Below are 57,671 nucleotides of genomic sequence, written 5' to 3' on the forward strand. Positions count from 1 at the left end.
TATGATACTATCTTTTTTGTTTCAGTCCCTGGCTTCATACCACAAATTAAAATTTCTCCACTTGTTGGAGTTAAAAGACCATTTGCCAACTTTATTAATGTACTCTTTCCACTTCCATTCGGTCCAAGTAAACCTACTATACGGCCCCTATTTATAGTTAGGTCTATTCCATTTAAAGCAGTTTTTCTACCATAATTTTTAACTAACCCCTTGCATTCCAATACTGAATTACCCATTATTCCATCTCCTTTATAACCTCTTTTAATGTAGTTAATAATCTATTTTTATCAAATCCTATCTTTTGCATTTTTTCTAAAAATTCTTTGATTTCATCCTTTGCTAAGGTTGTTTGCGTGTCTTTAATAATATTGCAATCCTGCGTTATAAATCTTCCACTTGTTCTTACACTATAAACTAACCCTCTCCTTTCTAATTCTGCTAAAGCCTTTTGCATGGTATTAGGATTCACTGTTGCTTCACTTGCTAAATCCCTTACTGATGGAAGCTTTTCACCTATTTTATACTCACCTGATACTATTTTTAATGTTATCTGCTCCACTAGCTGAGTATAAATAGGCCTGTTATCTTTAAATTCCCATGTCATTATCTCAACTCCTTATTTTGTATTATTGTATTACGTCCTTAATACAATAATATAATTTGAGTTTATATTTGTTAACCATATTTTGGATGTTAAGTTATTTTTTATATATATTTCTTGTGCACCATTTATCAATATTAGATTAATTTTTAATATTTGAGCCACTATTCTATAATCATTTCTAATAATAAAAAAAGCCTTCCCTGGGGTTAATCCAAATATTGGATTAACCCCGGAGGAAGACCCTTTTATTTACAATTCAACTCTTTTATATTTATTTCTCTATCACATATATCAGCTACTACTTTATCATGCGTAACAATAACCACTGTTTTACCTTCATTATTTAATTCCTTCAATAATTTTAATATTATAGCTTTATTATCTTCATCTAAAGACCCTGTAGGCTCATCAGCTAATATAATGTCATTTTTCTTTAACATTAACCTTGCTAAAGCAACTCTTTGTTGTTCTCCACCACTTAATTCAAATACTTTATTATTTAACTTATCTAATAATCCTACCTTATCTAAAGCCTCTTCTTTTAACTTATTCTTATTTTTACCCTTAACATATTCTAAAGCAATATCTAAGTTTTTACTTACTGTATAGTTATCTACTAAAGCATAATTTTGAAATAAATATCCTATATTATTTCTAAATAAATTTAATTTTATCTTTTCTTTATCATAAGGATTTTTATTACCACATATTAAAACTTCACCTGAATCAGGCTTATCTATTAATCCAATAATATTTAGCAGTGTACTTTTTCCGCTGCCACTAGCTCCTGTTATCGCTATCATTTCACCTTTCTTTATTGAAAAATCTAAATTCTTAAATAAATATTTATTACCATACTTTTTATCTATATTTTTTAATTGTATAATCATCTCAATATACCCCTAATTTATTGTTTACTTTATTTTTAAAACACTTAGTATCTCATTATTTTCTATTTTCTTTAATACTAAATACATAATTAATATCTCTAACAAAGCAAGTGGAGTTATTACTTTTAGAATCTCTATAAACGAGAACATCCCTAAAATATATCCTCCAATTAAAATGGCCAGCCAAGCGCCTACTATTAACAAAATTAATTTATTATGTCTTTTTATATATGAATATCCATTTATCTTTCTTATAGCATTAATATATTTATTTCTTTGTATATAATTTATTATCATATATATTGTTAACAATATTTCTAAAAGTAAAGTTATTACCATGGAAATAATATATTCTTTAATTTCATTTTCAAGTTTAACTACATAAGAATCAACATTACTATATAATGTATAGGCACTAAGTATGTCTTTTTCCATATTTAACTCTTTTATAGAATCATATATTTTTGAATAAGCATCACCTTCAACACTACCATTAACCTTAGCAAAAAAATGATTATTGCTTACATACTTAGAATAACTATCTCCACCAATATTTTCTGAATTTATTACAATATGAATAGCATCTTTAATACAGTTTTGATTTTTCTCTTCTAATAATGGATTATATAAAAATGATTCTTGTCCATTCTCAGTATATATAATTTCAACCTTTATTTCTGGATGCTCTACCTTTTCAATATTCATATGCTCATTATAAAGATCTTCATTTATGAATCTCTTAAACTGATATACTTCTTTATATAAATTTAACAAATCAGCTTCATCTTCCTTATACTTTTCTGGAACTAATATAATTAAATAGTCTCCATACTCATCCTCTATAGAAATTATATTACCATTTGTATCACGTATTGGATTTTTCCTTAAGTATTCTGCATTTACCTCTAATGCATTTCCATCAATGGGATCATATTCTTTTCTTTCATTTAATCTTTCTTCTTCATAAAATCTATTATATAAAATATAATCTGATGGACTAACAAGAAGTCCTCTCTTATTATTGTAATACTTAAAAAACTCCTTACACCTTAACCCTTGGTTGTAATCCCAAATAAATTCTTCTGAATCTCTATATTTGTTGGTAATATTAACATACACGTATTCATTAGTACTTTTCCATTTTTCTAAATTCTTATTTTGGGAAATTAAATTGTTATAGTTACTGATTAAATTAATCATTATGGTCACTAACACAATAGAAAAAGTTACTTTTGTAATATAATTTAAACTTTGAATAAGTGTTATTGGCTTTTTATTATTTAGCATATTTTTTATTTTTATATTATCTATATTTAATGACATTATCATTTCTACAACTATTAAAATTATTGAAAACACTAATAAAACAATGCTCAAATTCTTTAAATAATCCACTACATACTTGAATTTATTATAGTAATATAAATAAAACATTACTATTAAACCAGAAGCAACTAATGTATAAAGATGCATTGTTAAAATCTCCTTAAATACATCCTTAAATATTATTTTTCCATCTGAATGTCCCAACATTTTCTTTACAGCAAATTCCTTATATCTAAAAACTATATAATATATAAATGCTAGTACAATTGATATTAATAATATTGCTATTAGTATTAAATATTTTAACTCTATAATATTTAATATGTTATTTTTATCAATATTACTAGTTACTGTTTCATCAGCTAGTTCAAAATTTAATGTCTCTGTAAATTCCTGTTTTATATTCTCCAGTTCTTGTAAATCATCTGTTTGTATTAAATATTGCCCAATAATATTTTCATTTACTGCTTCACTTAAGCTTTTTATTCTAATATTTAAATTCCTATTGAATACACCAATTTCTTTATTTTCTGATGATAAGTATCTATTATTTAAAAACAAATTTTCAATAGAATTTTCGTATTTAATGTTAAATTTATCTCTTAATTTATTTTCATCTGCTAAAGTAGTATATATATCTACTACTATTTCATTTGAATCTGTAAGTTCATCATACACTATTTTATAGATATTAATTCCCTTACTCTTACTTAATCTTTCTATTTGTCTTAATTTCTCTGATGTGCTAACATCATTTCCACCTTCATTTACCTTTATTATTTTTACATCTTCAATATATATTGATTCTAGCTCTCTCACAGAAAATACTTGCAAATATACAAATGATATTAATAAATAACTAATAGTTAATAATGATATAATTACCTTTTTCATAAACTACGCTCTTCCCTTTACCCCTATTCTGATAAATAAATTTCTAAATTATTATTTATTTTTTTCAATGCCTCTTCTATATTTATTTCACCTTCAATATATTCTATAATTTCATCTTTAATTTTATCTAAAATGATATTATTAACAGTAACTGCCTTATTTAATGAAGAAACATCATTTATTATATTTTCAATATCTTGATCTTGTAATTTAATTGCTTCTAATACATCACCTTCACCATTTTCATCCATAGCAACAACTCCAGATTCATAATTCTTAATGCTATTTAAAGTATGTTTAAATACATCTCTATTAACAGATAAATTACTAAATTCCGAGCTATAAAAACTTCCATTTAATAATGAATTAACAAATTCTTTAGCTATATCCTTATTTTTAGAATTTGAATTTATCCCTACAACATCTATAGCTTTAAAGTAGCTACCATTATCTCCATTCCACAATGTGTAATCACATTTATATTGTTCTTTAATTCCATTTATAAATAAAATATCTTTATAGTTTTTTATATTACTAATATTCATATTTGCATTTTTATTAACTAAATATAGTGAAAGAAAACTATTACTATATTGTCTGTTATCTCTAATAATTTCTTCTTCACTCTCTGATAAATTACTAACTGTTAAATCATAAATATTCTTAAATTTGTTTAAAGCATCTTCTATAGCGTCAATATTTAAAGTTTTATCGTCTCTTAAAATATTAGTAGATATACTTTCATAAAAAGTATCAATAAGCTCTTCTGCTGAGGATATATTTAATATTATTTCTTCATTTTCTATATTCTCTTCGCACCTTGAAATTAATGAATTTAAGTCTTTTATGTTAGATACATTTTCTCCAATTATTATTGGCATATTAAATGCTGTAGGAACAGCATATATAACATCGTCCTTTGCATATGCATTTACTATATTGCTAAATAAAATCTCATGATTATTAACTACTATCTCATTTATATTTTCCAAAAGTCCTTTTTCAATATAACTATCTATATTTAGGTAATCTAAAAATAAAATATCTGGCCCCTTACCTGCTAAAAGCTCTGTATTTAAAGTAGTTATTGCATCATTTTCCGTTATCTCTTTATCTTCTGATATACCATATGTATATTTAAAATTTATTTCCGGATAATCATATTTAAAGTTCAAAACATAATTTCTAATGGTATCATTTTCATATAATGAATAAATAACAAATTCTTGCATATCATTATTTTCTAAACTTATTTTTTCTGTAGAATCTCCAAAAGTATATTTATATATTTGTTCATTATCTTCGTTATCTCTTCCATAGGTCAATATAGTATTATCATCTATAACTACAAATTTATTTAATTCCATATCTGTATTGCTTAATTGAGTGTTATCTATATTAAAAAGTAATTCTACTTCATTATTATCGTATTTATATTTGTATACTCCTTCATTACTTTTAAAGTAAATATCATCTGAATCCTTATTGGTGAAAAGAATATAGTTATTATAATCACTTATTTTATCAATAGATTTTATATGTTCTCCTGTTTCTATATCATAAATATCGATTTCCTCTTTATCACTATCATCAATAATTAATTTATTATTAGATAATTCTATATTAGGTATAATAACCTCATTGTATTCTCGAATTAACTTATTACTATGTATATCATAATGTAATACTTTATCTTCAACTTCAGAGTACACTATTAAATCTTTATTATTTATATATGCTTGTCTAACTTCACTCTCCAAATCTAATTGGATTATTTCTTTAGTATTAATATCAGCAAATAATATCCTTTCACTACTATTATCATTATCTAAATAATGAAAAATAATCTTTCCATCTGAATTTAAATCAGTAGATATAATTGTATTGGTACCTTTTATTATTGATCTTATAAATTCTGTATCTATCTCTTTCCATGAGTTAAAATCATTATCAACTTTAAAATATACTAAATCATCATTATTATTACTTCCCAATATTATTAAACTTTCATCATCTTGTTTAACAATTTTAAATATCTTATTTATTTCATCTAAAATTCCGATTTTTTCTTCTGATAAAAAGATATCTTGAATATCTTCTTTTTCTTTATTTGAACATCCTGTAATATTTAATAAAACTAATATACTTATAATAAAAAGATTAACTATATTTTTAAATTTTTTCACATAATTTTCCCCCTAAAATCAATACTTAAATTTATTAAATTCCTACCTAAAATATTTCTAAGTAGGAATTTAAAATTCTTATTATTGTAAATAAAGCACTTTATTTAGTATCATAGTAAGATTCATTTCCAGTAAGTGTTCTAGCCACACTTGCATAAGATGTATATCTTGCACTCGTCCAACTACTCTTTGCAAGCTTTCCTTTACCATTTATAGCACTCGACATATGAGTATTTTTAGCATGATAATAGTTTGAATAACACTCTGTGAATGTTACTCCATGATATAATGTACCTCCTCCAACATAGCTCTTAGCAGCCATTACTATTGATGAGTTTGATAATATAATTCCCCCTAAAACTAATGCTGTTAATGACTTTTTAATACTTTTAACTTTCATTATTTCGTCCCCCCGAACTTATTTTTTTGGATACCGATATCACACTTATATGTTAATCTATTTTATTACATTTTTACCATATTCATAATAAATTATTTGTTTTTTCTAATTTTTGCTCATGATTCCCTAAAAATATGCACTTTTTATTTAAACGCTTTCATTTTTTATTTATTTTCTATAAAAACCTATACTTTTTGATAAATATATTTAATATTTTTTGTGTTTATTTTTGTTTTTTTGTAACTTTTTACAAATTTTATCTGTTGTGTTATTTTTTTGATGTATTTCATTGAAGCACATATTGGAAATATGATAAAATACTCTTCGATAACGTTTACTATTTTATAAATAAGGAGATATATATGCTTAGAATTTATATTTGTGAAGATGAATATTATCAACAACTTTATTTGGAAAAAATAATAAAAGATGCTATTTGTATTGAAAATTATCATATGGAAATTTCATTAATGACTAATGATCCTTATGAGTTATTAAATGATATAAAAGATACAAAACATACTGGAATATACTTTCTAGATATACACTTAAAATCAGATATTAATGGAATTCAACTTGCAAAAAAGATACGAGATTATGACCCTAGATGTTTTATAGTCTTCATAACGGCCGATAAAAATAAGAGTAATGAAATTTTCTTATATAAGGTTGAAGCTATGGATTATATCATTAAAACTGATTTTATTAATTTACCGCTAAGAATAAGAGATTGTCTACATAGCGCATACACTAAATACACATCTAAAAATACCAAATTACAAAAAATATTTTCAGCAAAGGTAGAAGATAGTATAGTAAATGTTAATTATGATGATATATTATTCTTTGAAACTTCACCAACTATTCATAAAGTATTGCTTCATTATGATAATAAAGTAATAGAATTCTATGGAAAAATGAAAGAATTAGAAAGAACTTTAGATAATAGATTTTGTAGATGTCACACTTCTTTTATCATAAATAAAGAAAAAATCAAAGAAATTAATATAAAAAACAGAATAGCTTATCTAGTTAATAATAAAAAGTGCCTTATTTCAACTCGTGGAATTAAATTACTTACTAAATAGAAAAATATTCCTCTGGGGTTAATCCAATATTTGGATTAACCCCAGAGGAAGACCCTTTTATTTACATTTATTTTCTTAAACTTTCATTTCTAACTATTACATCATGACCTGTATAAGCCATTGCTAAAGCAGCTATTAATAATCTATCGTGTGCTTTACTTGTTGTTGTAGCATTTGCCATTTCAATACTATGCCCTACCATTGGACAATCTGTTATTCCTATATATGGGTGTATAGTTGGTGCAACATGACTTACATTTCCTATGTCACTTGAACCACCAGTTGCCTTAGCTTCTTTTATATCTGTAATACCTAATTCTCTTAAGTTGTTATTAAACATTTCTGATAATATTTCATTAGTATTTAAGTCGTCATAAGGTAATTCATATCTTTCCATTTCAAGTGTTGCTCCAGTCATTAAAGCTGCACCTTCTGCAATCTTTTTAACCTTTTCTACAACTTCAGTTACTCTTTCCTTAGTAGAGGCTCTAAAATAGAAATCTGCAATTGCTTCATCTGGAACTATATTAGCTGCAACTCCACCCTTAGTTATTATTCCATGCATTCTTACATCTGATGTTACATGTTGACGAAGTGCATCTATCCCATTAAATAATTGAATAACACTATTTAAAGCATTTATTCCCTTTTCTGGACATGATGCTGCATGAGCAGTTTTTCCTTTATATATGAATCTTATTGGATATAATGCGCTACTTGATCCACTTGCTCTAGTTTCTCCATCTGGATGAACTATCATAGCTGCATCTAACTCATCAAACACACCAGCCTCTGCTAATATAACTTTTCCTCCATTAGTTTCTTCTGCTGGGGTACCATATACTATAACTTTTCCTCCGATTTCATCTAATACCTTACTTAAAGCAACACCTGCACCTGCAGACATAACCCCTATCATATTATGTCCACATCCATGGCCTATTTTAGGTAATGCATCATATTCACATAAATATCCTATAGTCATTCCAGGTTTTCCACTATCAAAAGTTGCTTTAAATGCAGTATCCATACCTGCTATTGGAGCTTCTACTTTAAAATCATGTTCTTTTAAAAATGTAGTTAATGCTTCAACAGCCTTATATTCTTCATTTCCTAATTCCGGGTTATTATATATGTAATCACTTATTTGTGATAATCTTTCTTTAATTAATTGACCTTCGTTATATATTTTAGTTTTCATCTTTTATTCCTCCCATATTATCTAGATTTTTAGTTATATAAAAATATACTCGCTATCTATTATAGAAAACTATTGTCACCAACAATCTTCTATAACAGATATTGAGCATATTTTTAACTACATATTTATTTATCTATACTTAATTTTAAATCTTATGCCCAACCCATCATCATAGCACAAGTTATGAATATAATACCTAATGCAAATAATATAATTTGTAATGGCATTATCCACTTGAACCATTTTGAGTAAGGTATTCCTGCAACTCCTAAACAAGCCATTAATACTCCTGATGTTGGGAAAATAGCATTTGAGAAACCATCTCCTAATTGGAATATTAATACTGTAGTCTGTCTTGATATTTCAAGTAAGTCACCAAGCGGTGCTAAAATAGGCATAGTTAAAGCTGCTTGTCCAGAACCTGAAATTACAAAGAAGTTTATAAACATTTGAACTGGTAACATTACACATGCTGCTAATAATGATGGTAATTTACCTATAAATGATGATAAACCATATAATATTGTATCTATTATTTGAGCATTTTCAGCAATTATAACTATAGCTCTTGCAAATCCAATTACCATAGCAGCTCCAATCATATCTTTAGCCCCTGCTACAAATGCTTCTGCCATTTCATCAGCCTTTAATCCGCCAACTATTCCTGCAAATATTCCTGTTATTAAGAATACTGCTGCTATTTCTGGAATCCAGAAACCTTGTTTTAAAACTCCCCAGATAATAACTGCTAAACAAACACCAATAGATGCAATAATAATTTTATGTGAAAGTGTAAATTTAATTTCTTCACTTTGAGTTTCACTTAACTTTTCACGCTTTTTTTGGTCTAATTTATACATAGGACTAAATTCAGGATTTTTCTTAACTTTTCTTGCATAAATCATTAAGAATATAATTCCTACAACTGTAGTAATAACCCATGCAATAGTACGATATGCTACTCCTGAGAATAATGGAATTTCAGCTATTGATTGTGCTATACCAACTGTAAATGGGTTTAACATAGCTGTTGCAAACCCTACAATACATCCTAAATAACTTATACCAACTGCTAATATACTATCAAATCCAAGTGCTAACATTAATGGAACTAATATAGTTATAAATGGTATAGCCTCTTCTGTCATACCAAATGTTGCTCCACCAAGAGAAAATAATGTGAATATAATAGGAATTATTAATATTTCATTCCCCTTAAATACATTAACAACTTTAGCTATAGCTGAATCTATTGCTTTTGTTCTAGTTATTAAACTAAATGCTCCACCAACTACAAATAAGAAAGCTATAATTTCTGCTGACTGTTCAATACCTTGTATAGGTGCTTGCATTATTTTAAATAAACCTTGAGCTTCATTCTCAACATATGTAAATGAACCATTTAAAACTAGAGTTTTACTTTGTCCATTAACTTCAGTAACAACTCTCTCATATGCACCACCTGGTACTATGTATGTTGCTATTGCCATTATAATTATTATTGAAAAAATAATAACTAACGTATGTGGAACCTTTATTCCACCACTAAACTTCTTAAAGAAACCTTTTCCTTCGTTTCTTGCTACACTTTGCATAAGTTCTTGCTCCCCCCTAGATTAAATCTCTTGACATCATAGTTTGAAGGAGATAATCCTTTAAAGCTATTTTATTAAAGCAATTATACTTTTAGCTCTTTTATATTTTTCAATAAAAAAAGCCTTGAGCTTACCACCCAAGACTATACATTCAATAAAATACTAAGAACTTAATTAAAGTATTTATTATAAATAATATAACCGTTGTGATAGCTCTTCACAAAAATTTTGTGACAGTGTTATGCATATTTTACATAACCCCAACGGTATAGTCTTAAAGCATCAACTATACGTTTCGGCGAAACTTCCTTTCTGTTTACATCATTGTGCTTACCTCAATAAACATACTCTTAAATATCGCAACCTCTATCTACTTCATATCTATTTGTCAAATTAATACTCTTTTAATATACACTATTTATGCATTAAAGTAAAGATATTTTTATATATTTCCGTATAATTATTTAATATCTTACAAAAATATTAATATTTTTATTTTAAATTACCCTCTTACTTCTACATAATATTCTCAATTTCTTTCTTATTATAATTTTAATACTTATCCAATAAATGTAACAACCTCCGGGGAACATCCATTATATGGATGTTCCCCGGAGGTCCTTACATTTATTTGAAGTTTATTATTTTTAATCTATGAAGAGCTCTAGTCGCCATTATATATTTAACTAAATCATCTGTGTTTTCATCAAAATTAACTATTACAACTCCATCAAACTCTAATCCTTTTGCATAATATGAAGGAACTATAACTCTACCGCCTCTATAAATTACATCTTCTCTATCAAAAGCTAAAATCTTAGTAAATTTCTTAAGCTCTGGCGCTATCTTCTTAAGATCTTCTTTATCTTTAGTTATAATTGCAATATTATCATAGTTTTCATCATCATATTCTTCTAAGGTTTCTAAGATAGTGTCTATTAAATCATCTTGATCCTTAACTTCAACTTCTTCAACATCATATTTACCTTTTCTAACAAATGGTACTATTGCATTTTCATCTAATAACTTACTTGCATACTCCATGATTTGGAATGTTGATCTATAACTTTTATTTAAAGCATAGTTCTTAACAAAGCCACCAAATAATGATTTTAATTTAAGCATTGCTGGTTCTTCTTCTACTTTTATTAATCTTTGATTTGCATCTCCAACTATAGTATAGCTTCTACATCCTGTTAATTCTTTTAATACAATAAATTGTAACATACTATAATCTTGAGCCTCATCAATTACTATATGCTTAATATCTTGTTTAGTCTTCTTACCATCTAACTTAATCATTAAATAAAGAATTGCAGGTAAATCTAAGTATGATAGAGTTTCAGTATTAGTAAACTCTTTATAGATATCTACTATACTTTCATTATCTATCCATTTTGCTAAATTTTCTTTTTGAGCCATAAGTTCTCTTACTATTTCTCTAACCCTTATTCTTCTTTGGAACTCTATATTATTTTGTTCAATAACTAATTGTTCCTCTGAAAGACTAGCTAATTTATCCTTAACTTCAGCATTTAAATTTCTTACTAACTCATCTCTTTTATCCTTAAGCTTTGAAGTAATAACTCTCTTTATCTTTTGACTTCTTCTGAATAAAGGCATATATTTATAATGCTTTTCAAATAATTCATTAATTTCTTCTAGTCCTACAACTTCTTCATCAAAGAACTTAACTGGCTTAAAGTTAAAGTAATTTGCTTCTAACTCTTCACATTTTTTATCTAAAACAGATATAAACTCTTCTCCAGCTTTATATTTAATTTCATTTATAATTTCTTCATTACCTTTTAAAACCTCTTCTAAATAAGCTGTAAAATCAACTACTGGCTCATTTAATCCTATTTCATTTATTGCAAAATGCGCAAAAGTTTGTTGATTAACATTACTTTCACCTAATGTAGGAAGCACATCTCCAATATAATCGATAAATATATCATTAGGTCCTAATATTAATACCTTATCTCCTAATTGTTCTCTAAAGTTATATAAAAGATATGCAACTCTATGAAGTGCAATTGTTGTTTTTCCTGAACCTGCAACTCCATTAACTACTACAACCTTCATTCTTTCTTCTCTTATGATTTCATCTTGTTCCTTTTGGATAGTCATAACTATATCCTTAAGCTTTTCTCCTGCATTTGATGATAAAATCATTTGAAGAATATCATCTTTAACATCAACATCTGAATCAAAGAATCCTTCTAATCTTCCTTTTTTAATCATTATCTGTCTTCTTGCTAATATATCTACTGGAACTTCTCCATCCGGTGATTTATAACTAGTTTCTCCTAATGTCCCCTTATAAAATAATGATGCAACTGGCGCTCTCCAATCTACTATTGCAGCATCAAAACTTCCTTCTGGAGTTAATCCATATCTACCAACATATATTTGCTCTGCATATCCATTATCTTCGAAATTAACTTTTCCAAAGTAAGGTGATTCCTTTAACTTTGTAAATTCAGCTAATTTTCTATCTATAGTTCTATACATTTCTTCTTTTACATATCTCTCATGATCAAAGTATTCCATTACTTTATCTTCATCATCTCTATATTCTTCAATGAATTTTTTTCTATATTCTAATATGTAATCTGCAACATCTTTTCTTTTTTGTATGTAATTTAATATTTCTTTGCTTAATAGATCTAAAGTTAACTCTAGATTTTGTTCTTCCTGTAAAAATTCAAATTTATTCAAACTGCCACACCTTTCATTTAAGTTAATATTAGCTTTTAATTTTAAAGTCATTAACTATTATATAAGACATTTAAGGAGTTAAGCTATTAAATATATTAGCTTAACCCCTTACTTTTATAATTCTCTATTTATCTTTTGATTCATTATCATTATTAGATTGTTCTTTATCCACATCTAATATTATTTCTACATCTACAGATGCCTCATTTATAATACTTTCTTCTTCTTTTTCAACAGCTTCGATTACTTCTTGAGCAACTTTTTTATCCATTAAGTCCTCTTCTACCTCTATAGCTATTTCATTAGAATCCTTTTTATTATTCTCAAGATCTCTGCTTTTCTTTTCTTCTTCTCTTTTTATCTTTAATTCTGGATATTTTTCATATACAAACTTAAAAAATTCATCTCCAAAGATAGTTTCTTTTTCTAATAAGTATTCAGATATTTTATCTAATAAATCTCTATTTTCTCTTAATATCTGTCTTGCTCTTTGGTGACATTCTCTGATAATTGCTAAAACTTCCTTATCTACTAAAGTTGAAGTTTCTTCACTACAATTTCTAACAGCTCTACCATCTAAGTATCTGTTTTGAACTGATTCTAAAGCCATCATATCAAAGTTTTCAGTCATACCATAAATAGTAACCATATTTCTTGCTGTTTGTGTTGCTCTTTCTATATCATTAGAAGCACCTGTAGATACTAAGTTGAATACTTCCTCTTCTGCAGCTCTACCACCAAGCATAACCATTATTTGATTCATTAACTCTTCTTTAGAAACAAGATATTTTTCTTCTTCTGGAAGTTGCATTGTATATCCTAAAGCTCCCATTGTTCTTGGAACTATAGTTATTTTATGAACTGGATCAGTACCTTCTAATAATCCAGCCACTAAAGCATGCCCAACTTCATGGAATGCTACAACTTCTCTTTCTCTCTTAGAAAGTATTCTATCTTTCTTTTCCTTACCAGCAATTATTACTTCAACTGCTTCTTCTAAATCTTCTTGAATAACTAACTCTCTTCCACTTCTAACTGCTCTTAATGCCGCTTCATTTACTATATTAGCTAGATCAGCCCCTACTGCACCTGGAGTTCCCTTTGCAATTGATTCTAAATCAACATCTGATGACATCTTAACATCTTTAGAGTGAACATTTAATATTGCAATTCTTCCTTTTAAATCTGGTCTATCAACAATAACTCTTCTATCAAATCTACCTGGTCTTAAAAGTGCTTTATCTAATATTTCAGGTCTATTTGTTGCACCTAAAATAACTATACCTTTTGAAGTGTCAAATCCATCCATTTCAGTAAGTAATTGATTTAAAGTTTGCTCTCTTTCATCATTACTTTGCATCTGATTATCTCTGCTCTTACCTATAGAATCAATTTCATCTATAAATATAATACATGGTGCCATTTTTTCTGCTTCTTTAAATAAATCTCTTACCTTAGCAGCTCCCATACCAACAAACATTTCAACAAATGTTGAACCTGAAACTGAAAGGAATGGTACCTTTGCTTCACCTGCAACAGCCTTTGCTATAAGAGTTTTACCTGTTCCTGGAGGCCCAACTAAAAGTGCTCCCTTAGGTAATTTAGCTCCTATTTCAGTATATCTTTTAGGGTTATGTAGAAAATCTATTATCTCTGTTAATGATTCTTTAGCTTCATCTTGCCCTGCAACATCCTCAAAACTTACCTTAATATCTTTTTCAACATATACTTTGGCATTACTTTTTCCCATGCCCATTCCCATTGGGCCACCGCCCATTTTCTTTGCCATTTTTCCAAATACAAATTTAATTACAAAGAACATTAATACTAATGGTAATACATTAATTATTATAAAATCCATAAATACAGATTGTTGTTTTGTTATTTGAGGATAATATTTAACATCATTATCTAGTAATAACTTTATTAAATCTGGATTATCTGCATTACCAGTATAAAGAACCTTTCCCTTCATATCACTTGTATCTTGTGGTGTAATTACAAGTGCTGTTCCATCAACAGTAACTTCTTTAACTTCCTTATTTTCAACCATTTGAACAAATTCATTATAAGAAATTTCTTTTGTGGTTAACATTTCCTTCGCTGTTGAAAATGAATATAAGAATAAGAAGGCTATAACTGCATAAATAATTAAAAACTTTTTATTATTGTTATTATTCTTTTTTGCTCCATCTTTTCTATTATTTACATTATTATTCATACTTTTAATATCTCCTACTAAACTCTAAAGCGTTTTATAAAATAATTTACTCTATTTTTCCAAAGTCCTTCCAAGGATATACCTTTATCTGAGCCTTACCCTTTATATCTTTTCTATCAATATATGGATTTTCCCAATACCTAGAATCTAAGGACCAATATCTGTTATCACCTAAAAAGAAATATTTACCTTCTGGTACTGTAAACTCTCCACTATAATTATCTGCTGTTCCTATATAATTTTCCGTTAAGGTTTCACCATTTACAGTTACTATTCCATCACTAATAACAATTTTATCACCAGGTAAACCAATTAACCTTTTAATCATATCTTCGTCTTTCTCTTCTGAATAGAAAACTACTATATCTCCTCTTTTTAGTTTTTCTGGATTATAAACTCTAGTAACAAATAACCTATCACCTACATTTAATGTAGGTACCATAGATTCTGATGGAATTTTAACCTTAAATATTAAGAATCTATTTATTAAGACAGCTAATATTATAGCTATTACTATAGGTAAAACCCAGTCACTAAAGAAATTTGATTTCTTTAATTCTTGACTCACTATTCCCACATACCTTTCATTAAACTATTAATTTTATTACGTCTTTTTTTTGTAGCATCTTCGTCTACATAAAATACATTATTGATCATTACCACTACGTCGCCATCCTTAGGTTGCTTATCAAATAAATTTATATCTATTAAGATTATGTCCCTTTTTTCATCTTCTAAAACAACAGATTTATTTTCTATTCTATCTACTATAAATCTTCTATCCTTCATAACAGCTAGCAATGATAGCTAAATCCACCTTTCATTATTTACATTAATTAAAGCTAAAAATTTAATAACTGCTTATAAGTATATCACAATTAATTAATAACTAATAGTATTACTCTTCATTATATATTATTATTATGTCAGTTTTGTTACAAAAACAGCTATATCAAAATAATTTGATATAGCTGTTAATATTAACTTAATATTAAGTTTATCACTGAAATATAAACTGAATCTAAACTAATTTTAAACTTCTAAAGCTAAAAGTTCTTCATAGCTTTGTCTCTTTGATACAACCCTAGCTACTCCATCTTTTACAAATACAACTGCAGCCTTTGGATTCTTATTATAATTGCTAGACATTGAAAATCCATATGCACCTGTTGAAAATACTGCTAATATATCTCCTATATCAGGTCTTTGAATATAAATATCATTAATAAAAATATCTCCTGATTCACAGCATTTACCTGCTATTGCAACTCTTTCATCACATTTATTAGTGATTTTATTTGCTATAGCCATTTCATACTTAGCTCCATATAATGCTGGTCTTATATTATCTGTCATTCCTCCATCTACCGAAACATAAGTCCTAACTCCTTCAATTTCTTTAATTGCTCCGATTGTATAAAGAGTAGTCCCTGCATTTCCAACTATTGATCTACCTGGTTCTATAGTTAAAATAGGTTTTTCTATATTTAGTTTCTCACATACTTCATCTACTTTATTTAATATAGAAGTACAATAATCCCTTGTTTCTTTTGGTTTATCTTCATCGGTATAATGTATACCAAATCCACCACCCAAATCTAATTCAGGTATTATATGTCCTGTTTCGTCCTTAATTTTTTTTATAAAACCAAGCATAACTTCAACAGCATCCTCATAAGGTTGTATTTCAAAAATTTGTGAACCTATATGACAATGTAATCCTCTTAAATTTAGATTTTCACAATCTATTGCTAGCTTTACAGCATCCATTATTGTCTCTCCAACTGGTGCAAATCCAAATTTAGAGTCTATCTGTCCTGTTTTTATATACTCGTGAGTATGAGCTTCTATTCCAGGTGTTAATCTTAAATATATATTTTGCTTTTTATTATATTTCTTAGCCATTTCATTTAGCCTTTTCATTTCATCTAAATTATCAACTACAAATACTCCAACACCTAACTTAACACCTAATTCAACTTCACTTATACTTTTATTATTGCCATGGAAATATACTTTATCTAAAGGAAATTCTGCTTTATAAGCTGTATATAATTCTCCTCCTGATACTACATCTAAATAAAGTCCTTGCTCATATATAAGCTTACACATTGCTTTTGTTAAAAAAGCCTTTCCTGCATAAGCTACTCTATTATTATTTTCTAAGCATTTAAAATCTCTATAATACTTTTTACATGTGTCTATTAAAAGACTTTCATCCATTACATATAATGGTGAACCAAATCTATTAACTAACTCTGTTGAACTAATTCCCCCTATAAATAGTTCATTCTCTTTAATTTCCATTGCCCCAAATAATTTCATTGCTATTGCCTCCAATTAATTATAAATTACTAATACAAAAAACTACCACTATAAAAACCTATAGTGGTAGTTTTATTTATTAAAATGCAATTTTTATCTCAAATAAATTCAATTATTTAAAATTGAATAATTTAATAATCGCACCTTTTTAGCACTCCACTTCCGTGACAGTTATGCATATGTTATATACATACCCAGAAATAACCTTTTACATAAGTTATCCCTTCGGCTGTTATACCTTTCATAAATAATCTTTGCCTGTCGACTCCTATTTATTACTATTTATATACAGCACCTCTAACATAGGTATTCTATTAGCTTATATATTGTATGTTTATGTTTAATAATATGATACCATATAACTATAATTATTCAACCATATTTTTTATATAATTCCATTTTAATTATATACTTCTATATTTATCCATAAGGCTACTCATAGTATCTCCATTTGATGGTGGTGTATAAGTAATAGCATTAGCCCCGGCTTCTATAGTCATTCTTATACTTTCTTCAGTTGGTCCACCTGTTGCTATAACCGGAAATTCTGGAAACTCTTTTCTTATTCTTCTTACTATTTCAGGAGTATTCTTTCCTCCAGATATATTTAATATTGTAGCTCCGGCCTCTATTCTTTCTCTTATATTTTCATCAATAGAAACTACTGTAACTATTAAAGGAATATCTATTGTTTCTCTTATCTTTGAAACTACTTGATTAGATGTAGGAGAATTTACAACTACACCCATGGCCCCTTTAAATTCTGCATCTAAAGCTAAATTAACTACTCTTTTGCCTTGAGTTATACCTCCTCCAACTCCACAAAAAACAGGCACATCTGCTGCCATAACTAATGCTGATGTTATTAACGGTTGAGGAGTAAATGGATATACAGCTATTATTGCATCTGCATTAGTGTTTCTTATAATTGCAACATCAGTTGTAAATAGTAATGACTTTATTCTCTTTCCAAATATCTTTATTCCTGAACAATCTCTAATACAAGATGGTACTTCTACTACATGACTTCTCAATAGTCCCTTAATTTCAGGAACAGTTTTATTTCTTTTTATCTCCATTAAAACACCCCTATTACTAAATTTCTAAATCTTATTATACTATTTTAAATCAAATTTTAAAGAAGTTTATAATAAATTGCTCTAAATTTAACAGTTAGTCTATAAATTTTAATAATTATTTGATAAAATATGTTTATATATAACTAAATTTTAAAGTATAGTATTACTTTCAAATTTAGTTGTCAAACGTTATTATTATAAAATTTTAATAATAATAATGTTTTTTAGAAATTTGGATGGAGGTTTTAAATGAAATTATTAAAAAATTATTATCCACCCTATGTAATCCTTTCCATTTTGTATTTGTTTTTTATTGTATTTGCTTTTTGCTTAGATTCACCCTCTGAAATCTTTCATGGTCTAAAATCTATAATATTATCTTCTGATATATTAATTACTGATTATATGGAACTTGGTGGAATTGGAGCTGCTTTAGTAAATGCTGCTATGACAAGTTTATTATCGCTATTTCTTTTAATTATTATAGGAATTAAGCCTAATGGTTCAACAATAATGTCCTTATGGCTTATGACTGGGTTCTCTTTTCTAGGTAAAAACATATTTAATATTTGGCCTATTATATTTGGTGTTTATTTATTTTCCAGATATCAAAAAGAACAATTTCTTAATTATACATTAGTTGCTTTATTAGGTACTTCACTTTCTCCTATAGTAAGTCAAATTAGCTTTAATAACAATGAGTATACCTTATTTTCAATAACATTAGGTATACTAGTTGGTATTGTAGTAGGTTTTGTCCTACCACCTATAGCTTCCTATAGCATAAAGGCTCATAATGGGTATAATTTATACAATATTGGGTTTGCTAGTGGATTACTTGCTACATTGCTAATGTCAATAATGAGAGGCTTTGGCATTAACTTAGATTCTAGGCTTATTTGGCATAGTGGATCAAATAACATTTTATTTATTTTACTCATTATTTGTTGTATTTATTTAATTGCTATTGGTATTATTTACGGTAAAAATAACAAAGATACTCTTACTAATATAAATAGACAAACTGGTAGATTAATAAGTGATTTTTATATCTTATTTGGAGAAACTTCATATATTAATATGGGTATATTAGGTATATTAGCTACTTGTTTTGTTGTTCTTATTGGTGGAGATTTAAATGGTGCTACTATATGTGGGATTTTTACTATAATAGGATTTGGGTGTTTTGGTAAAAATATCAAAAATACTATACCTATAGTTATGGGTGCAACTATAGCTGCCATATTTAATATAAATGACGTCACTTCTCCTTCCCTACTGCTATCTATATTATTTTCTACTACACTAGCTCCCATTTGTGGTAAATTTGGATGGAAATATGGTGTTTTAGCTGGTATAATTCATGTTAATATAGTTACAAATATAGGATATTTACATGGTGGTCTTAATCTTTATAATAATGGTTTAGCTGGAGGCTTTGTTGCAATGATATTAATTCCATTAATAACCACCTTTAAAAAGGAGATCTAACTTATGAAATTTAAAATCGAAAAAAACATCAAAATTATTAATGAATTAATAACTTATTTTTACAAACTTGGAACTATTGATGTTCACATTGATTTAACTTCTGATGATGAAAATTCATATTTTAACATCTATGGACAAGTTAATAATATTTCAAAAGATGAATTAGAGTATTTAGCCTGTATTCTAAATACTCCAAGGCAATACGAAGTTGAAAATTATTATTGGAATCTTGGAGGTGAATGTGAGTTTGACTCTGAACTGACACTAGTAGGAATGATGATAAACTCAGCCAAAGTTTCTTATAAAGATGGTATTTTAAAAATTAGTATACTTCGTGAAGAAAACTAAATTGTTAGTTAAAGCTTAAGTACCGTGATACCGAAAATTAATGATATAACCTCCATTAAGTCATATAATACTTCCTTCCGGTTATATCATTAATTTTTCTCTATCACTAGCTTTAAAGCTAAAAGATACAATTTATCTACAGAACACCTTAAAGAATAATTTCAACAGGATTATTTATTTCTATACTATCCTCTGTTACTATACAATTATACGCAAAAATATCTACTCCACTTTCTTTTGCAAATCTTAGTGCATCTCCAAATTCCTTATCTCTTATGTCATTTGGCGAGAATTTCTTTACATCTTCTAATTGTATTAAAAACATTGCACCAGCTCCATAACCTTGTTTTTTAGCTTCAACTAATTCTAATAAATGTCTAGCTCCCCTTTCTGTTGGTGCATCTGGAAACCTAGCATATCCATTCTCCTCTAAAGTAACTCCCTTTACTTCTAGAAAATATTCCTTTTCATCATCTGTAGATATCTTAAAGTCAAATCTACTTTTTCCAAATGTCTTTTCTCTCAAAATATTAGTATACTCTTCTAACCCCTTTATTTTTTTATTTCTTAATGCTTCATCAACCACCTTATTGGGTATTTGTGAATCTATACTTATAAGTTTTTCTTCTTTATATACAGCAATTAAATCATAGGGGGTCTTCCTTGTAGGATTAGATTCTTCTCTTAAAAATACAGTACATCCAGGTATTAATATTTCTCTACATCGACCTGTATTAGGTACATGAACCTTTATTTCTTCTTCATTTAGCTTTACAATTGCATTAAACCTATTAGGTCTACTTACAAACTCTGCTTTAAGTATTTTTTTATTATATTTCATGTTTTCTCCTTATAATATTACATTTTCTCTTAATATTATTAATTTATTTATAAAATATTATATCTCCTAATAATAGTTATCCACAACTTTTCATTTTACAATTTAACTTTTTATTTGTATATTTAGTAAAAAACCATGTTATCCACAATTTTTGTCCACAATTATGTTAATACTGTTGATAACTTTTTATTAGAATGCTTGTTCGATATTTTTAATTCAACATTCTATCTGCTTTTTCTACAATACCCCCTATCTTGTTATATATTTTTCTGATACCCTAATATATTGTGTCAATAGCTTTAGAAAAGTTTTCAACAGTTTTTTAAAGTTATCCACATTTTGTGGATAACTTTTAACATTATTAAGATACTTTTTTCATATAAATAAAACTATTCACATTAATTTATTTGTAAAACTTTCTTTAACTATTAATTATAATTCTCTATTTTTTAACTTATTACACTTATTTAAAATTATTTAAAGTAAAAAATAAACTGTAGTCTATTAGATTATTTTCATCTAATTTAAACTACAGTTTAATTAATTTAAAGTAATTTCTTATTCATAAATATTGTTACTAAATATTGAATTATAAATATTCCTGGGCCTAAAAGCGCTGTTAATATAGGCCATACAAACTGATTTTGCACTTTTTCTTTAGCTAATTTATATGAGCAAAATACTGCTGCTATTAATAATCCATATGAAACTATGTATGCCATTTGGTCATCCCCCTAATATTTAATACTTTTTTATTGTATATAATAAATTTTAAAATCTCAATAATAATAAATTAAATTTCATTATTATTTATAAAATTTTAATTTATTAATTTTCTTTTAAAAAATTTTCAAAAAACCTTTACATTTTTTTTTTACTATGCTATCATATCTATTGTAATTTAATAATCAAGCGTGTTACTGGTAATGCAGGCAAGGCTTAAATATGTATAAATTATTAATTAATCTCAAATAATATTTAAGGATAATTATATAATTTATAGATGTTTGAGCCTTTTTTTATTGTTTAATAACAATACTGTATAAAGCTCATGCTATTATATTTATTTAATTCAAAATAAAATTTTAGGAGGAATAATCACGATGATGCAATTTTTACAAAGAATTGGTAAAGCTATAATGCTTCCAATTGCTGCCCTTCCAATTGCAGGTATATTACTTGGTATCGGTGGTGCTTTCTTAGGTATCGCAACTTTACAAGATGCTCCTGCAATATATAGAGGATTAATTACTTTTGTTAACATTCCTGCAGTTACTGCTGTATTAACAGTTATGAAAAATGTAGGAGATATCGTATTTGGTAACTTACCAATATTATTTGCTGTTGGTGTTGCTGTTGGTTTAGCTAAAAAAGATAAAGGTACTGCTGCTTTAGCTGCTGTATTCGGATTCTTAGTAATGAACCAAGTTATATCTACACTTTTAGCTTTAGGTGTTACTCAATTAGGAGTTGTTACTCCTGATTCAGTTGGTAACTACAGTTCATATGTTACTACTAGCGTTGGTATATTCACATTAAATATGTCAGTATTTGGTGGTATAATTACTGGTTTAATAACTGCTTTATTACACAATAGATTCCATACAATTCAATTACCAGCTATTATAGGATTCTTCTCTGGATCAAGATTCGTTCCTATAGTTACTGCTGTTACTATGGCGTTTGTTGGTGCTATATTAGCATTCATATGGCCAGTTGTTCAAGATGGTATTAGCGTATTATCTACATTAGTTAAAAATGCTGGTGCAATCGGAACATTCTTCTACGGATTAATTGAAAGAGCATTAATACCATTTGGTTTACATCACGTATTCTATACTCCATTCTGGTATAGTTCATTAGTTGAAGGTAATGTTTTAGTTAATGGTTCTGTTCAAACTGTTGCCGGTGCAAATACTGCATACTTCGTTCAATTATCAAGCATGTCAAGCTTAGTTGGTGCTTCTGCTTCAACTATGAGTGATATAATTAGTGGAACTACTAGATTTATGGCTGGTAAATTCCCATTCATGATGTTTGGTCTTCCTGGTGCTGCATTTGCTATGTACAAAGCTGCTAAACCAAGCAAGAAAAAAGTTGTTGGTTCATTATTAGCTACAGCTGCATTAACATCATTCTTAACTGGTATAACTGAACCTTTAGAATTTACATTCTTATTTGTTGCTCCAGCTTTATATGTTGTACACTGTGTATTTGCAGGTTTAGCATTCTTCTTAATGGATGTATTAAATGTATTCATAGGTATGACATTCTCTGGTGGTGTAATTGACTATGCATTATTTGGTTTACTTCCAGCTGGTGCTGGTGTTCCAACTAACTGGTATTGGGTTTTAGCTGTTGGTGCTGTATTTGCAGTATTATACTATGTAGTATTCTACTTCTTAATCACTAAGTTAAACTTAAAAACTCCAGGTAGAGAAGATGATAACGAAGAAACTAAGTTATTCACAAAAGCTGATTACCAAAAAGGTAAAGATGCTGCTTCTGAAGCTGCTCCAACAAAAACTTCTGCTAAAGGTGAAATAGCTGAAAAGGCTCCTCTAGTATTAGCTGCTTTAGGTGGAGAAGCAAACATAGTATCTGTTGATGCTTGTATCACAAGATTAAGAGTTGAAGTAAAAGATAAGGCAAATGTTAACAAGGATGAATTAAAGAACCTTGGTGCTGCTGGTGTTGTTGAAGTTGGTAACGGAATTCAAGCAATATTCGGTGCAAAAGCAGATGCTTACAAGAATGCTATAAACGAAATTCTTGGTGAATAATTTTTCATAAAAATTTGATGTATTTAAAATATTAGAGTTAAAAAAGTGGCTTAATGCCACTTTTTTATTTATATTTTAATATATTTAATTATGATAATTAATTTAAACTATTTATACATATACTCTCTTGTCATAGGCAAATTATTGTTAACTCCTTTAACAAATAATATTTGATGTAAGTCTATTACTCCATTATTAAATGAAGCTGCACAAGAATATAAATACATTCTCCACATTCTTATAAATTTTTCATCAAACATTTTTCTAACTTCATCTATATTATCATCAAAGTTTTTTGCCCAATGTAGCAATGTTTCTTTATAGTGTAACCTTAAATTTTCAACATCAATTGTATGATATTTATAATCAGCTGATATCTCTATTATCTCTCTAAAACTTGGTATAACTCCTCCTGGGAATATATATTTCTTTATCCAAGCATCACCCTCTGATTCCTTAAGTCCACTTATGTAATGTAATAAGAATAATCCTCCTGATTTTAATACAGCATCAACGCTTTCAAAGAATAAATCGTAATTTGGTCTTCCTACATGTTCTAACATTCCAACACTTACAACTCTATCAAATGAGAGTCCACTCTTTTTTAGCTCTCTATAATCCATTAATCTTACATCTAATAAATCTTCAAGGTTATTTTCTTTTATTCTTTTTTTAAATTTTTTATATTGTTCTTCACTTAATGTTATTCCTAATCCTTTAACTTTGTATTGTTTAGCTGCTTCTATAAGTAATCCTCCCCATCCGCAACCAATATCAAGCAAAGTTAATCCTTCTCTTAAATTAAGCTTTTTTAATATATGATTAATTTTATTTATTTGTGCATCATGCAATGATTCATTTTCATTTTTAAAATATGCACAAGAATAGCTTAAGGTATCATCTAGCCATATTTTATAAAAGTCATTTCCTATATCATAATGTGATGAAACTTCCTGCTTCTGCTTTTTCATAGAGGTTGATCCACAAAATATCTTATTTAAACTTCTAAAGTTTGTAGAAAACTTATCTATACATTTTAGTAATTCATCAAATACAGTAAACATATCACCTTCTATTTCTAGATCCCCATTCATATAAGCTTCACCAAATGTTAATGAAGTACTAGTTAATAGATCTTTCTTTTTTAATGGTGCATTTAATATTATTCTAAACTTAGGTTCGTCATAACCTACTTTTATTTCTTCGCCATCCCAAAACTTTAATTTAAAGGAAAGCTCATCAAAGTTTTTTAGAAAGGTTTTAAAAAAACTTTTCTCTATATCCATATAGTTAACTCCTCTCTTCAAGTTATAAAATAAATTAACCATTGCTATTAATATATATTTATGGCGCTATATGAGAATTTAATAAATATATTATTAATAACAATGGTTTAAAGCTTTTTAACTTCTATATTAAATTATTCCATTTTTTATGAAATTTATTCAATATTACACCTAATTTATTTAATTTTACCTAATTCCTTACTAATAATTCATCTTCTTTATTTTCTTTTTCTCTATATTTTCTTGCCATAATGGTTCTGCTCTCTTAGCCCAAGTTAATCCATAGTTAATTGTCTTCTTACATAAATCATCGACATCTTCTGGATCTATATATTCTGTAGATTTTGCACCTGAATTCTTAACCATTTCTGCAATCTTAGGAGCATTATCTAATATTGGACATGGTCTAAATTGATTTTCATTAAATGGTTGATTTTTTTGATATTCCATGAATAATGGTTGACCTAGGGCTTCTATTAAAGATACATCTTTTATATTTGCATTTGAATAATGACAGAATACACATGGCTCTACATCACCATTTGCATTTATATGACAATATCTTCTTCCACCAGCTACACAACCTCCAACATATTCAGCATCATGCCAGAAATCCATATTAAATATTGATTTAGTGTTACGCCATGCTCTAATTGTTCTATATAATTTTTCTCTTTGATCTGGGTTTGCCATTAATGATGTATCTGTCTTGCATCCTATTGGCATAAATGTAAAGTACCAAGAGAAATAAGCTCCCTTATCTATCATTAAATCAATAAATTCTTCTGAAAGAACACTGTCACAATTTGCTGTTGTAAAGCAAGTTGAAAATCCAAATGGTATCCTATTGGATTTCATAAGATCCATAGCTCTCATAATATCCTTCCAAGAACCTTCCCCTCTTCGTCCATCTGTTGCATCATCAAATCCCTCAACACTTATAGTTGGTACTAAATTTCCTACTTCAATTAAATCATCACAGAACTTTTGATCTATTAATGTTCCATTTGTAAAGAACATAAATATACAATCATTATGTTTTTTAGCTAATTTTAATATGTCATTTTTTCTAACTAATGGTTCTCCACCAGTCATTATATAAAAGTAAATTCCTAACTCTTTTCCTTCTGTAAATAATTTATCTAATTGTTCATAACTCAAATTTAATGCCTTATTATAATCAGCTGCCCAGCATCCTACACAATGCTTATTACAAGCTGTAGTTGGGTCTACAAGTATTGTAAATGGTATTTCGTGGCCATACTTTTCTTTATTTTTTTGTATTTCGGCCCAACCTCTAATTGATGCATTTAATAAAAAATTTGTAAATACTGTTTGAACTATGTTTGGATGTACATTATTGATTATGTTACACATTAACTTAGTCCAGTTATTGTTAGGATCCTTTAAATATTCATCTATCATATCATATTGTTCTACATATATTTTTTCTGTATCAAATTTTCTTATCCAACTCATAATCTTTGGTAAGTTTTTTTCTGGATCCTTTTTTAAATATCCTAAAACTTGTTTTAAGGCAAATTGTTGAATCTTATACTTTGGACTTAACATTTAATCTCTCCCCTTCATATAATATTAAAATAATTACATATAACCCTTATAGCAATAGTTAAAAGAATAACTCCTCCACATATATTTATTTGTTTTTTATATTTGTTCCCCATACAGTATCCAACCCATAACCCACATGTAACTAATGCACTGGTTACAATAAATAAAACTACCATATTTATTAATATTTTCGTCCTTAACAATCCAAATCCAATTCCTAAAATAAATGCATCTATACTTGTTGCAAATGCTAATCCAGCACTATATTTATATCCAAAAAACTCTTGCCTTTTTTCATCATAACTAGTAATTTTAAATGAATTTTTTAAAGATTTTACACCTAGATAAATTAATATAATTGCTGAAAACCATTGATTTATAGATATAATTTTTTCATTTTGTATATTTAACATAGGAAATATTGCAATAATCATTCCAGCTGCTAACATTAATGTTTGAATTAAGCCAAATATGATTCCAACCAAGGCAGCTGTTAATTTATTCAGTCTTCCTTGTGTAGATCCCCTAAATACCGCTATGGTGAATGCATCTAATGATAATCCTACTGAAACTATAATTACTTCCCATAACCTCATTCATCCACTTCCCTCCTCATGTTTCTTATTTTAATAGTGCAATCCATATATTGGAATCTATAATTTATTTGTTTTGTATTCATAAATGAACAATTTTATTTCTTTGTAATTTTAAATATACAAATCCCTTAAATTGTATGTTTCAAACCAAAAAAAAAGCTCTAATATGCAATTTACATACTAAAGCTTTTTACAATTTAAGTTGTTATTAAGTTAAATCATGTACTATATCATCTAATGAATTAGTTACTAAAACCTTATATTTATTAGCTAACTCCTTTGCTGATATATTTATTCCTTGTTCAATCCATCTCTTAATTATAAATGTTAAACCACGTGCATAATATTCAGAAATATCATTTACTGAAAATTTTTCTTCATTATTATTTATTCCATATTTATTAAACAAACTTTTAAAAATTTTTATTAAATTATTATTTATAATTTCCTCAAATGAATTTTGTCCTGTTATTTTTACTACTTGCAAGTAAAATTTTTTATTGACTTCTATTCTTGAAAACATATAATATATAGCTTCATATGGCATTTTATTGTCTATAAGCATTTTACTTCCCTCAAAGATATCATTATAGCAAATTTCCTCTAAGACTTCATATTTATCTGAATAATGATTATAAAATGTCGGCCTAATAAGCCCAGCATCATCAGTTATCATTTTAATTGTTATCTTATCAAAGTTATGCTCGAGTATTAACTTTTTAAAACTTTCCTGCAATGCTACATGTACATCTTTTTTATTGTTCATATTTCACCTACAATTACTTCACATTAAATATATCAACTAAACCCATAATACCCATTTATTGTATTTATGTAATAAAAATTATACCATATTAAGTAACCATTTAACAAATAAAGTATATAAATAATTATCTAATAATATAAAATAAATCTTAAAGCAATTTAAAATTTATATATACTGCTTACTTATTACACAAAACATGAAACAAATAAATCCACTTTGCTTCTATTGCCTATTATTTATCACTCGTCTAATTAGATGTATTTTTAATTATCTTAAATTTGCCCCCTTAAAAATGCTTATGCATGAGAAAGTTGTGGAAAATACATCTTATCACTTTGTATTTTCTCTAATTCTTTTCCTAAATAAAAAAATCTATAATCATCAGCTCCATTAAACTCTTCTAAATTACACATATCCATATCTTCTATGCAAGGTGTAAATCCAAGTATTAAGTTATTATATTTTATATTAATTCTACTAATAACTTCCCTTAGTGATAATTTCTCCTTACAAATGACACTTTGTAAAATTAATGTATCACCTTCCATTTTCATAACAACAAAACAGTCAATACCTTTTGCATAAAATACATTTGATTTGCTGATACATTTGATATTATTTTGCCACTTTTCATAAAAGAATATGGAATATACTCATCTTCAAAATATCCTTCTTTAAACCAATTTTCAAAATCAAATCCAAATGTTTTTTTAGTTAAATCATTTAATTTATGACGCAAATCATTATTTCTCATATACCCATATATAAGTTCCATGTACCCTTCCCACCCCTTTCACTAAAGTAAAACCTATTTCTACAATATTTAAATATATGTTTTGAAAATCTTTTTTATTCATTACAGTTAACACTTTATATAAATTAAGACGTCCTGCCCTAAGAGGCAGAACGTCTTAATAACTTATTTATATTTTCTTGACATCAATACAACATTCTCAACAGTAAGATATTATAAATGACTCACTTCATTCGCTCTTTGATATCTCTTGCATGGAACGTGCTAAATACTTATCTTCGTCACTATCGCTCCTTGATAAGTAAAGCTACGTTCTCAATATGCGCTGTTTGTGGGAACATATCTACTGGTTGAACTTCTAGTGTTTTATATCCATTTTCCTCTAAAATAGCTAAATCTCTAGCTAATGTACTTGGATCACAACTTACATATACTATTCTTTCAGCATCTATATTAGTTATTGCATTTAATAATTTAACATCACAACCCTTTCTTGGTGGGTCTACAACAACTATATCAGCTTTTACGCCTTTATTTATTAAATCAGGTATAACAACTTCAGATTCTCCAACAAAGAACTCAACATTATCAACATTATTTTCTCTTGCATTTATATTTGCATTTTCAATAGCTTGTGGAATAATTTCTACACCATAAACCTTTTTAGCCCTTTGTGATAAGAAAAGAGTTATTGTTCCTGTACCACAATATGCATCAAATACAGTTTCATTACCTGTTAGTCCAGCATACTCAAGAGCCTTACCATATAAAACTTCTGTTTGAATAGGATTCACTTGGAAAAATGATAATGGAGATATATTAAATTTAAATTCACCTATGTAATCACTTATTGTAGGTTCCCCCCATAATGTTATACACTCTTGCCCTAATATTACATTAGTAGGATTAGAGTTAACATTTTGAACAATACTCTTTATTCCTGGTATATTATCAACTATTAACTTTACAAACTCCTCTTTATTAGGTAACTTTCTTCCATTAGTCACTAATACAACCATTACTTCATTAGTAGTAAATCCACGTCTAATCATTATGTGTCTAAGAATTCCAGTTTCGTCATACTTTCCATCAATATTATATGGTTTTATATTATGTTTTTTTATCCATTGTCTTGTTAATTCAACTACCTTATCAGCTATTTCATCTTGAATTAAACAAGTTTCCATATCTATTATTTCATGACTTCTTGGTGCAAAGAACCCTATTTTTAATTCTCCATTTACCATACCAATAGGTAATTGAACCTTATTTCTATATCTCCAAGGTTCCTCCATTCCTAATGGGAATTTAACTATACTATCATCTAGCTTTCCTATTTTGCTTATACAATCCTTTACTCTTTCAAATTTGAAATTTAATTGTTCCTTATACGTAGAATGTTGTAATTTACATCCACCACATCTTTTATTTATACTACACTTTGCTTCACATCTTTCATTTGATGGCTCTAGAACTTCAATTAACTTAGCATAAGCAAAGTTTTTTTTAGACTTTACTATTCTTGCATTAACTTTTTCACCTTTTAATGCTCCTTCTATGAATATAGGAAAAGTATCATTAATCTTTGCTATTCCTTCTCCCTCATATCCTTGTGAAATTATATCTAGTGTATATTCTTTATTTTTTTCTACCAAAATTATCACCTATCAATCATGTTTTATCTTTTTATCTTTTTATCTTTGTACTAATTATTGTTGTACTTAATTTCTAAATGAATAAACTATTAATATTATATACTATATTATCTCCCTTATAAACATAGTATATATATTTGAATACTATAAATCTGATATTTATTATATATGATTTTATATAGATAAATATATTTTTAAAATATTTATTTATTGATTTTCTAATTATAATTTTGCAAAAAAAAATACACCTTGCGGTGCATTTTTTATAGAATCAGTTGCCACACTGTACCATTTTAATTCTTTCGAACTATTATGATACTATCAATTATAACCTACTTTTTTAAATTTAATTGTTAACTTTTTGTTAACTTTTTATTTTTTTATTCATTTTTGCTAGTCTATCTTGCATTTTAAAGCTATTTTAAATAATTTACGAATAATTTTATTCATTTCACTAATTTAGTTACAATATATGGGTGTGCCTCCGGGGAAGAACCATATATTGGTTCTTCCCCGGAGGCACACCCATAAAATGTAAAAAAAGAAGTGTAATATTTACACTTCTTTTTTTATGTCAAATTATTCTACTACGCTTACTTTTAAAAGGTTAGTTGATCCAACTTTATCTAATCCAGCAGCTATTATAACTGTGTCACCTGAGTTAGCGAATCCATTTTCAACAGCTATTTTAGTAGCGTTAGCCATCATAGCATCTGTTGAGTTTTGATCTTCAGCAACTACTGGGTATACTCCGAAGCAGAATGCTAAGCTCTTAGCAACTTTTTCACATGGAGTTACAGCTACGATTGGACAGTCTGGTCTGCATTGAGAAATTCTTCTTGCAGTTGCTCCACTCTTAGTTGAAGAAACTATTGCAGCAGCCTTTAATTCGTTAGCAGCATTGCAAGCAGCTCTTGAGATAACTCCTGATACAGCTGGAGTGTGAGATTTAGCTTTAGAAACTGCAGTTTCGTAGCTTAATTTCTTTTCAGTTTCAGTAGCTATTTTAGCCATTGTTTGAACTGATTCTACTGGCCAATCTCCGTTAGCTGATTCTCCAGATAACATGATTGCATCTGTTCCATCTAATATAGCATTAGCTACGTCAGAAACTTCTGCTCTTGTTGGTCTTGGATTTCTCATCATTGAGTCTAACATTTGAGTTGCAGTTACAACTGGCTTTCCAGCAGCGTTACATTTTTCTATCATCATCTTTTGAACAGCTGGTAACTTTTCAAATGGAATTTCAACTCCTAGGTCCCCTCTAGCAACCATTAATCCATCAGAAACTGCTAATATTGAATCTATGTTATCAACACCTTCTTGGTTTTCAATTTTAGAGATGATTTGGATGTGTTCTCCACCATTTTCATTTAATATTTCTCTGATTGTTTCAACGTCTGAAGCTTTTCTTATGAATGAAGCAGCAACAGCATTAACTCCGATTTCACAACCGAATTTTAAGTCAGCAATATCTTTTTCAGTTAAAGCTGGTAACTTGATTGAAACTCCTGGAACGTTAACTCCTTTGTGAGTTGCAACAAATCCTGTGTTTTGAACTGTACAATGGATTTTGTTTCCATCGATTGATTCAACAGTTAATCCTACTAAACCGTCATCTATAAGGATAGTATCTCCTGGTTTAACATCATTAGCTAATCCAGCATAAGTTACTGAACACTCTTCAGCATTACCTACAACATCTCCACCAGCATGTACAGTGAATTTAGCTCCTGCTTGTAATTCAACTTTCTTTGGTTCAAATTTACCAGTTCTGATTTCTGGTCCCTTTGTATCTAACATAACAGCGATTTCTTTGTTATGCTTTTTAGCTAATTCTTTAACTAAGTTAATTCTTGCTGCATGTTCTTCATGATCTCCGTGAGAGAAGTTGTGTCTTGAAACATTCATTCCTGCTTCAATTATTTGTGATAATATTTCTGGGTTTTCACTAGCTGGACCGATAGTGCAAATGATTTTAGTCTTTCTCATTTAAAACTCTCCTTTAATCTCTAAATTTAATGTATTTAAAATAAATTATTAGCGTATTTATTAAAATTATTTAGAAATCTCTTCTGAAATTTCATATAATTTTTCATCAAAAGTTCTAGGTAAAGCTAAAGCTTCATCTATATCTTGGTCAAATATTTCATTGTCCTTGATACCAACAACTCTTGAAGTTTTACCTTCCATTAATAGTTCAATTGCTTTTGAACCCATTCTTGAAGCTAACACTCTATCGAAAGCACTTGGAGCTCCACCTCTTTGGATGTGTCCTAAAACTGTTGCTCTTGTTTCAATTCCTGTTTGAGCTTCTACGTATTTAGCTAATTCTGAAGCTCCACCAACACCTTCAGCTAATAAAACTAAGTTATGCATCTTTCCAGATTTTTTACCTTCTAAGATAACTTTGCATAATTCATCTTTATCATAACCCTTTTCTGGTGTTATTATATATTCAGCTCCACAAGCTATACCTGTGTAAATAGCTATATCTCCACAGTCTCTTCCCATAACTTCTACGATAGATACTCTTTCATGAGAAGTTGAAGTATCTCTAATTTTATCTATAGCATCAACTACAGTATTTAATGCTGTATCAAATCCTATTGTGTAATCAGTGTAAGTTAAATCATTATCAATAGTTCCTGGTAAACCTATTGTTTTTACACCTAACTTAGATAATAATTTAGCACCTGTGAAAGATCCATCTCCACCGATAACTACTAAAGCATCTACACCATTATCTGCAAGAATTTGTGCAGCTTCTTTTCTTACTTCTTCTTGTTTAAATTCTAAACATCTAGCAGTTCTTAAAATTGTACCGCCTCTTTGAATTATATCTGAAACTGATGATCTATTCATTGGGAATAATTCACCATTAATTAATCCAGCATATCCTCTTTGTACACCCATAACTTCAATACCATTATGTATTGCAGTTCTTACTACTGCTCTTATTGCAGCATTCATTCCTGGAGCATCTCCACCACTTGTTAAAACAGCTATTTTCTTCATATAAATATTCCTCCTCGATACTACTAAGGACTCTGCATGTCCACTCATTCTGAAATATTTGTCATCCTATTACTATTTTGTTTATTGTTAAACTTTTTACCACCTTATTTATTTTACTTGTAAACTGATAGTAATGCAACTAAAATAAATATACTTCTGTCTAAAATTATCATTTATTTATAAATCTATGTGTCTATTTTACCCTAAATTTATCGAAAATATATGCATATATTAATTACAATTTTCTTCCTTTGTATTATTTTACATATATATTTTATGTAAAAATACTGTAAATTTCAATATTTTTTTGAATTATTGTTATTTAATTAACATTCATTTTGTTGAAATTTTTTTATTTTTTAAATAATTTTATTTTATTAAATATTCTTTCAATTTGATTTTTGTGAAATCTTACAATTTTTTTTAATTTAAAATAAAATATCTTCACAAATAAAATAATTTGTGAAGATATTAAAAAATTTTACTTAAATTTATTCAACTACTTTTACATTGTCATCCCCAAAAACTTTTTTTAATTCAAGAACAACATCCGTATTTAAATCTACCCACATTTCTCTTGGCATTCTATAATTTTTTCTATCATTTGAAGTAAACACGTAAAGTGCAGAATCACCCTTATATTCTCTTACAGTTTCTATTAATTTAGGTTTCATTTCCTTGGCCCTTTTTAAATCATCAACTCTTATATATAGTTTACTGCTATTAACCTTTTCTAGTGGTTCTATACTTTCACAAATAAGTTTTGGTTCTTCATCTTCCTTTATGTTAACCCTTCCATTAATAATAACCATTGAATCTAAATTGATTAAATTTCTTACCTTCTCTAATGTTTTAGGGAATACTACAACTTCAATAACACCTGTTAAATCTTCTAGTTTTAAAAAGGCCATTATTGAATTATTTCTAGTTACCTTTTGATTTACTTCTGCTAATATTCCTCCAAGTATTACTCTCTGATTATCTTGAATTAAATGCTCATCATCACCTAATCCATCCATAATAGCTTCATATGATTGGAATATTGTTTCTATTGTAGTTGATGTCATCATCTTTAAGCTTTTTTCATATTCATCTAAAGGATGCCCTGATATATAAAGACCAGTCATTTCTTTTTCCATTGATAATAAATTATTTTTTGCAAATTCTTTTATATCTGGATATTTTACTTCTGGTGCCTTTATACTTTCATCTGCCATACCAAAAAGACTAATTTGACCATCTATATTTCTTTTTTTATCACTAGCAACACTATCCATTAATTTTTCATAAACAGCTAATAACCTTGATCTAAATATTTTAAATTCATCAAAGGCCCCTGCTTTTATTAAGCTCTCTACAGCTCTTTTGTTTATTGTTGATAAATCTATTTTGTTTATAAAGTCAACTAATGACTCGAATTTACCTTTATTTTTTCTAGCTTCAACTATTCCATCAACAACATTTACTCCAACATTTTTTATTGCTGCTAACCCAAATCTTATACTGTTTCCTTTAACAGTAAACTTTGAATAGCTTTCATTTATATTTGGTGGTAACACTTGTATACCTAAGCTTTCTGCAAACTTAGTGTAATGTGCAACTTTTTCACTTATACCCATAACAGAATTAACCATTGCTGCTATAGTTTCTACTGGATAGTAATGCATTAAGTATGCTGTTTGATATCCTATTACTGCATAGGCTGCTGCATGCGATTTATTAAAAGCATAAGAAGCAAAGTCCATCATCTGATCGAAAATTTCATTTGCTGCTTTTTCGCTTATACCATTTCTCAAACAACCTGGTACTTCTACATTACCATCTTCATCTACTATTCCATATATAAAATTCTTTCTTTCTTGTTCCATGACACTGTGCTTTTTCTTTGACATGGCTCTTCTAACCATATCACTTCTACCTAAGGAGTATCCCCCTAGGTCTCTAACTATTTGCATAACTTGTTATAGTGATAGGTAACTCTACCTTCGTCTTAACGGTCAGGCTTTGTTTTCCCCCACTTCACACCGTACATGCGACTTTCACCGCATACGGCGTTCCATTAATTATTACAAATGTATTTCATTCTATCATATTTTCTTTTAAGATATAGCGTTGCATTTTCATACATATATTCAAATAATTCTCTTGAAAACTTCTTTCCTCCAAGAAAATAATATACATTTTTGCTATGAGTATTAAATACTCTTAAATTTGATTTATCCAATTCGGCTAGAATATTATTTACTAAATTATTACTTCCTACAAATCCACTTCTACAATTTCTTATATCAGTTATGCCATCTCCATCAAAAACTCCTCTAATAAAATCTCTTTTAAATTCCTTTGGAATGCTTTTGGGGAAACATTCAAATCCTGTCTTTCGTGGTACAATTCCATATTTCATAAGACTTTCACACATATGTTTTGAGGTTAAACTTACATAATAACTAGGATATTTTCCCTTTTTTAATTTTACCGTATTTGTAGATTTAATATATTTTAAAAACTGATCAATTAACTCTTTATCTTTATAAGAAATATGTATCTTTATAGAATATTGTCCGTTATAAATACTTACATTTCCATCTGCCATTAACCATCCTAAAAAATACGCTTTATCAGATGAATCTATATTATCAAAATAATCTTCTCTTCCTATTTTAGATTTGGGTCCCCTATGGTTTAATTTATATCCATTCTCTCTTAATAAATAAGATACTATTCCTCGCTTCAAACCTAACATTTTAGTAATTTCTATGCTATTGAACCCTTCATCATATAAGTTTTTTACTTTATTAATAAACTCATCATTATAAATTTTATTATAACTTCCACCATTCCTAATATTTATATTGTTTTCTTTAAGCCATTTTCTTATAGTAGCTTCATTAACACCTATTATAGTTGATATTTTTTGTGCTGAATAACCAACTAAATAATATTCTATTGCCTTTTGTTTTATTTCCACGCTATATTTCATTTTAATCACCTCTAATTATATTATTTACTAAATAATTAGAGAACATACATTCGTAACATTAACTATGCCCCTTCGCTCCATAAACATTACTTTATATCATCACTACTACAGGCTGCTGCCCTTATTCTTAATGAATCATTTCCTATTCATGAGTAGCATCAACTTTCAACAATTTTATCATCTACTGAATAAGTTCAAACGTTCCTATCATTCTATCTTTACATATTAACTTAGGCTTTCTCTATAAACCGCCAAGTGCCTCTTCGCCATCTTAAGGTAAGCTAAAAGCAATTATGTTTATAATTATAATTTAAATAACCAAGAATATTTAAATTACACTTGAAATAAATACTTTCTATTCGTACATTAATGGTTAACGATTTTTTAAACGAGAATTTCTTTCGTAGCCATATTAATTTTATAGACCCCCGATTACTTTTCTAACCACTTTTCAGGTCTAATTTTCATCGACTTCAACGAGCTTCACACATAATTATGTTGAACTAATTATGCATGTCGTAGTATTAGGTAAGAACTACCTTAATTAGTTCTTAAAAGGACTTTCACCTTTCATTTCAAATGATAAGTTAGATAAATATTTATCCCTACAATTTTAGACTACATTTCTATAGTTTTTGTTTTTGTAGAACGTTTCGCACCTTGATATACCATTACTCCATATGTGACATCCAGTATACTTTCAAGTTCTGGAGTCTCATAATGCACACTGTCTTTATTTCTTTTACCCTCTATATATCTTGGAATCTCTGACATTGGTCCCGGTCTATATAATGATATTCCGGCTATAATGTCTTCCAAGCAGTCGGGTTTAAGTTCCTTCATGAATGATGTCATTCCTGGAGATTCTAACTGGAATACACCAGCTGTTTTTCCTTCACCAATCATGTTATAAACATTTTTATCTTCAAAATTTATTTTATCTAAATCGATGTCTATTCCTCTATTTTCTTTAATCATCTTAACAGCATCACTCATAACTGTTAAAGTTCTTAACCCAAGGAAATCCATCTTTAAAAGTCCAAGCTCTTCTAATGTTGTCATATCAAATTGGGTTACTATCATATCTTCATTTTTTTGAAGCGGTACATATTCAACTAATGGCTTTGATGCTATAACTACACCAGCCGCATGAGTTGATGAATGCCTTGGTAACCCTTCTAGAGTCTTACTAACATCTATTAATGTTTTTACTCTATCTTCATTATCATATGCTGCCTTTAGCTCAGGATTTAAATCTAATGCCTTTTCTATTGTTATTCCAAGCATTGTAGGAATCATTTTAGCTATTCTATCTACTTCTGCATAGGAGTAGTTCATAGCCCTTCCTACGTCTCTTAAACACAATCTAGCAGCCATTGTACCAAAGGTAATTATCTGTGATACATTATTAACTCCATATTTTTCAACAACATAATCAATTACTTCTTGTCTTCTTTCATAACAAAAATCCGAATCTATCTATTTATTACCCTCTCTTTCGAGATACTTAAACACTACTTTTGTAGTGGGTATAGACTATATCTTCACCCACCGACCTTTATACGGTTTGGGCTGCCCCACTTCGCTACCATTTATAATGAAACTCAATTTCTTTCAATCGCTGAGTAAGTTCAATTTACTAACTTAAAATTTAGAATTTCACTTAAAGATAGCTACGTCCCCTTGGACTAGTCGTTGAACGTTTCCCTATTCAGGACTTCGCTGCTTATTACCCAATCTATTAATTTTTTAGCTTTCACGCTTAAGTGTATTTCATCTTTACGTTGTAGCATCAATAGCTCTAAGGGCTTTCAAGCAATTCGAGGCTCTTTAAGCATATTATTTCTAATATACACGACTATTAAATTTAAAGTGTAGATTTTAATCTTTCATATTTTTCATACTTTCTCTCTAAATAAATATTACAGTTATTATATAAATAATCCATTATATTTAATGTTTTTATTCTTCCACCATAGCTTATATAATAATTATTTTTATCATCATTTCTTCGTTTGTATAATCTTTTTTTATACTTATAATTAGAAATTGAGTTGAAGATATCTACTAGTGCTTCTAAAAATTCCTTAGTTCCACAGAACTTAAAATTTATAGAGTTCTTTGATAAGACCAAACTTCCATCTCCATCAAAATATCCCCTAATAAAATGATTATATAACTTTGTATCTAATATTTTATCACTTGGAAATTTAATTTTTAGTGACTTATTATTAATAACTCCCTTATTTTTTATATCCTCAACCACTCTTTTGCTATTTATTAATATTCTGCAATATTCACATGTACCATAAACTGAATTAGATATATACGATTTAATTTCATAATCAGAATCTATACATTTTTTAAATTTTTCTAAATGTGTTTTATCTATATTAGCTAAGGAAATACCCAGTTTATTTCCTGTTATATATCCATCTGCATAAATAAAGCCTAACCAATATGCCTTTTCTTCAGTATCTATTTTATAAAAATAACTCTCATTTACTGAATAAATCAAATGACTATCTCTTAAGCTTCTGGTCTTAATATTCCATCTCTTTAATGCATCATAAATTCCACATAAGCTACAATTCATTATCTCCGCTATTTTACTACAGGATAATTTTTCATATACATACAAATTTATAATATCTTCTTTATATTTATCTAACTCATATCTTTTCAAAATCTTACACCTCTAAGAATTAATATATTCTTAGTATAAACTTATTTATAATCTGGCATACTTACTCTTTCAGGGTTTAAGAACATTAATTATTATCCGTAGGCTCTTTATCCTACGCTCTGGAGGTTTCCCTCATTTTCATCAGATAGTCTTTTCTATCTCAGTTTGGACTATATCATCATGTTAATTTACATGTTGGGCACTCGTGGAGGGGATTATTGTCTAGCTACTCACCCCTCTAGTCTCTGAACCTTTCTGGTACTTTATCAGCTATTCCCAGACTTGGTTGCTGATTAGCATGCTATATTAAATAGTTTAGCCTTCCAGCAATTCACCCAATTTAAACAGCGCATCTTTCTACGCTCAAAAAGTAAGCTATACTTTATCGGATTTATTTTTGTTATTCCCAGAGTATATGCAACTATTGACCCAGCTGCAGATCCACGGCCTGGTCCAGTTGGTATCCCATGATCATTTGAGTACTTAATAAAGTCCCAAGTAATCAAGAAATAATCAACATATCCCATTTGATTAATTACACCAAGCTCATAGTTTAATCTATCAACATATTCCTTTGCTTCCTCATTAGTTTCTGCAAAGTCCTTTATATATTGAACATTAATTAATTTATCTCTGAACTGTTCAAATACATCATATCTTTCAACTAACCCTTCAAAACACACCTCTTCAAGATAATCAAAGTGAGTTTTATATTCCTGTGGAACTGGGAAATTTGGTAACTTAGAAACATGGAACTCATAATCAAAATTACATTCATCAGCAATCTTAATTGTATTCTCCAATGCTTCAGGAACATAAGAGAACATATTCCACATTTCCTCTGGAGACTTTAAATAGAACTGATCTGAAGGATATCTTCTTCTATTTTGATCCTCTACAGTCTTTCCTGTTTGAATACACATTAAAATGTCATGTGCCTTTGAATCTTCCTGATTAATATAATGGACATCATTAGTTGCAATTAAAGGAATTCCAGTTTCCCTAGACAACTTAATATTACCTTCTGTAACCTTTCTTTGCTCCTCCATGCCATGGTCTTGTATTTCTAAATAAAAACCATCTTTAAAGATATCCTTATACATTAAGGCAACTTCTTTTGCCTTTTCATAGTCTTCTCTTAATAAATTCTTTTGTACTTCTCCACCAAGACAAGCACTTAAAGCAATTAAACCTGCACTATGCTTTCTTAAGAAATCATGGTCAACCCTCGGCTTATAATAAAATCCATCAATAGATGCTGATGATACTATTTTCATTAGATTTTCATAACCAACTTCATTTTTTACTAATAAAACTAAGTGATATGTACCATTATCCTTATCATTAATTTTTATATTCATAGACTTGCCTGCTACATATACTTCACAACCAAGTATAGGCTTAATTCCCTGTGCTATAGCCTCCTTATAAAATGCAACGCATCCATACATAACTCCATGGTCAGTAATAGCTATACTATCCATTCCAAGTTCTTTTGCTCTACTAATAACCTTCTTAATTTTAGCTGAGCTATCAAGCAAACTATATTCAGTATGTAAGTGGAGATGACAGAATCTTTTATTTTCCAATAAGACACCCCCTTATTATGATTATTTACTAAAAATTTTAAACTAATAAATAGATTATTACAATTATATATATAACTTTAAGGCCTGCCGTAGCAGACCTTATTTTAAAAACTATATTTAAATTATTGACTATTTAGTAATTTCCACTCCTAATTTCTTCAGCTATTTTTTCTATTTTTCTTAGTCTGTGGTTTATTCCTGATTTACCTACTGGTGGATCTAACATTTCTCCTAATTCCTTAAGTGATTCATCAGGATAACTTAACCTAAGCTCTGCAACCTCTTGAAGATTTTTAGGTAATCTTTTAAGTCCTATACTACTTTGAATAAGTTTTATACTTTCAACCTGTCTAACTGCGGCATTAACTGTTTTACTTAAATTAGCTGTTTCACAGTTAACAAGTCTATTTACGTTATTTCTCATTTCCTTCATTATTCTTATATTTTCTAATTCAAGTAATGAAGTATGAGCTCCAACAATGTTTAAAAGATCAACTATTTGTTCACCTTCTTTTATATATATTATAAAGCTATTTTTTCTTTGAATAACCTTTGAGTTTAATCCAAAAGAATTAATAAGCTTAGATAAATCAATTGCATATTCCTCACTATGTGTTACAAATTCTAAATGATATGTCTTCTCAGGATTAGTTACACTTCCTCCACCAATAAAAGCTCCCCTTATATATGCTTTCTTATACTCCTCAGTCTTTACCATTTCAGGATCTATTTTATAATCAATAGTTAGTACTCCATCTATTTCCTTAAAAATTCCTGTTTCTTGAAGTAATTCCCTGACTCCCATGTATTCTTCAATTAAAACCATATATATATTGTTTTTCTTTAAAGAGTTACTCTTTTTAACCATTAATTTAGAATGTATATCAAAGTGTTCCTTTAGTATAGTGAATATATGTCTTGCTGAAGCTGGATTTTCTGTTGTAATTCTAAAGCTAAGACCCTTCCCACTAAATCCTATTGTTCCACTACCTTTCATTATTGCTGAAAGCTCTGCTAATGCTTCCTCTTTAGATATATCTGTATATCTACATATTTCTCCTTTTACTTTCGCTGAAAACGACATAAATTATTCTCCTAACTAACTATAAATATATACTTCATTATACCATAAACTGTGCCGTATGTGTCATAATATAATATTGGAAAAATAATAGGCTATATCAAAATTTTAGATATAGCCTAATAATTTTATTTTTTATTTCCTATCTTTTTAGATAAATACATATACTCTATAATTTTCTTTTTATCATAAAGCAATTTTTTATCTAAAATAGTTGTCATTAAAACTTGTGCCAAATGCTCTGCATCATGCTTTACATATCCCTTAGTTATCTTTACTAAATCAGTTTCAACAACTTTAACATTTAAATCTTCTATGTTTTCATAATCTAATTTTACTAATTTAGATCCTTGACTTAAATATCTTTCTTCTACATCAGTAGGAATTGTCCCATTATTTGCAATAACATATTGAACACTATTTTTCCCACTATACTTCATTAACGTCTTTATATGATCAGATACTGCAAAATTATCTGTTTCTCCTGGTTGAGTCATTACATTAGATATATATATCTTTATTGCATCACTCTTATTTATTCCTTCAACTATGTCTTCCACTAATAAATTAGGAATTATACTAGTATAAAGACTTCCTGGTCCCATAACAATAGCATCAGCTTCTTTAATGGCTATAAGTGCATCAATTAACGGCTTAGCTTTTTCTGGATTAATTTTTAATTGTTTTATTTTACTTTTTTGTTTTATAACCTCTTCTGGGATTATAGATTCACCTTCTACTACATTTCCATTTTCAAGTTCTGCTATAAGCTTCATATCATCAAGTGTAACAGGTAATACCTTTCCTGTTACTGCAAGTACTGAACTCATTTTTTGAACAGCATCTTCAAAATTATCACTTATTCCTGCCATTGCAGCTAAAAATAAATTACCAAAATTTTGACCCTTTAATGATCCTTCTTTAAATCTATACTGAAGTAAATCTTCCATAATAGGCTCAGTATCAGCTAATGCTAAAATACAGTTACGTATATCTCCTGGAGGAAGCATTCCAAGGTCTGCTCTAAGTTTTCCTGATCCTCCCCCATCATCTCCAACTGTTACTATTGCTGTTATATTATTTGTATATAACTTTAATCCTCTCAACATTGTAGATAGTCCTGTTCCTCCACCAATAACAACTACTTTAGGACCACCTACATGAACTCTCTTCTCATCTACAAGTTCTTCTATATTCTTATCATTTATGGTTATTTTAACTTTTTCAGAATTTATTAAAGAAATAAAAGATTTAACGAATTCCGAAAATGCTATATACATTATTACAATTCCAATTAAACTTAAAAATAAATATAAAAGTCTTATAGAGTTGCTGCAATCTTTATTTGAAAAAATTTCAACAACTCCTAATACAAGCACCACTACCCCAACGAATCCAAGGAATATCCATCTTTTCATCCTTATTCCCGGCTTCATTAAAAATTCCATTATCATAGCTTTTTATCCCCTTTATGAACATCTTCCTTAATATCTCTATGTTCAATATACACATTATAATTTTTCTCATATAAATTCTCATAAATCTCATTTGCTATAGCTACTGATCTATGTCTTCCACCTGTGCAACCTATTGAAATAATAAGTTGTCTTTTACCTTCTTTTTGATAGTTAGGAATTAAAAATTCAAGCATATCATTTACTTTTTCTAAGAATGATTTAGTTTCATCTTGTTGTAATACATAATCTCTAACTGGTGCATCCAATCCAGAAAACGGCTTTAATTCTGGTATATAAAATGGATTTGGTATAAACCTAACATCAAATACTAAATCAGAATCAACTGGTATACCATACTTAAATCCAAAGCTTAATATAGTAATTGATAATTGCTTTTCTGGTAATGTTTCATCTCCGAAATACTTAGTCATTTCTTCTCTTAAATCACCTATTTTATATTTTGAAGTATCTATTATAATATCAGCTTTATCTTTAACTTCTCTTAATTTCTTTCTTTCTAATGCAATTCCAGTTATAACTCTACCTCCACCAGATAATGGATGGCTTCTTCTTTTTTCCTTAAATCTTTTTACAAGCACCTCATCAGTTGCATCTAAAAATAATATTTCATATTTAAATTGTTTTTTCTCTAAATCTCTTAAACTTTCAAATAAGTCATTAAAGAATACTCCACCTCTTATATCTATAACTAATGCAACCTTATCTATTTTCCCATCACTTTGTCTACATGCTTCTGCAAACTTGGTTATTAGTGTAGGTGGAAGATTATCTACACAAAAATAACCCATATCCTCTAAGCTTTTAGTTGCCTCTGATTTACCTGCTCCCGATAATCCCGTAACTATAATAAATCTCATGTAATACCTCCAAAAATCTCTTTTTTATAAAATCAACAATTCTTATTTTAATTACAATACAAAAATTAAACTAATGAAATTAAAATTTATTACCTTTTTCTAATGTAACTAATTTCAATTATATCATATATATCAAAATTTTAACTATTTCATTATAAAACTTAAATATTATATTAAATAAAGAAGCTATTTAAGTAACTTCTTTATCAGTATTCTTGTCTTAAATTACCTACATTATACTTAATATATATTATGACTAATCAATTATTTGTGTTACATCTTTTTGAACTCAATACATTTTCCAATTATCATATATAGCCTTTATATATTTTTCAAAATTATCTCTTTGAGTATGATTATTATCATAATATACTTTATTTTCAGTTACTATATTATTTAGGGCAATTGAATCCAAAGTATACATTTTTTTATATTCTCCCGCTTTATATAGAGTTCTTAATTTCTCACCTATATCTAATAATGAGTTATAATACTCTCCATTAGAAAATCCCCTTATTATATTTTTATCTGATGAATATTTAGAAAAAAATAATGACTTAGCTAACCATCCTTCCATAGCAATTCCGTCCCTTGTTGTATTAGTTAATACATGGTTTATATAATCAGTAAATTCAGTAAAGTTACCATCATATAACTTTATTCCAACTATCGGGTACCAAAGTCCCCTAATCTTCCCACTATTGGTTCCTGATGATCTAAAGAAAGGTAATATCACTCTTTCTATACCGTCATCATATTCAATATCAACATCTATTAATCCTATAACTCTAAATGGCTCTATAGTATATAAATTTACTCTAAAACTTTCAAGATATATTTTAGATGAATCAATTAACTTAACCATAATATCACCTTCTCTTAATCTTCATTTGTTTTTTTAAGTATTTCAAGTTGTTCTCTTACTTGCTCTATATTATCGTATTCTTCTTCAATACCCATTAATTTCTTTTAAAAAATACTCTCCTCCTTATTTAAATCTAGTTCTTCATACCAAGGTTTTTCTTCCTTTGAAGATGGTATATATGATGAATAATATAAGTGAATTAAAAAATCGCCTATATACCAATAATCTTCCTGTTTCATATATTTTTCATTATCTATATATCTAGCTAGTCCAAAATCAATTAGTGCTAATTCATGATTATCTTTTATAATTACATTAGGCAATCTAACATATCTATGAACTATATTTTCCTTATGCATTACTTCAACTAAATCAAAGAGTTTTTTAACTATTTGGTAAATTTCACTTTTTGAAAAAACATATCTATCTTTAGTTATTAAATGTTCGAAAACAATTCCTTCAATATATTCTAATATATATCCTTCTCTATATTTATCTTTAAATTTCGATATAAACTTAGGAATCTTGGATCATTCAATTTACTTAATACGCTCTCTTCATAAAATAACTTTTCTCTTGTTTGCTTAAGCATTTTTTTCTTTAATTGCTTTATTACATATTTTTCTCCCTTTTCATTTATAGCTAAATATGCAATTCCATACCTACCTTCTCCTATTAATTCAATAATAGTATATTCCCCTATCTTTGAGTTTTTCTTAAAATACTTATCCATTGTTTTCATCCCTATTTTTTAAGAATACCTTATTCTTCCCTACTACATCCTATGATTTTAATAATGATTACGTTACATTTTTTATTGTTATGTTTATCATTTTGAAATTTAAATTATTAAATACTAAATTAATATGTATAAAAAAAGAAGCTACCAAATTGGTAACTTCCTATTCTTCCCCTATTATTCTTACTTCTGTATGAAGGTCAACTCCAAATTGTTTTTTAACTTCATCTTGAATATGCTTTATTAAATCAGTAATATCCTTAGCTGTAGCATTTCCTTTATTAATTACAAATCCAGAATGTTTTTCTGAAACAGCTGCTCCACCTATAGAATATCCTTTTAAACCTGCATCTTGAATAAGTTTACCAGCAAAATACCCTTCTGGTCTTTTAAATGTACTTCCCGCTGATGGATATTCAAGTGGTTGCTTAGATTCTCTCTTATTAGTTAAATCATCAACTAAATCCTTAATAGTTTTCACTTGACCTTTTTTTAATTTAAATACAGCTGATAATACTGTATATCCCTTTTTCATAACTAAAGAAGATCTATATCCAAAATCTAATTCCTCATTTGTAAGGGTTATTACATTGCAATTTTCATCAATTACTTCAGCACTTTCAATAACATGTGCAATTTCTCCATCATAAGCACCAGCATTCATGAATACAGCCCCACCAATTGTTCCTGGTATTCCACATGCGAATTCAAATCCTGTTAATGAATTCTCCATAGCTTTATCTGAAACTGCTTTTAACATTGCACCACATTCTGCTTCAATTCTCTCATCATTTACAGTTACATTGTGAACGCCCTTTAGTGATATAACAACACCTCTAAAACCACCATCTCTAACTAATATGTTAGAACCATTTCCTATAACATAAACCGGAATATTATTTTCCTTACAAATACAAATACTCTTTTTTATTTGTTCTTTTGACTCTGGAATTAATAAAATATCAGCCGGTCCTCCAACTTTAAAATTAACATAACTACTTAACTTCTCATCTATCTTAATATTATCTTCATTGTAAAATTCTCTAAATAGCCCTACAAATTTACCGTATTTATTCATGATAAGCTCCTTAAAATATAAAATATTTACAGTTTAATAGTATAAAGTATATTATAACATTAAACAAGTAATTTCCTCTTAATTATTGCCATTAAAGTAAATATAAATACTTTCTGCTGATTTTTTATCTATAGATGGAACCTCTAGTAATTCCTCTATTGTGGCCTTTTTAATATTATCTACACTTCCAAACTTCATTAATAAAGCTCTTCTTCGTTTTTCTCCTACATTAGGTATATCATCTAAAATAGAATGTAACGTTCTTTTATCTCTTAAACTTCTATGATATGTTATTGCAAATCTATGAACTTCGTCTTGTATTCTTCTTATTAATTGCATTAAATTTGAGCTTCTATTAATAAGTAATTCTTTATTATTATATACTATACCTCTAGTTTGGTGTTTATCATCCTTAACCAATCCGCATACTGGAATATTTATATTTAAACTTTCTAGCACTTCTAGTGCTATATTTACTTGTCCTTTACCTCCATCCATCATTATTAAATCAGGAAAATTAGAAAACTTTCCTGCAGATAATTTTAAATTTCTTTCTTGAATGGCCTTTACTTCCTCTAATCCGTGATTAAACCTTCTAGTTAATATTTCTCTCATACTGTCATAGTCATTAGCACCCTTTACAGTTTTTATCTTAAATCTTCTATAATCACTATTTTTTGCTCTTCCTTCTTCAAATACAACCATTGTTCCTACAGAATCAACACCTTGAATATTTGATATATCATAAGCTTCTATTCTAGATGGCCATTCATCAAGCTCTAACAAGTGTTGAAGCTCTTGTAAGGATATTCTATTCATTTCTTTATCTTTCAAATATTTATCCTTAAATTTTTCCAAGGTAATCCTTGCATTATTCTTAACCATTTCTAACATATCTTTTTTCTGTCCTTTTTGAGGAACCTTAATCCATACCTTAGATCCTCTTTTTATAGTTAAGTATTCTTCCATTAGCTCAACTTCATTAATTTCAGGGACATATATTGTTTTAGGAACTTTAGCTGTACCTCCATAAAATGATGCTATAAATTCTTCTAATATCTCTGCTATACTTTCATTTGCTGTGTTTTCAAATAAAAAATGCTCTCTTCCAAGTATCTTTCCATCTCTAGAGAAAAATACTTGAATACAACTATCCTTTTCATCTTGATCTATATTAATAAAATCTTCATCGCCCTCCATAGTTTTAAATATCTTTTGCTTTTCAACTATGGCTTCTATTGCTAATATCTTATCCCTTAATGATGCAGCCTTTTCAAACTCTAAATTTTCTGCTGCAGTTTCCATTTCTTGTTTTAGCATTTTAGTAACATAAGTATCTTTTCCACTTAAAATATCAATTATATCAGTTATCATTTTTCCATACTCTTCTTTGCCTATATATCCTCCGCAAGGCCCAAAGCATTTTTTTATATGATAATTTAAGCAAGGTCGTACAGGCTCCCCCTTTTCCTTTATTGCTAATTTACATGTTCTTAAAGGAAATATCTTATATATCAAATTTATAGTTTCATATACTGCTGCTCCATTAGTATATGGTCCAAAATACTTGCTTCCATCTTTAGCAAAATTCCTAGTTACAAAAACTCTTGGAAAGTCATCCTTAGTTGTTATTTTTATAAAAGGATAAAACTTATCATCCTTTAACAATATATTATACTTAGGGCTATATTTCTTTATTAAATTACACTCTAAAATAAGTGCTTCCATCTCTGAATCTGTAACTATATACTCAAATTCAGCAATATTCCTTACCATAACTCTTACTTTTTCAGAGTGATTCTTTGAATTTTGAAAATAACTTTTTACTCTATTCTTTAAAATCTTTGCTTTTCCAACATAAATAACTTCACCTAATGAATTCTTCATCAAATAAACTCCAGGTTTATCAGGTAAATTCTTTAAGTGATATTCAAAATCAAACATATCTATCTACCCTCTCTTTTGTAAAAAGTTAAGAGTTAAAAATTAAGAGTTACTAATTTAAGGATGAAACTTCTATAGAAGCTTCTAAAATATTATTTTTAATTTAGCTCTGACTAAATTAATACCTTAATTCTTCACTCTTAACTCTTAACTCTTAAATAACCGAACTTATTAACTTTTTAAATTTATTATTATATAGAAATTTTTTCATTAATGTCAGTTCTAGATTAGTCTCCTAAAACTGCTTGCCTAACAACTTTACTAGCTACTGTTGCTGCTGCTCCTGAACCAGTACCACCATTTTCAACAATTACTGCAACTGCTATTTGTGGATCATCCATTGGTGCTGCCGCTATAAACCAACTATGTGGAGTGGCTTCAGTTCCATCTGGTAAAGTATAATCTGCTGTACCAGTTTTACCGCCTGCATTAGTTCCTTTAAATGCTGGCCACTTACTTAAATTACTATTAACTAAATTAGTCATATAATCTTGAACTGTTTCAGCTATATCACTAGACATAACTTGCTTTAATTCTTTACTATCTATAGTTTTTATTATATTTTGATCTTTATCAACAATTGAATTAACTAACTTAGGTTGCATCATAACGCCATCATTAGCTACTGTAGCTGCTACTAAAGCCATTTGCATAGGTGTAGCTAAAACACTTCCTTGCCCTATTCCGCTTTGAGCTATATTACCAACCTCTGAACTGTCTAATGAAGGGAATCTACTTGCTGTTATAGATACTCCTGGTCCAGTTATTACTGAATTAAATCCATAGCTTTCTGCTGTAGTTTTTAATGCATCATTTCCTAATTCCATTGCTAATGTCCCAAATACAACATTACTTGATACTTTATATGCTTGCTTTAAATCTATTGATCCGTATACATTATTTCCAAAATTGCTTAAAGTTCTTCCATCTTGGAATTTTATTTTACCATCATCTTCAAAGGTTCTATTTACTACTGATGGAATATTTTCTAAAGCACTTGTTAATGTAACAGTCTTAAATACAGATCCTGGAGGATAAAGTCCATTTATAGCTCTATTAATTAATGGTGTATCATCTGCACTACCACTATTTGCTTTATTCATTTCATCTGCTAAGTTATTAGGATTAAATGTTGGTTTTGATACCATTGCTAATATTTCTCCTGTTTTAGGATTTAATGCAACAACAGCACCTTTATTATCTCCTAATGCATCTGAAGCTACCTGTTGTAATGTTGTATCTAATGTTGTTACAACACCATTTCCTACTTTATCATCTTCTTTTGTTAATTCATCGAAATTAATCCCGTCCATGAATGTTTTAAAATTTTCTGAAAGATTAAAACTTCCTGTATTTTCTTTATCATTTTTTATATTTTCTATAAGCCCTTTTATATTAATGCTATCTAAAAACTGTCTAAAGTTATTTCCAATAGCATTATAACTAGTTAATTCACTTTCATATTCCTCTTCTAAACCAGTAGTTCCATAAACGGCACTTGTATATCCTAATGCGTGAACATATAAATTATCATATAAATAATCTCTCTTTTGAGATGTTTCATTTAATCTTTCACTAGTTGTTAAAGGATTACCATTTCTATCATATATAGTTCCTCTTAAAACTTCATTTTTTACAGCAATAACCCTTGTATTTCCTGGCATATCATTAATCTTAGGACTCTTAATCAATTGGAAATAAGCAATATAGGATATTAATGCTATAAAGAAAACTAAAAATACTGTCATTACATTTCTAACGCTTTTTGCTAAATCATTCATATCCTTATGCCTCCTCTGATATCTTTTGCAGTATTCCTAAAGCAAAGAATATTGTTAATACTGATGAACCACCATAACTTACAATAGGAAGTGTTATTCCTGTCAATGGTATAACTGCAAATATTCCACCTATTATAACTAATGTTTGACAAGCTATCATTGTACTAAATCCAACAGCTATTAATTGTGAGTACTTATCATCTGTAACAAATGCAGCTCTTATACCCCTGTAAAATAATAAGAAGTATATTATCATTAATCCAATTGCAAATATTATTCCAAATTCCTCACAAATAATTGCGTAAATCATATCACTTTCTTTAACTGGCAAGTTCTGAAAATGTCCTTGTCCTAGACCAACTCCAAATAATCCACCAGCTGCGATTGAATACATTCCTTCAACTATTTGATATGATTCTCCTAAGGCATATTTCCAAGGATCAAGCCAAATCATAACCCTTTCTCTCACGTGTCCAAACATTGAATAACCAGCAACTGATCCAATAGCTGCTAAACCTAATGCTGTAAATACATACTTTTTCTTTGATGTTGCAACATATAATAATGTTATTGAAATTCCAAAGAATATTAATGCACTTCCTAAATCTCTTTGAAGTACCATACATCCCATAGAAAACCCTGCTACTAATGCAGGTTGCCATAACTCCTTGAATTCTTCTTTGAAGCTCTTCTTATTTTCATATGTAGCTAAAGCTGAAGCTAAATACAACACAAGAGCTATTTTACCAAACTCTGAAGGTTGAAAGGAAATAGACTTACCTATTATAATCCAGTTCTTTGCTCCATACTGTTCTGTACCAAATATTAAGGCTAATGGCATTAGTAATAAAGTTACTATCATATATATTTTTTTATACTTTGAAAAACTCCTTAGATCAGGTAGAATTACTACAATTAAAATATATGATATCATACCTATAGCAATCCAAACTAATTGCTTAATTGCAGTTACTCTATTTATTCTATATAATGTTGCTACTCCTACTACTGCTAATACACTTGAAAAAATTAGTATAAACTTATCTCCATCTGGATAAAATCTTCTAATTATAAAGTGGGAATAGCCTATTAGGACACATAAGACTATCCCCATTACCACTGCAAATGTATCAAAGGGTTTTTGTAAAAACCCTAAAGTTATGAAAAGTAGTAAGCATAGCAGATATACTAATCTAAGTAATCTTTTTTCACGCTTTAATGCTTTCATAAATCCACCTCTAATTATTTAAATGAAACATCTTTTCCTATAGTCTAAGATGTAAGTTCAACTATCTAAATCAAAGATTTAGAGTTTCACTTAAATGAAACATCTTTTCCTATGCTCCAAGATGTAAGTTCAACTATCTAAATCACAGACTTAGAATCTTACTTACCTGATTTTAAAACCTTAAAAATAGCACTTCCTATTTTGATTTCATCACCAGCAACAAGTTTGAACTTTTCTTCTATTTTTTCACCATTAATATACACACCATTTGTACTATTTAAATCTTCAACATATAAATTATTATTTTTAGTATATAGCTTTGCATGATTACCTGATACAAAAGGCTCAGTTAATATAATTGTATTTTCTTGCTTTCTTCCTAATGTTGTTATTCCTCTAATAGGCACTACCGAACCTTGCTCTAAAGTCGAGTTAACACCTGTTTGAATAACCTCTATACCATATCTTATACCTGAATTGTTATTTTTTCGTTTTCCGCCAGTCTTAACATCCTTATACATTATCTTTAATGCATAATATATAATGACATATAATAAAATTATAAAAATTATTCCAGCTATAAAAGTGGCTACCTTTCCAAAACTCATATTTTCACCTCAAACTAATGTATATTTACCATTATATATTAAATCTTATTGTAAAAAATAACAAGCCATCTAAATTATCTTAACAACTTCTTAAGATATCTTCCTGTATATGATTTATCCTTTTTAACTATATCCTCTGGTGTACCTTCAGCTACTAAAGTACCTCCTTTATCTCCACCTTCTGGACCCAAGTCTACTATATAATCAGCGCATTTAATCATATCTAAATTATGTTCAATAACTACAACAGTATTTCCTGCATCTACTAGCCTTTGTAATATATATACTAATCTGTTAACATCATCAACATGAAGTCCTGTTGTTGGCTCATCTAAAATATATAGTGTCTTTCCTGTACTTCTCTTAGATAATTCAAAGGCAAGCTTAATTCTCTGTGCTTCTCCTCCTGATAATTGTGTTGATGGTTGCCCTAATCTTATATATCCTAATCCTACATCCTTTAATGTTTGAATCTTATTCTTTATTCTTGGTATATTTTCAAAGAAATCTAAAGCTTCTTCTACAGTCATATTTAAAATATCATCAATATTTTTACCTTTATATTTAACTTCAAGAGTTTCTCTATTGTATCTCTTACCCTTACACACTTCACAAGGTACATAAACATCAGATAAAAACTGCATTTCTATTTTTATGATTCCATCTCCTGCACAAGCTTCACATCTTCCACCCTTTACATTAAAACTAAATCTTCCTGGCTTATATCCTCTCATTTTAGCTTCTGGTGTTTGAGCAAATAATTCTCTTATTATATCAAAAGTTCCTGTATAAGTTGCTGGATTTGAACGTGGTGTTCTTCCTATTGGACTTTGATCTATATCTATAATTTTATCTATACTTTCATAACCAGTTATTTCTTTGTAAGTACCTGTTGGATTTTTACTCTTATTTATTATCTTATTTAATCCTTTATAAAGAATTTCATTCACTAATGTACTTTTACCAGATCCAGAAACACCAGTAACCATGGTTAATACTCCTAATGGGAATTTAACTGTTAAATTCTTAAGATTATTTTCCTTAGCTCCTACAACAGTAATAAACTGTCCATTCCCTTTTCTTCTAGACTCAGGAACTTTAACTTCTTTTTCCCCTGTTAAATATTGGCCAGTTATAGATTCCTTACATGCTTTAATTTCATCTACAGTTCCTGCTGCAATAATTTGTCCTCCATGCTCTCCTGCCTTAGGACCAATATCTACTATAAAATCAGCTTCTCTCATAGTATCTTCATCATGTTCAACAACTATAACAGTATTTCCAACATCCCTTAAATTCTTTAAGGTTTGAATCAATTTATCATTATCTCTTTGGTGTAATCCAATACTAGGTTCATCTAAGATATATAAAACTCCCATTAGTGCAGATCCAATTTGAGTAGCAAGTCTGATTCTCTGAGCCTCTCCTCCTGAAAGTGTTCCCGAACTTCTTGATAAATTTAAATAATCTAATCCAACATCTACTAAAAATTTCAATCTACTCTTAATTTCTTTAACTATTTGGTCACTTATTATTCTTTCTTTTTCAGTAAAGTTTAATGAATTAATAAAATCTAATTCTTCTTTAATAGGCATTTGTGTGAATTCATATATGTTTTTATCTCCAACTGTAACTGCTAAAACTTCTTTATTAAGTCTAGCTCCTTTACATTTTGGACAATATTTATTACTCATATATTGCTCTATTTCACCTTTAATTACATCTGAGTTTGTTTCTTTATATCTTCTTACAAGTGAATTTATTTCTCCATCATATGCATATAAATACTTACCTTTTACTCCATCCTTAGTATATGTAACTATTAACTTATGTCCATTTGTTCCATATAATAATAAATCTATATTTTCTTTTGATAATTCTTTTATAGGCTTATTTAAATCTAAGTCATACTCCTCACTTAATGCTTTTAAAATTGCATAAGTCCATGAATCATCTTTTAATCTTCCTTCTCCCCAAGTTGCAATAGCACCTTCCATTACACTTAGATCTTTATTTGGAATAACTAAGTCTGGATCTATCTCCATTAATGTTCCTAAACCATCGCACTTTTCACACTTTCCGAAAGGAGCATTAAATGAGAACATTCTTGGTTCAAATTCTTGTATATTTATTCCGCAATCTGCACAAGCAAAATTTTCACTAAATAATATATCTTTATCTCCAATTATATTTATTATTACTAGCCCCTCACCTAACTTTAACGCAGCTTCTAAGGAATCACTTAATCTACCTTCAATCCCTTCCTTAATAACAAGTCTATCTACTACAGCTTCTATATTATGTTTTTTAGTTTTTTCTAATTTTATTTCTTCTTCTGCTAACTCATATATTTCACCATCAACTCTAGCTCTCACATATCCATTTTTCTTAATATTTTCTAATACCTTTTCATGTGTTCCCTTTTTTCCTCTTATAATTGGTGCTAAAACTTGAATCTTAGTTCTATCCCCAATAGCCATTATTTGATCCACAATTTGATCCACAGATTGCTTGCTTATTACCTTGCCACATTTAGGGCAATGTGGAATACCTATTCTTGCATATAATAATCTTAGATAATCATATATTTCTGTTATTGTTCCTACTGTAGATCTTGGATTTTTACTAGTTGTTTTTTGGTCTATTGATATTGCTGGTGATAATCCTTCAATATAATCAACATCTGGTTTATTCATTTGACCTAAAAACTGTCTTGCATATGATGATAAAGATTCAACATATCTTCTTTGTCCTTCTGCATATAACGTATCAAAAGCTAATGAAGACTTACCTGAACCTGATAATCCTGTAAATACTATTAATTTATCTCTTGGTATTTCTAATGATACATTCTTTAAATTATGTACCCTTGCACCCTTTACTATAATTTTATCTTTCATTTCTTTAACCTCTTTAATATACTTCATTATTTTATTTTTGTCAGAAATAGTATATTTTACTCTCGAACAAACATTCTTTATTTAATTTTAGATTTATTGATTTTTATTGTCAATGAATTTTAACCTTTGTTTACTTTAATTTTTAATATAATAAAAAGCATTTCCCTTTAATAAAAGAAAATGCTTTTTTATTATTTGTTCGTTTATTTTCTATAATATTTTAAAATGTGTAGTTGGTATTATAATAGTTTTGTTTAATAATAGTTTTGTTTAATAATAGTTTTGTTTAATAGTAATTTATTTGTTTAATAATATTTTAAAATTTTAATTAATATCTAGTATCTCCAAGACCACAGAATGCGTCTACTGGACTAACTCCCTTAAATTCTGAACGTCCCATCATTTTATCAACTAACGCTTTAAGAGTGTAATCTTTACTATCGTAAGTATTTATATAAGTCTTAACTTGTGGTACGTCAGCTAAGTGGAATGGACATTGTACTGAAACAAAGATAGTAGGTATTTCATTTACGTAGAATGGAATATCTGGAGTACCCTTGCTTGGTGGCCATTGAAGACGTTGGTCAACACTTGCTCCTACATCAGCTAAGTTTATAATTAAATCATATTTTGAAGTTAATTCAGCTATTGGACGCTTACCAGCATAAACATTTCCAAGAGCTGCTCCCATTTCTTCTTTTGGTAATTTCATAATCTTATCTATTGGTGATTCGTATATTTCTACTTGGAATCCTTCTTGTTCTAATAATTCTTTCATTATATCAATAGGTCCTTTTTGTGGTCCTTGCATAAGAGCTATAAATTTACCAAATCCACCGTCAAAACCTTTAGCATTTACAAGTAATACTTTCTTAGTCTTTTCTGGTGATATTGGGAATATTTCCTCATTATTCTTAACTAAAGTTATTGCCTTATCAGCTATTTCTAAAGCTGCCTTTTTATTTTCTTCTAAGCCAATCTTAGCCATAGCTTCTTCTTTTGGTTGTAATATCTCAGTTTTAGCTTTCTTGTGTAATCCTAAAGAAGCCTTTAAACCTAATATTCTACTTAATGCATCATGAAGTCTTTCTTCAGTTATAACTCCATTTTTGTATCCTTCCATCATCCATTGGAAATCTTCATCTGGATCATTGAAGAATAAGAATAAATCACTACCTGCAGCAATTGCAGTTGGTAACATATCTTTACGCTTCATAGCTGAAGTCATAGCAACCATGTGAGATGCATCAGTTACAACTAATCCATTGAATCCCATTTGACCTTTTAATAAATCTGTTAATACATGTTTACTTAAAGTTGCAGGCATATTCATTTCTTGAATTGTAGCTTCTGGATTAAAGTGTTTTACGTATTCTGGTAAAGCAATATGTCCAGCCATTATTGATGGAAGACCTGCTTCAATTAATCCAGAATATACTTTTCCAAAAGTAGCATTCCATTCTTCAACAGATAAAGTATTTGGAGCAAATGATAAATGTTGATCTCTTTCATCTATACCATCTCCAGGGAAATGCTTAGCAGCTGGTAAAATTCCAGACTCCATTATTCCTCTCATGTATTCTAAAGATAACTCTAAAGTTTGGTCAACATCTGCAGACCAAGTTCTAGTAGATATTATTGGGTTTCTCCAGTTTCTGTTTATATCAACAATTGGTGCAAAACTCCAGTTACATCCTATAGCAGCTGCCTCAACCCCTGATATTCTTCCTAATTCATAAGCATAGTGTGGATCTTGAGTTGCTGCAACCTTTACTTCCATACCTACATATGTTCCATCTGTACATGCTCCATTTCCACCCATTTCTGTATTAGCAGCTATTAATAGTGGAATTTTAGAATTTTCTTGTAATATTCTATTTTGTTCATATACTTCCTCAGCTTTACCTGGATTATAACGAACAGCCCCTATATGATAGTTATCTAAAACACTTTTTAAATATTCTTCTTCTCTACTTGCTCCCATATTTACAAATAGTTGTCCTATTTTTTCTTCAATAGACATATTATTTATTGTGTCTTCTACCCATTTTATAGATTCTTCATCTAAATTATATGGCTTTGCTTTTAAATTTACCACTTGAGTTTCCTCCTTAATATATACATATTTTCTAAAATATACTTATTATAGTTAATATTATTTTTTTAATTTTTTATTATGCTGCTCTTCTCTTTTTTAACTCAGCATTCATTTCTGCT

45 protein-coding genes, 3 pseudogenes and 2 riboswitches (1 of these 50 running past the window's edge) are annotated in these 57,671 nt (G+C 28.4%); of the genes and pseudogenes, 4 read left to right on the plus strand and 44 right to left on the minus strand.

Features of this window, described 5'->3' with window-relative positions:
• The 6 genes from Q0G30_RS05290 to Q0G30_RS05315 all read right to left on the minus strand — a co-directional run.
• Nucleotides 1-236, minus strand: a 236-nt coding sequence (locus tag Q0G30_RS05290) for an ATP-binding cassette domain-containing protein (RefSeq protein WP_294387501.1), incomplete at its 3' end; no start/stop codon positions are given.
• Nucleotides 236-604 (minus strand): GntR family transcriptional regulator, encoded by a 369-nt coding sequence (locus Q0G30_RS05295; RefSeq protein ID WP_294387503.1) that lies wholly within the window; start codon nt 602-604, stop codon nt 236-238. The genes Q0G30_RS05290 and Q0G30_RS05295, both read right to left, overlap by 1 nt.
• Nucleotides 605-849: 245 nt before the next feature.
• Nucleotides 850-1,494 carry a putative bacteriocin export ABC transporter gene (locus Q0G30_RS05300; RefSeq protein ID WP_294387505.1) on the minus strand — a complete coding sequence of 215 codons (645 nt, stop codon included), beginning with the start codon at nt 1,492-1,494 and terminating at the stop codon, nt 850-852.
• A gap of 24 nt (nt 1,495-1,518) precedes the next feature.
• The gene (locus Q0G30_RS05305; protein ID WP_294387508.1) at nt 1,519-3,714 is read right to left on the minus strand and encodes a DUF1430 domain-containing protein; all 2,196 of its coding nucleotides are present in this window, start codon (nt 3,712-3,714) and stop codon (nt 1,519-1,521) included.
• Between the two features lie 23 nt (nt 3,715-3,737).
• The gene (locus Q0G30_RS05310) at nt 3,738-5,900 is read right to left on the minus strand and encodes an extracellular solute-binding protein (RefSeq protein ID WP_294387511.1); all 2,163 of its coding nucleotides are present in this window, start codon (nt 5,898-5,900) and stop codon (nt 3,738-3,740) included.
• 100 nt (nt 5,901-6,000) lie between these two features.
• A complete protein-coding gene (locus tag Q0G30_RS05315) occupies nt 6,001-6,300 on the minus strand; it encodes a lactococcin 972 family bacteriocin (RefSeq protein ID WP_294387513.1) in 300 nt (99 codons plus the stop codon).
• A gap of 362 nt (nt 6,301-6,662) precedes the next feature.
• Here Q0G30_RS05315 and Q0G30_RS05320 point away from each other — a divergent pair, with 362 nt between their 5' ends.
• On the plus strand, nt 6,663-7,388 hold the full coding sequence (locus tag Q0G30_RS05320) for a LytTR family DNA-binding domain-containing protein (RefSeq protein WP_294387515.1): 726 nt from the start codon (nt 6,663-6,665) through the stop codon (nt 7,386-7,388).
• 67 nt (nt 7,389-7,455) lie between these two features.
• On the opposite strand, the gene Q0G30_RS05325 is transcribed toward Q0G30_RS05320, so the two are convergent.
• The 8 genes from Q0G30_RS05325 to Q0G30_RS05360 form a co-directional block, all read right to left on the minus strand.
• Nucleotides 7,456-8,589, minus strand: coding sequence for a M20 family metallopeptidase (locus tag Q0G30_RS05325; RefSeq protein ID WP_294387518.1), 1,134 nt, complete (start codon nt 8,587-8,589; stop codon nt 7,456-7,458).
• 152 nt (nt 8,590-8,741) lie between these two features.
• Nucleotides 8,742-10,184, minus strand: coding sequence for a Na+/H+ antiporter NhaC family protein (locus Q0G30_RS05330; RefSeq protein WP_294387520.1), 1,443 nt, complete (start codon nt 10,182-10,184; stop codon nt 8,742-8,744).
• Between the two features lie 202 nt (nt 10,185-10,386).
• Nucleotides 10,387-10,561, minus strand: a riboswitch (Lysine riboswitch).
• Nucleotides 10,562-10,811: 250 nt separating this feature from the next.
• Complete coding sequence (locus tag Q0G30_RS05335) at nt 10,812-12,905, minus strand: AAA family ATPase (RefSeq protein ID WP_294387522.1); 2,094 nt, start codon at nt 12,903-12,905, stop codon at nt 10,812-10,814.
• 124 nt (nt 12,906-13,029) lie between these two features.
• A complete protein-coding gene (gene ftsH, locus Q0G30_RS05340) occupies nt 13,030-15,126 on the minus strand; it encodes an ATP-dependent zinc metalloprotease FtsH (protein WP_294387524.1) in 2,097 nt (698 codons plus the stop codon).
• Between the two features lie 46 nt (nt 15,127-15,172).
• A complete protein-coding gene (gene lepB / locus Q0G30_RS05345) occupies nt 15,173-15,694 on the minus strand; it encodes a signal peptidase I (protein ID WP_294387526.1) in 522 nt (173 codons plus the stop codon).
• Nucleotides 15,694-15,927, minus strand: a complete 234-nt coding sequence (locus tag Q0G30_RS05350) for a DUF3006 domain-containing protein (RefSeq protein ID WP_294387529.1) — start codon at nt 15,925-15,927, stop codon at nt 15,694-15,696. Before Q0G30_RS05350 ends, lepB begins: the two co-directional genes overlap by 1 nt.
• Before the next feature lie 231 nt (nt 15,928-16,158).
• On the minus strand, nt 16,159-17,451 hold the full coding sequence (gene lysA, locus Q0G30_RS05355; protein ID WP_294387532.1) for a diaminopimelate decarboxylase: 1,293 nt from the start codon (nt 17,449-17,451) through the stop codon (nt 16,159-16,161).
• Nucleotides 17,452-17,592: 141 nt separating this feature from the next.
• A riboswitch (Lysine riboswitch) is annotated at nt 17,593-17,759 on the minus strand.
• 96 nt (nt 17,760-17,855) lie between these two features.
• On the minus strand, nt 17,856-18,530 hold the full coding sequence (locus Q0G30_RS05360) for a hydrolase (protein ID WP_294387533.1): 675 nt from the start codon (nt 18,528-18,530) through the stop codon (nt 17,856-17,858).
• Nucleotides 18,531-18,779: 249 nt separating this feature from the next.
• Between Q0G30_RS05360 and Q0G30_RS05365 the strand changes: the two genes are divergently transcribed.
• Both Q0G30_RS05365 and Q0G30_RS05370 read left to right on the plus strand, forming a co-directional pair.
• Nucleotides 18,780-20,021 (plus strand): DUF1576 domain-containing protein, encoded by a 1,242-nt coding sequence (locus tag Q0G30_RS05365; protein WP_294387536.1) that lies wholly within the window; start codon nt 18,780-18,782, stop codon nt 20,019-20,021.
• A 3-nt stretch (nt 20,022-20,024) separates the two neighbouring features.
• Nucleotides 20,025-20,369 (plus strand): hypothetical protein, encoded by a 345-nt coding sequence (locus Q0G30_RS05370; RefSeq protein WP_294387539.1) that lies wholly within the window; start codon nt 20,025-20,027, stop codon nt 20,367-20,369.
• Between the two features lie 148 nt (nt 20,370-20,517).
• On the opposite strand, the gene sfsA is transcribed toward Q0G30_RS05370, so the two are convergent.
• A complete protein-coding gene (sfsA, locus tag Q0G30_RS05375; protein ID WP_294387542.1) occupies nt 20,518-21,210 on the minus strand; it encodes a DNA/RNA nuclease SfsA in 693 nt (230 codons plus the stop codon).
• A 545-nt stretch (nt 21,211-21,755) separates the two neighbouring features.
• On the minus strand, nt 21,756-21,932 hold the full coding sequence (locus tag Q0G30_RS05380) for a hypothetical protein (protein ID WP_294387544.1): 177 nt from the start codon (nt 21,930-21,932) through the stop codon (nt 21,756-21,758).
• Nucleotides 21,933-22,313: 381 nt separating this feature from the next.
• On the opposite strand from Q0G30_RS05380, the gene Q0G30_RS05385 reads away from it, so the two are divergent.
• Complete coding sequence (locus Q0G30_RS05385) at nt 22,314-23,993, plus strand: PTS transporter subunit EIIC (RefSeq protein ID WP_294387546.1); 1,680 nt, start codon at nt 22,314-22,316, stop codon at nt 23,991-23,993.
• 107 nt (nt 23,994-24,100) lie between these two features.
• Here the strand turns inward: Q0G30_RS05385 and Q0G30_RS05390 are convergent, their stop codons facing one another.
• From Q0G30_RS05390 to Q0G30_RS05525, 28 genes and pseudogenes are all read right to left on the minus strand, one after another.
• A complete protein-coding gene (locus Q0G30_RS05390) occupies nt 24,101-25,279 on the minus strand; it encodes a cyclopropane-fatty-acyl-phospholipid synthase family protein (protein ID WP_294387547.1) in 1,179 nt (392 codons plus the stop codon).
• A gap of 201 nt (nt 25,280-25,480) precedes the next feature.
• The gene (locus tag Q0G30_RS05395) at nt 25,481-26,851 is read right to left on the minus strand and encodes a radical SAM protein (protein ID WP_294387550.1); all 1,371 of its coding nucleotides are present in this window, start codon (nt 26,849-26,851) and stop codon (nt 25,481-25,483) included.
• Nucleotides 26,852-26,865: 14 nt separating this feature from the next.
• Nucleotides 26,866-27,447 carry a manganese efflux pump gene (locus Q0G30_RS05400; RefSeq protein ID WP_294387552.1) on the minus strand — a complete coding sequence of 194 codons (582 nt, stop codon included), beginning with the start codon at nt 27,445-27,447 and terminating at the stop codon, nt 26,866-26,868.
• A 208-nt stretch (nt 27,448-27,655) separates the two neighbouring features.
• Entirely contained in the window at nt 27,656-28,213 is a 558-nt protein-coding gene (locus Q0G30_RS05405; RefSeq protein WP_294387555.1) for a TetR/AcrR family transcriptional regulator C-terminal domain-containing protein, read from the minus strand.
• 296 nt (nt 28,214-28,509) lie between these two features.
• Nucleotides 28,510-28,761 carry a hypothetical protein gene (locus Q0G30_RS05410; protein ID WP_294387558.1) on the minus strand — a complete coding sequence of 84 codons (252 nt, stop codon included), beginning with the start codon at nt 28,759-28,761 and terminating at the stop codon, nt 28,510-28,512.
• A 2-nt stretch (nt 28,762-28,763) separates the two neighbouring features.
• Entirely contained in the window at nt 28,764-28,988 is a 225-nt protein-coding gene (locus Q0G30_RS05415; protein ID WP_294387561.1) for a hypothetical protein, read from the minus strand.
• A gap of 263 nt (nt 28,989-29,251) precedes the next feature.
• The gene (gene rlmD / locus Q0G30_RS05420) at nt 29,252-30,622 is read right to left on the minus strand and encodes a 23S rRNA (uracil(1939)-C(5))-methyltransferase RlmD (RefSeq protein ID WP_294387563.1); all 1,371 of its coding nucleotides are present in this window, start codon (nt 30,620-30,622) and stop codon (nt 29,252-29,254) included.
• A 579-nt stretch (nt 30,623-31,201) separates the two neighbouring features.
• Entirely contained in the window at nt 31,202-32,614 is a 1,413-nt protein-coding gene (pyk, locus tag Q0G30_RS05425; RefSeq protein WP_294387565.1) for a pyruvate kinase, read from the minus strand.
• A 66-nt stretch (nt 32,615-32,680) separates the two neighbouring features.
• Nucleotides 32,681-33,640: a 6-phosphofructokinase gene (gene pfkA, locus Q0G30_RS05430; RefSeq protein WP_294132434.1), complete on the minus strand. Its 960-nt coding sequence runs from the start codon at nt 33,638-33,640 to the stop codon at nt 32,681-32,683.
• Between the two features lie 491 nt (nt 33,641-34,131).
• Nucleotides 34,132-35,601, minus strand: a pseudogene (locus Q0G30_RS05435) (OB-fold nucleic acid binding domain-containing protein); the annotation flags it as partial.
• Nucleotides 35,602-35,699: 98 nt separating this feature from the next.
• A complete protein-coding gene (locus Q0G30_RS05440; RefSeq protein WP_294387569.1) occupies nt 35,700-36,620 on the minus strand; it encodes an IS630 transposase-related protein in 921 nt (306 codons plus the stop codon).
• A gap of 660 nt (nt 36,621-37,280) precedes the next feature.
• A pseudogene (locus tag Q0G30_RS05445) lies at nt 37,281-38,099 on the minus strand (DNA polymerase III subunit alpha); the annotation flags it as partial.
• 388 nt (nt 38,100-38,487) lie between these two features.
• Nucleotides 38,488-39,306, minus strand: coding sequence for an LAGLIDADG family homing endonuclease (locus Q0G30_RS05450; RefSeq protein WP_294387571.1), 819 nt, complete (start codon nt 39,304-39,306; stop codon nt 38,488-38,490).
• Nucleotides 39,307-39,671: 365 nt separating this feature from the next.
• A pseudogene (gene dnaE, locus Q0G30_RS05455) lies at nt 39,672-40,895 on the minus strand (DNA polymerase III subunit alpha); the annotation flags it as partial.
• 133 nt (nt 40,896-41,028) lie between these two features.
• Complete coding sequence (whiA, locus tag Q0G30_RS05460; protein WP_294387573.1) at nt 41,029-41,979, minus strand: DNA-binding protein WhiA; 951 nt, start codon at nt 41,977-41,979, stop codon at nt 41,029-41,031.
• 125 nt (nt 41,980-42,104) lie between these two features.
• A complete protein-coding gene (locus Q0G30_RS05465; protein WP_294387576.1) occupies nt 42,105-43,430 on the minus strand; it encodes a gluconeogenesis factor YvcK family protein in 1,326 nt (441 codons plus the stop codon).
• The gene (gene rapZ, locus Q0G30_RS05470) at nt 43,427-44,311 is read right to left on the minus strand and encodes an RNase adapter RapZ (protein WP_294387580.1); all 885 of its coding nucleotides are present in this window, start codon (nt 44,309-44,311) and stop codon (nt 43,427-43,429) included. Before rapZ ends, Q0G30_RS05465 begins: the two co-directional genes overlap by 4 nt.
• Nucleotides 44,312-44,600: 289 nt before the next feature.
• On the minus strand, nt 44,601-45,176 hold the full coding sequence (locus Q0G30_RS05475; RefSeq protein WP_294387582.1) for a hypothetical protein: 576 nt from the start codon (nt 45,174-45,176) through the stop codon (nt 44,601-44,603).
• Nucleotides 45,177-45,280: 104 nt separating this feature from the next.
• Nucleotides 45,281-45,700, minus strand: a complete 420-nt coding sequence (locus Q0G30_RS05480; protein ID WP_366013565.1) for a protein kinase — start codon at nt 45,698-45,700, stop codon at nt 45,281-45,283.
• A complete protein-coding gene (locus Q0G30_RS05485) occupies nt 45,646-45,909 on the minus strand; it encodes a hypothetical protein (RefSeq protein ID WP_294387584.1) in 264 nt (87 codons plus the stop codon). Before Q0G30_RS05485 ends, Q0G30_RS05480 begins: the two co-directional genes overlap by 55 nt.
• A 169-nt stretch (nt 45,910-46,078) precedes the next feature.
• Nucleotides 46,079-46,993 (minus strand): UDP-N-acetylmuramate dehydrogenase, encoded by a 915-nt coding sequence (murB, locus tag Q0G30_RS05490; protein ID WP_294387586.1) that lies wholly within the window; start codon nt 46,991-46,993, stop codon nt 46,079-46,081.
• Nucleotides 46,994-47,071: 78 nt separating this feature from the next.
• Nucleotides 47,072-48,937 (minus strand): excinuclease ABC subunit UvrC, encoded by a 1,866-nt coding sequence (gene uvrC, locus Q0G30_RS05495; RefSeq protein ID WP_294387588.1) that lies wholly within the window; start codon nt 48,935-48,937, stop codon nt 47,072-47,074.
• 227 nt (nt 48,938-49,164) lie between these two features.
• Nucleotides 49,165-50,718, minus strand: coding sequence for a penicillin-binding protein 2 (locus Q0G30_RS05500; protein ID WP_294387593.1), 1,554 nt, complete (start codon nt 50,716-50,718; stop codon nt 49,165-49,167).
• A 4-nt stretch (nt 50,719-50,722) separates the two neighbouring features.
• Nucleotides 50,723-51,946, minus strand: a complete 1,224-nt coding sequence (locus Q0G30_RS05505) for an FtsW/RodA/SpoVE family cell cycle protein (protein ID WP_294387598.1) — start codon at nt 51,944-51,946, stop codon at nt 50,723-50,725.
• A gap of 158 nt (nt 51,947-52,104) precedes the next feature.
• The gene (locus tag Q0G30_RS05510) at nt 52,105-52,554 is read right to left on the minus strand and encodes an FHA domain-containing protein (RefSeq protein WP_294387601.1); all 450 of its coding nucleotides are present in this window, start codon (nt 52,552-52,554) and stop codon (nt 52,105-52,107) included.
• A gap of 74 nt (nt 52,555-52,628) precedes the next feature.
• Nucleotides 52,629-55,454, minus strand: coding sequence for an excinuclease ABC subunit UvrA (uvrA, locus tag Q0G30_RS05515; RefSeq protein WP_294387604.1), 2,826 nt, complete (start codon nt 55,452-55,454; stop codon nt 52,629-52,631).
• A gap of 328 nt (nt 55,455-55,782) precedes the next feature.
• The gene (locus Q0G30_RS05520; protein ID WP_294387608.1) at nt 55,783-57,552 is read right to left on the minus strand and encodes a glycoside hydrolase family 3 N-terminal domain-containing protein; all 1,770 of its coding nucleotides are present in this window, start codon (nt 57,550-57,552) and stop codon (nt 55,783-55,785) included.
• Between the two features lie 76 nt (nt 57,553-57,628).
• Nucleotides 57,629-57,671 carry the end of an MFS transporter gene (locus Q0G30_RS05525; protein WP_294387611.1) on the minus strand. 1,346 nt of this gene lie beyond the right edge of the window, so the window shows 43 of its 1,389 coding nt (coding positions 1,347-1,389); its start codon lies beyond the right edge, outside the window — the gene reads right to left on this strand; its stop codon occupies nt 57,629-57,631.

Origin of the sequence: uncultured Clostridium sp. (genome assembly GCF_934754925.1) — a bacterium.
In the GTDB taxonomy this organism is placed as follows: domain Bacteria; phylum Bacillota; class Clostridia; order Clostridiales; family Clostridiaceae; genus Clostridium.

What these genes read in the sequence shown, in the direction of transcription:
- Q0G30_RS05295 (WP_294387503.1), bottom strand. Translation starts at nt 604, where the DNA reads ATGACATGGGAATTTAAAGATAACAGGCCTATTTATACTCAGCTAGTG.
- Q0G30_RS05300 (WP_294387505.1), bottom strand. Translation starts at nt 1,494, where the DNA reads ATGATTATACAATTAAAAAATATAGATAAAAAGTATGGTAATAAATAT.
- Q0G30_RS05305 (WP_294387508.1), bottom strand. Translation starts at nt 3,714, where the DNA reads ATGAAAAAGGTAATTATATCATTATTAACTATTAGTTATTTATTAATA.
- Q0G30_RS05315 (WP_294387513.1), bottom strand. Translation starts at nt 6,300, where the DNA reads ATGAAAGTTAAAAGTATTAAAAAGTCATTAACAGCATTAGTTTTAGGG.
- Q0G30_RS05320 (WP_294387515.1), top strand. Translation starts at nt 6,663, where the DNA reads ATGCTTAGAATTTATATTTGTGAAGATGAATATTATCAACAACTTTAT.
- Q0G30_RS05325 (WP_294387518.1), bottom strand. Translation starts at nt 8,589, where the DNA reads ATGAAAACTAAAATATATAACGAAGGTCAATTAATTAAAGAAAGATTA.
- Q0G30_RS05330 (WP_294387520.1), bottom strand. Translation starts at nt 10,184, where the DNA reads ATGCAAAGTGTAGCAAGAAACGAAGGAAAAGGTTTCTTTAAGAAGTTT.
- ftsH (WP_294387524.1), bottom strand. Translation starts at nt 15,126, where the DNA reads ATGAATAATAATGTAAATAATAGAAAAGATGGAGCAAAAAAGAATAAT.
- lysA (WP_294387532.1), bottom strand. Translation starts at nt 17,451, where the DNA reads ATGAAATTATTTGGGGCAATGGAAATTAAAGAGAATGAACTATTTATA.
- Q0G30_RS05360 (WP_294387533.1), bottom strand. Translation starts at nt 18,530, where the DNA reads ATGGAGATAAAAAGAAATAAAACTGTTCCTGAAATTAAGGGACTATTG.
- Q0G30_RS05365 (WP_294387536.1), top strand. Translation starts at nt 18,780, where the DNA reads ATGAAATTATTAAAAAATTATTATCCACCCTATGTAATCCTTTCCATT.
- Q0G30_RS05370 (WP_294387539.1), top strand. Translation starts at nt 20,025, where the DNA reads ATGAAATTTAAAATCGAAAAAAACATCAAAATTATTAATGAATTAATA.
- sfsA (WP_294387542.1), bottom strand. Translation starts at nt 21,210, where the DNA reads ATGAAATATAATAAAAAAATACTTAAAGCAGAGTTTGTAAGTAGACCT.
- Q0G30_RS05380 (WP_294387544.1), bottom strand. Translation starts at nt 21,932, where the DNA reads ATGGCATACATAGTTTCATATGGATTATTAATAGCAGCAGTATTTTGC.
- Q0G30_RS05385 (WP_294387546.1), top strand. Translation starts at nt 22,314, where the DNA reads ATGATGCAATTTTTACAAAGAATTGGTAAAGCTATAATGCTTCCAATT.
- Q0G30_RS05390 (WP_294387547.1), bottom strand. Translation starts at nt 25,279, where the DNA reads ATGGATATAGAGAAAAGTTTTTTTAAAACCTTTCTAAAAAACTTTGAT.
- Q0G30_RS05395 (WP_294387550.1), bottom strand. Translation starts at nt 26,851, where the DNA reads ATGTTAAGTCCAAAGTATAAGATTCAACAATTTGCCTTAAAACAAGTT.
- Q0G30_RS05400 (WP_294387552.1), bottom strand. Translation starts at nt 27,447, where the DNA reads ATGAGGTTATGGGAAGTAATTATAGTTTCAGTAGGATTATCATTAGAT.
- Q0G30_RS05405 (WP_294387555.1), bottom strand. Translation starts at nt 28,213, where the DNA reads ATGAACAATAAAAAAGATGTACATGTAGCATTGCAGGAAAGTTTTAAA.
- Q0G30_RS05410 (WP_294387558.1), bottom strand. Translation starts at nt 28,761, where the DNA reads ATGGAAGGTGATACATTAATTTTACAAAGTGTCATTTGTAAGGAGAAA.
- Q0G30_RS05415 (WP_294387561.1), bottom strand. Translation starts at nt 28,988, where the DNA reads ATGGAACTTATATATGGGTATATGAGAAATAATGATTTGCGTCATAAA.
- pyk (WP_294387565.1), bottom strand. Translation starts at nt 32,614, where the DNA reads ATGAGAAAGACTAAAATCATTTGCACTATCGGTCCAGCTAGTGAAAAC.
- pfkA (WP_294132434.1), bottom strand. Translation starts at nt 33,640, where the DNA reads ATGAAGAAAATAGCTGTTTTAACAAGTGGTGGAGATGCTCCAGGAATG.
- Q0G30_RS05440 (WP_294387569.1), bottom strand. Translation starts at nt 36,620, where the DNA reads ATGAAATATAGCGTGGAAATAAAACAAAAGGCAATAGAATATTATTTA.
- whiA (WP_294387573.1), bottom strand. Translation starts at nt 41,979, where the DNA reads ATGTCGTTTTCAGCGAAAGTAAAAGGAGAAATATGTAGATATACAGAT.
- Q0G30_RS05465 (WP_294387576.1), bottom strand. Translation starts at nt 43,430, where the DNA reads ATGATAATGGAATTTTTAATGAAGCCGGGAATAAGGATGAAAAGATGG.
- rapZ (WP_294387580.1), bottom strand. Translation starts at nt 44,311, where the DNA reads ATGAGATTTATTATAGTTACGGGATTATCGGGAGCAGGTAAATCAGAG.
- Q0G30_RS05475 (WP_294387582.1), bottom strand. Translation starts at nt 45,176, where the DNA reads ATGGTTAAGTTAATTGATTCATCTAAAATATATCTTGAAAGTTTTAGA.
- Q0G30_RS05485 (WP_294387584.1), bottom strand. Translation starts at nt 45,909, where the DNA reads ATGGATAAGTATTTTAAGAAAAACTCAAAGATAGGGGAATATACTATT.
- murB (WP_294387586.1), bottom strand. Translation starts at nt 46,993, where the DNA reads ATGAATAAATACGGTAAATTTGTAGGGCTATTTAGAGAATTTTACAAT.
- uvrC (WP_294387588.1), bottom strand. Translation starts at nt 48,937, where the DNA reads ATGTTTGATTTTGAATATCACTTAAAGAATTTACCTGATAAACCTGGA.
- Q0G30_RS05500 (WP_294387593.1), bottom strand. Translation starts at nt 50,718, where the DNA reads ATGAATGATTTAGCAAAAAGCGTTAGAAATGTAATGACAGTATTTTTA.
- Q0G30_RS05505 (WP_294387598.1), bottom strand. Translation starts at nt 51,946, where the DNA reads ATGAAAGCATTAAAGCGTGAAAAAAGATTACTTAGATTAGTATATCTG.
- Q0G30_RS05510 (WP_294387601.1), bottom strand. Translation starts at nt 52,554, where the DNA reads ATGAGTTTTGGAAAGGTAGCCACTTTTATAGCTGGAATAATTTTTATA.
- uvrA (WP_294387604.1), bottom strand. Translation starts at nt 55,454, where the DNA reads ATGAAAGATAAAATTATAGTAAAGGGTGCAAGGGTACATAATTTAAAG.